Below are 44625 nucleotides of genomic sequence, written 5' to 3' on the forward strand. Positions count from 1 at the left end.
GGCCGCCCGCCGGGCTTCAGGTTAAGGAAGGCACCGTCCTATCGCGTACGCGATAGGACGGTGCCTTCCTTACACCCGCGTGTCAGTCGGCGTTCGCGAGGCCGATCGCGAAGGCCTCCTCCAGATCGTGCTGGGAGTACGCCCGGAAGGCGATGTGCGACTCGGTGTTGAGCACCCCGGGCACCTTGGAGATGCTGCCGGCGATCACCTGGGCGATCTGCTCGAACTCCCGGACCCGGACCATCGCGATCAGGTCGACGTGGCCCGCCACCGAGTAGACCTCGCTGACGCCGGGCAGGTTGGCCAGGTTCTCGGCCACCTCGGGGATCGAGTCGGTGGCGCAGTCGATCAGCACGATCGCGGTGATCACGGGACATTTCTCCGTTCGTCGGCGTCGTCGCCCATGCTAGAGGCTTCCCCGGCCCGGGGACGGCGGTGTGCCGGGGACGGTGAGGGCGGTTCCGGCGCGTACCGCGTCGCGCAGGTGCTCGCCGGGCCCGACGGTGGCGCCGGGCCAGACGACCGCCCGCTCCACGTCGCCGTGCACGACGGCGCCCGCGCCGACCACCGCCGAGCGGCAGCGGCCCGTCACCGTGGCCGTCGGGTCCACCAGGTTGCCGCCGCCGGCCGCGTGCAGGTTGGCCGCCAGGTAGTCGGCCGGGGTGCCGGTGTCGTAGAAGGTGCCGGGGTACGGCACGACGGTCAGCGCGCCGGCCGCCTCCGCCGGACGCCAGAGCGCCCGGACGAGGTCGCCGAACCCGACCGGCAGCTCCCGCACCAGCCGCCACGGCAGCAGCGAGAAGCCGGTGAAGACGTGGCCGTCGAAGGTGCCCGGTGCCGCCGGGTCAGGGGCGGGCTGGCCGAGCAGGCGTACGGAGTCGCCGTCCCAGTCGTGCAGCAGCGCGGCGATGTCGGGGCCCGGGGGACGGGCCGGGTCGGCGAGGTAGGCGTCGGCGTTGCCGACCAGCACCCCGCGCCCGGCGATCCAGTCCCGCAGGTTCGCCACGCCGCCGGCGGTGCCGAGCGGGTCGCCCGGCTCGACCGAGAGGTGGGCGCGGTCCCCGACGTGCTCGACGACCTGGTCGCCGAGGTAGCAGGCGTTGACGGCGACCCGGCCGGGCCCGACCAGGCCGAGCCCGGCCAGCCGGTGCAGCGCCCGGTCGAGCAGCGGCACGTTGCCGACCGGGCAGAGCGCCTTGGGCAGCCGCTCGGTCAGCGGCCGCAGCCGGGTGCCCTCGCCGGCGGCGAGCACCACCGCGCAGACCTCCGCCGGGGCTGCGGTCACGGCTTCCTGTCGGGCACCGGTGGCGGGAACTGCCCGGCCAGCGGCCCGATGTCGTAGTACGCGAGCAGCCGGGCCGTCGGCCAGGTCAGCTTGGGCAGGTCGTCCAGCGGGTGCCAGGCGGCCTCGTAGACCTCGGCCCCGTCGACCTTCAACTCGGTGCTCGACGCCGGCACCTCGGCGGTGAACACGACGTCCACCCAGCCCTTGGCGTGCACCACGGCGTTCGGCACGGCGGGGCTCAACTGCCGGGGCGACAGCCGGATGCCGGACTCCTCGTGCAGCTCCCGGGCGGCGCCCACCACCGGCGCCTCGCCCTTCTGCAACAGGCCGGCCGGCAGGCCCCAGCCCCTGCCGGGCGGCTGACGCAGCAGCAGCAGCCGGCCCGCGCCCGCCGCCTCGCTGTCCCGGACCAGGGTGACCGCGCCGACGATGTACTTCGGCACGGCCAGCCGGACCAGGCGGCGGCGTACCGGCAGTGGCAGCCGGTAGAAGACCTGGTAGGCGACGGCTCGACCGGTGGCGCGCGAGCGGGGGATCATGCGTCCAGGCTAGTGGCCGCGAGGAGCGTTCGGACCACCCGGGCCCGGGGCGGTCACTGCCGGTGGTCCACCAGGTCGATGAGCTGGCGTACGACCGTGTCCGGTTCGATCACCCGGTCGAAGACCGCGACCAGCAGCGTCTCCAGGTCGGGGTAGCCCAACTCCTCCGACAGCCGCAGCAGCGGCAGGTCGCTGGCGAGGCCCCGGTCGTGCTTGCGCAGGGCCAGCCCGATGGTGGCCCGGCCGAGGCGGACCTTGTCGGTGATGGAGATGCCGGGCTCGGTGTGCTCGGCGAACCACCTGCTGATCTGCATCTGCGCCTGCGGTGACTTGACGAAGCCGAGCCACTCCCGGCGGGGGCCACGCGGGGCGACGTCGGCGTCGAAACCGTTGGCCGCGTCGGTCTCGGTGAAGATCTCCACCACGTCGCCCTCGTCCAACTCGGAGGAGAGCGGGGCCAGCCGGCCGTTGATCCGCGCCGCGAGGCAGTGGTCGCCCCGCTCGGTGGCCAACTCGTACGCGAGGTCCACCGGGGTCGCCCCGGCGGGCAGCACGACCTGTCGCCCGTCGGCGAAGACCTGGATCTGCGCCTCGGCGAGGTCGCAGCGCAGCGATTCGAGGAACTGGGCCGGGTCGGCCGCGTCCTGCTCCCAGTCGAGCACCCGGCGCAGCCAGTCGAGCTGCTCCGCCCGGGCCGTGCCGCCGCCGGAACGCGGGAAACGGAAGTCGGCGGCGACCCCGTACTCCGCCGAGCGGTGCATCTCCACGGTGCGGATCAGCACCTCGACGGTGCGGTTCCTGGGCCCGCAGACGGTGGTGTGCAGCGAGCGGTAGAGGTTGTTCTTGGGGGAGGCGATGAAGTCCTTGAACCGGCCGGGGACCGGTCGCCACACGCCGTGGACCGCGCCGAGCGCCGCGTAGCAGTCGGTCGCCGGGCCGTCCACCACGATCACGATGCGGGGCAGGTCGAAGGGGGCGCTGTGGCCACCGGCCACGGTGTCCTTCCAGATCGAGTAGAGGTGCCGGGAGCGGGGGGTCACCGCCGCGTCCACCCGGCTGCGGCGCAGGGCCGACTTCGCGCTGGTGACCACCTCGTCGAGGTACGCGTCCCAGCCGGGCCGGTCGTGCACGTGCCGGGCGATCCGGGCGTGCTCGTCGGGCTCCAGGTGCAGCAGCACCACGTCGTCGAGCTCGCGCTTGAGCGTCTGGATGCCGAGCCGGTCGCAGAGCGGGACCAGCACCTCCTGCGTCTTGCGGGCGATCCGCTCCCGGGACGCCGCGGACCGGACGCCCAGGGTGCGCATGTTGTGCAGCCGGTCGGCCAACTTGATGATCAGGACCCGGACGTCCTTGCCGGCCGCGATGATCATCTTGCGGATCGTCTCGGCCTCGGCGGCCTTGCCGTAGAAGGCCTTGTCGAACTTGGTCACCCCGTCGACCAGGTGCGCCACCTCCGGCCCGAAGTCCTCGGCGAGCGCCTGGAGGGTGTAGCGGGTGTCCTCCACGGTGTCGTGCAGCAGCGCGGCGACCAGGGTGATGGCGTCCATGCCGATCTCGGCGCAGATCTGCGCCACCGCCAGCGGGTGCGTGATGTAGGGCTCGCCGCTCTTGCGGAACTGCCCGCGGTGCATGTTCTCCGCGATCGTGTAGGCCCGGCGCAGCACGGAGGGCTCGGTGCCGGGATGGATCGTCCGGTGGGTCCGGACGAGTTGGCTGACCGGATCGGTGTCGGCGGTGGGCCAGCTCAGCAGCGAGCGCAGCCGGCGGGCCAGCGGCAGCTCGCCCGCCTGGGTCGGAAGGGCGCCCCCCAGGGCGGCGCCGTGTCCGGCGTCGACGTCCACGTGGGACACCTCCTCACCCCGGCTCCACGGCCGCCGAAACCCGGCAACCGGGAGCAGGCCCACGAAACGGGCAGGACTGCACTTCTCTAACAGCCTAAGGGAGTGGAGGTAGTCCGATCGGTCACTTGGTCATGGGCGTTCGGTCGAGCTTTGGTGGGAAGCGGCGTTCTCGGCCTTGCGCAGCAGGTCGCGGAAGCGGGCCGCACCGGCCACGGGGGACGCCCAGCCGGACGACATCTCCACCAGCCTGGTCTCCGGTCGCTCCAACCAGGACAGGATGCGTTCGGTCTCCTCGGCCGAGGCGCGCGGGACCGGGCCGTGGCCGGGCGGGACGGTCTCGGCGGTCGCCCGGATCGCGGCGATCGTCGGTCGGGGGTGGACGCCGGCGGGTGAGACCCCCGCCCCGGCCAGCCGGCCGTGCCGCACCAGCGCCAGCTCCCAGCCGCCGCGGGCCGCCGGACGCGCGGCGGCCAGCTCGGCGATCCCGGTCAGCGCCGTCAGCCGTTGCATCCGCACGGTCGCCCGCAGCACCGCCGCCAGCCGGGACCGGGCCACCGCCGCCTCCTCGTAGCGCTGGGCGTCCGAGAGCGTGTCGATCCGGGCGAGCAGGGCGTCGACCACCCGCTGCGGGTCGCTGGCGGTGGCGGTGCGGAACGGCGCGACCGCGCGGGCGTCGTACTCCTCGGGGGAGATCCGGTGCTCGCAGGGCGCCGGACAGCGACCCAGCTCGGCCAGCGCGCAGGCCGGCGTGACCGTGCGCAGCGAGAGCCGGTGGGTGCACTGGCGCAGCGGCACGGCGTCGTGGAAGCCGGCGGCGGCCAGCTCCGCCGCCCGACGGGAGCTGAACGGCCCGAGGTAGGCGGCGTCGCCGGGGGAGATGGCCCGGACCACCGACAGCCGGGGGTACGGCCCGTCGGTCAGCTTCAGCCAGAGCACCCGCTCCGGGAACTTCGACCGCCGGTTGTACGGCGGGGCGTGCGCCCCGATCAGCCGCAGCTCGCGGACCTCCGCCTCCAGCGAGTGGGCGCACTCCACCGCCTCCACCCGCTCCGCGGCGGCGAGCATCTCGGAGATCCGGGCCCGCTTCTCCGCCGCCGTGAAGTAGCTGCGCACCCGGGTGGCGATGTCGCCGGAGGTGCCGACGTAGAGCGGCCGGTCGTCGGCGGCCCGGAAGATGTAGACCCCCGGCGCCTTGGGCAGGCCCTCGGCCAGGTGCCGCTTGCGCCGCTGGGTGGGGGTGACCGCCCGGGCGAACTCGATGGCGTCGCCGACGGTGTCGACCCGGTGCCCGCCCAGCCGGGCGATCAGCCCGTGCAGCACGTCGACGGTGGCCTTGGCGTCGTCGAGCGCCCGGTGGGTCGGCTGGGTGGCGGTGCGGAAGTAGGCCGCGAGGGTGCCGAGCTTGCGGTTGGGCACCTCGTCGCGGGTGAGCACCCGGCGGGCCAGCGCGGCGGTGTCGAGCACCCGCGGGTTGGGCCAGCGGTAGCCGTGCTTCGCGCACGCGGCCTTGAGGAAGCCCACGTCGTAGGGGGCGTTGTGGGCGACCAGCACGGCGTCGGTGATGAACTCCAGGAAGCTCGGCAGCACCTGCTCGATCGGCGGGGCCGGCACCAGCATGGCCTGGGTGATGCCGGTGAGCACGGTGATGAACGGGGGGATGGGCACGCCGGGGTTGACCAGGGTGGCCAGCACGCCCAGCTCCTCGCCGCCGCGCACCTTGACCGCGCCGATCTCGGTGATCCCGCCGCCGTCCGGCGCGCCGCCGGTGGTCTCCAGGTCGACCACCACGAACGTCGTCGCGTACAGCGGCAGCGCCGGGTCGACCCCGCCCGCGCCGGGGTCGAAACCGGCCAGCGGCTCCTGGACGTACTCGGTCTGTGCCATCGGCGGCACGCTAACGGTCCGGTCCGACACTCCCGTCCCAACGGCATCAGACGTCACCACCGGTCTAGGATGAGAGATCGGCTCACTCACCGGGCGGTGGGCCCGGTCGCGGTGGGAGACTTGCCACATGCCCCTCACCGAGCCGCACGACGACCACCTCCGGCAGGAGGATCCGGTCGACGCTGCGCGCGACCCCGGTGAGGGCGCCCCCGCCGGGACCACCCCGGCCTCCGAGGCGTCTGCTTCGGCGCCCGAGTCCGAGGCGCCCGAGTCCGAGGCTTCCGAGGCTGAGGCGCCCGAGTCCGAGGCTGCCGAGCTTGAGGCGGCGGTGCCCGAGCCGGAGCCCGTGCTGCCGGAGCCGGTCCGCCAGCGCATCGTGGCGCTCACCGCGACGGTGCTGCCCGGGCTGCCCGCCGACGAGGTGCCGGTCCCGCTGCGCCGGGTCGCCAAGTTCGCCCCCAACCGCCGGGCCCGGCTCGGCGCCCCGGCCATCGCCGCCCAGCTCACCGCGGACCCGCTGTTCCGCCAACGGATCACCGCCCGGGTCCTCGCCGACACCGGCGACCTGGGCGCCGCCGTGCTGGAGGGCACCGCGCCGGCCGCCGCCGACCCGGTCGAGGTGGCCGCGCTGGCCTACCTGGCCCGCCCCCGGGGCTGGCGGGAGCTGATCGAGGCCAGCGGCGCGGCGGTCCGCGCCGAGGCCGACAGCGCGGTGGTCGCCGAGCTGGTCCGCGAGGCCGAGCAGCGGGCCACCCGCGCCGAGCACGACCGGGCGGTGGCCCGGGTCGAGGCGGAGAAGCTCCGCGACGAGCTGGCCCGGGTCCGCGAGGAGCTCGGCCAGCTGCGCGAGGAGAGCCGGCAGCTGACCCGGTCGCTGCGCGAGACGCAGGCCCGCGAGCGCAAGGCCACCGAGCTGCTCGCCACCGAGCGGGGGCGGGCCGCCCGCGCGACGGCGGACGCCGACGCCGAGCTGCGCCGGGTGCGGGCCCGGCTGGCGGAGGCGGAGGCGGCGGCGGGGGTCGCCCGGGCCAGCGCCAAGGAGGCCCGCTCGGTCGACGACGCCCGGCTCTGGCTGCTGCTGGAGACCATCGGGCAGGCCGCCGTCGGGCTGCGCCGCGAGCTGGCGCTCGATCCGGTCGACAAGCTGCCCGCGGACTTCGTCGCCGACGCCTTCGCCGACCAGACCACCGCCCCGGCGGCCGGCGCCGCGACGCGCGCCCGGGACACCGACGACCCCGCCCGCCTCGACCAGCTCCTCGCCCTGCCCCGGGCGCACCTCGTCGTCGACGGCTACAACGTGACCAAGCGCGGCTTCGGCGAGATGTCCCTGGAACAGCAGCGCAAGCGGCTGATCACCGGCCTGGGCGGGATCGCCGCGCAGACCGGCGACGAGGTCACGGTGGTCTTCGACGGCGCCGAACGGATGCACGGGCTGCCGCCGGCGCCGCGCGGCGTACGGGTGCTCTTCTCCCGCAAGGGGGAGACCGCCGACGAGCTGATCCGGCGCCTGGTCCGCGCCGAGCCGCCGGGACGGCCGGTGGTCGTGGTCTCCTCCGACCGGGAGGTCGCCGACGGCGTACGCCGGCACGGGGCGTACCCGCTGGGCGCCGACTCACTGCTGCGCCGCCTGGCCCGTTCCTGATCGGGGCGCTTGATCGCTTTCGGGCCGTCCGCGACCGGTTGTCCCTTTTCTGTCGTACCCCCTGCCTACCGTCGTGGTGACGGACGGTGCTCGGGCGGCGACGGTGACGCCGCGCCCGGTCACCGCAGCGCATCAGGAGGCGAGATGCTCATCGACTGCGCGGGGTGCGGTATCCGGGGGACCGGCTGCGGCGACTGCCTGGTGACGGCCCTGCTCGACGATTCGTCCCCGGCCGCCGGGCTGGACGGCGCGGAGGCCCGGGCGATCGAGGTGTTCGCCCGGGCCGGGTTCGAGGTGGAGGTCCTGCCCGCTCCCGGGCCGGCCGGGCGGCGCACCCGACGCCGCCGCGTCGCCTGACGGGCCACGGCCGGTGCCCCGACGAGGCCCGTCCCCCGGGCCGGTGGCTCGGGGAACGGACGTCGGTAGCGACGGTCAGCGGGACGGGTCCCGGTTGAACAGCTTCTTCGACCAGAGATAGCCGACCAGCGCGATGGCGGCGCACCAGGCCGTCGCGAGCGCGGCGTTCGTCCCCACCGGCCCGCCGGTCAACAGGCCGCGCAGGGTCTCGATGATGGGGGTGAAGGGCTGATATTCGGCGAACTGCCGCAGCCCGTCGGGCATCGAGTCGGTGGGCACGAACCCGCTGCCGATGAAGGGCAGGTAGGTCAGCGGCATGGGCAGGTTGCTCGCCGTCTCGACGCTCTTGGAGACCAGCCCCAGCGCGACCGAGAGCCAGACGAAGGCGAAGGCGGTCATGACCAGCACGCCGGCGGCCGCCAGCCAGGCCAGTGCGCCCGTGGTGGGCCGGAATCCGATCAGCAGGGCGACCCCGGTGACCATCGCCAGGCCGAGAATGCTCTGCGCCAGGCTGGCCAGCACGTGACCGGTCAGCACCGACGCCCGGGCGATCGCCATGGTCCGGAAGCGGGCGATGATGCCCTCGGTCATGTCCATCGCGACCGACACCGCCGTCCCGGTGGCCGCCAGGCCGGCGGTCATCAGCAGGATCCCCGGGGTCACGTAGTTGACGTAGTCGCCCCGGTCGCCCGTACCGCCGCCCAGCCCGGCGCCGAGGGTGCCGCCGAAGACGTAGACGAACAACAGCAGCAGCATGACGGGCATGCCGACGAGCAGCACCGTCATCGACGGGTAGCGCACCCAGCGGCGCAGGTTGCGGCGCAGCATCGTGCCGGAGTCGCGGACGGCGTACGTCACAGTGCTCATCGGGGGGTTCCCACCTTCTGGGGCTGACCGGTGAGGGCCAGGAAGACGTCGTCGAGATCGGGCGTGTGCACGGACAGCGACTCCACGGCGATCGACTCGCGGTCCAGCAGGTCGAGCAGGTCCCGCAGCGACCGGACACCGCCGTCGCCGGGCACGTGCAGGGTGAGTTCGGCGGCGTCGCGGGACTGCCCGGGCAGCACCCGGACGGCCGTGTCGAACGCGGCCCGGTCGGCGAAACGCAGGCTGACGTGCCCGCCGGGGACGAGCCGCTTGAGTTCCGCCGGGCTGCCCTCGGCCACCAGGCGACCGTGGTCGAGCACGGCGATCCGGTCGGCGACCTGGTCCGCCTCCTCCAGGTACTGGGTGGTGAGGAGGATGGTGACGCCGTCCGCCACCAGGTCCCGGACGATCTGCCACACGGCCTGCCGGCTGCGCGGGTCGAGCCCCGTGGTGGGCTCGTCGAGGAAGACGACGCGGGGGCGGCCGACCAGACCCATGGCCAGGTCGAGTCGCCGGCGCATCCCGCCGGAGTAGCTGCCGGCGGGCTTGCCGGCCGCCTCGACCAGGTCGAACATCCTGAGCAGGCCCCGCGCGCGCTCCCGTCCCTCGGCCCGGGGCAGGTGGTGCAGGTCGGCCATGAGCCGCAGGTTCTCCTCGCCGGTGAGCAGTCCGTCGACGGCGGAGAACTGGCCGGTCACGCCGATCGCGGCGCGTACGGCGTCGGGCTCCCGCGCGACGTCGTGACCGGCCACCCGCGCCTCGCCGGAGTCGGCGCCGATCAGGGTGGACAGGATCTGCACGGTGGTGGTCTTGCCGGCGCCGTTGGGGCCGAGCAGGGCGAAGATCGTCCCTGCGGCGACGGTGAGGTCGATCCCGTCGAGCACCACGTGATCGCCGAAGGACTTCCGGAGGCTGGTGACCGTGATGGCCGCCGGGGCCGAGCTGGGTGGCATGTCTTCTCCTTCACGCCGGCCGTCGGGCCGGTCGGGCGGGCGGGCGGAGCGGTGGTTCAGCAGCGGCGGATCACGATGTCGCCGAAGGAGGTCCGGGCGGTCACCCGCACGGCACCCTCGGGCTCGCCGGGCGGTTCGTACGCCTCGAGGTGGTTGTCCACGCGGCCGAGCTGGGTGTGCAGGTCGAGCAGGGCGGCGGTGCCGGAACGGACGCCGATGTCGAGCCCGCCGGTGGCGGTGCGGACCGACACCGTGCCCGCCGAGACCTCGCCGATGCGGATGTCGCCGTTGGCGGCCGTGGCGGTGACCGGACCGTGCGCCCGGTCCACGGTGGTCTCGCCGTTGGCGGCCTTCACCCGTACCTCGCCGGTGACCGTGCCGAGCCAGCTGTCGCCGTTGGAGTTCTTGACCACGGCGTCGCCGTCGACCTGCTGCACCTGGATCCGTCCTGATCCGGTGCTGATCCGGGCCGCACCGGCCACCTGCCCGACGCGGACGCCGCCGGCGGAGGTGTCGAGGTCGACGTCGGCGGTCTGCTCCAGCTGGATGTCGCCGGTCGCGATCCGGACCCGGCAGCTGCCGAGCCGGCCGCTGCCGCGGAACGCCGCCACGGAGGCGTCGCCGTGCAGGTGCGAGCCGGTGGGCAACCCGATCGTCACGTCGACGGAGCCGGGCTTGCCGAACAGCCCGAACCCGCGCTGCCGGGGCGACCTGACGACGAGCCGGCCGTCGGCGTACTCCACCCGGGTCTGTTCGGCGGCCCGTACGTCGGCTTCGGTGGCGGCGTTGCTCGGGCGGACCTCGACGTGGGTGTCGGTGCGGTCGGTGGCGGTGAGCTGGACGTCACCGACGACGAGGTCGACGGTGGCCGAGATGGGGGTCGGGGTGTCGAATGTGGGCACGGCGCAGTCCCTTCTGGCGGGTGGGTGTCCCGGAGCGGGACGGATGGTCGGAGGCGTGCGGCGGACCGGCGGGCGGCTCAGCGGGCCCAGCCGGTGTAGCGCTCCCCGCTGAACGGGGCGCGTCGCTGCGGCTGCCGGCCCGCCCCGCTGGACGCCACGGCGGCCGTGGCCGCCCGGACCAGCCAGGCGTTGACCGAGAGGCCGTCGCGGGCGGCCGCCTCCTCGATGCGGCTCTTGAGGTGTTCGGAGAGGCGGAAGCTGATCCGCGAGGTGGCGCCCTCCTCGGCGTCCGCCGCCGGCGGGACGGCCGGCTCGGGAGCCCCGGCCTCGCCCGGCAACTCCGGGCCGGCCGGTGGTGGCGTCACGACGAAGCTCGGCTCCCGCCCACGCAGGCGCAGTTCGACCGACCCGGGGGCCAGGTCGCGGGTGATCTCGGCCGCCGCCGCGGTCAGCGCGTCCAGGAGCGCCAGCCGGAGCGCCGAGTCGAGCGTCCCCGCCAGTCGCTCGGCGAGTGCGCGGGCCTCGTCGCCGCCGAGTTCGGCGACGCCGGCCAGTTCCTGCCGGAGGTTGTCGACATACGACGTCAGGTCCATGACGTCACTATGGCATCAAGGTGACGTCATGGCAAGCCGTAATGACTTCGGATGGCGTCATGATGGCAACTGGTGACGCCAGTGGGGGTGGATCGGCCGCCGGGGCCGCGGGTGCCGGGCCGCGCGGGCGGTGGCGCGGCGGGCAATAGGATGGGCGGTCACGGCGGAGGGAGCGGCGGCATGACGCGGGTACGGATGCGCACTGCTCGCGACGACGCGGCGCCAGGACGGCTGCGGTGACCCCGCGCGGCTGGGCGCTGCTCACCCTCGCCGGGCTGACCCTCGCCCTCCTCGTCGCGGCGGCGCTGCTGATCCCGTGGCACCGGCCGCCGGCTCCCCGGGCCGACCAGCTCGCCGCGCTGGGCGACCTCCCCGCCGAGCAGGTGGCCCGCAGCCGGGAGTTCCGCTCCGCGCTGCGCCCCGCCGGCTGGGCCGCCATCGCGATCGGCCTGCTGGTGGCCCTGCTGCTCGGCCTGACCCCGCTGGGCAGTCGGCTCGTCGAGCTGGCCGGGCGCCCGTTCGGCGACCACTGGGCCGCCCAGGCAGTCCTCGGCGGGCTCGCCGTGGTGCTCGTCGCCGACCTGGTGACCCTCCCGTTCGCCGCCTGGCGGCAGGGCGTGCTCACCCGCTACGGACTGAGCACCAACGGCTGGGGTGGCTGGACCGTCGACCTGCTCAAGTCGTACGCGGTCAGCGCCGTCATCGGAGCGGTGGCGCTGCTCGGCTTCTACACCGTCGTCCGGCTGTCGCCGCGCTGGTGGTGGGCGTTCGGTGCGGCCGGCGCGGCGACCCTGGTGGTGCTGCTCTCCTTCGTGCTGCCGGTGCTCGTGGAGCCGGTCTTCAACAGGTTCACCCCGATGGAACAGGGCCCGCTGCGCACCCAGCTGACGCAGCTGGCGGCCCGGGACGGTGTCCCGGTGCGCGACGTGCTGGTCGCCGACGCCTCGCGCCGCACCCGGGCGGTCAACGCGTACGTCTCCGGGCTCGGGCCGACCCGGCGGGTGGTGGTCTACGACACGCTGCTGCGCGAGGCGACACCGGCCGAGGTGACCGCCGTGGTGGCCCACGAGCTGGGGCACGCGAAGGACCGGGACGTCGCGGTCGGCACGCTGACCGGGGCGCTGGGCGCCGCCGCCGCGGTGGTCGCGCTCTACCTGCTCGGCTCCGCCGGCCCGCTGCTGCGGCTGGCCGGCGTCGACTCGGTCGCCCAGCCGCGCGCGTTCCCCCTGCTGGTGGCCCTGGTGACGGTGGCCGGGCTGGTCTCCGCGCCGGCGCAGGCGCTGATGTCGCGCCGGGTGGAGGCGCGCGCCGACGCGCACGCGCTCGCGTTGACCGGCGACCCGGCCGCCTTCGAGGCGATGCAGCGGCGGCTCGCCGGCATCAACCTCGCCGACCCCGATCCGCCACGCTGGGAATACCTCTACTCCGCCACGCACCCGTCCACGGTCGAGCGGATGGCCGCCGCCCGCGCCCACGCCAGGGAGGCCGGCCGATGAGCCGTACGCTGCTGATCACCAACGACTTCCCGCCGCGCCCCGGCGGGATCCAGTCCTTCGTGCACAACCTCGCGGTGCGCCAGCCCGCCGGGTCGGTGGTCGTCTACGCCTCGACGTGGCGGGGCGCGGAGAAGTTCGACGCCGACCAGCCGTTCGAGGTGGTCCGGGACCGCACCCGGGTGCTGCTGCCCACGCCGCTCGTGGCCCGCCGGGCCGCCCGCCTGGCGCGCGCGTACGACTGCGACACGGTGTGGTTCGGCGCGGCGGCCCCCCTCGGGCTGCTCGCCGCGGGCCTGCGCCGCCGGACGGGCATCCGCCGGGCGGTGGCGCTGACCCACGGGCACGAGGTCGGCTGGGCCGCGCTGCCGGCCGCCCGGGCCGCGTTGCGGCGGATCGGGCGCGGCGTCGACGTGACGACCTACCTGGGCGAGTACACCCGGGTGCGGCTGGAACGGGCGCTGCACGGGGTGACCGAGCTGCACCGGCTCGCCCCCGGGGTGGACGTGGACGCCTACCACCCGTCGGTCGACGGCGAACCGGTCCGGCTCCGGCTCGGCCTGGCCGACCGCCCGGTGGTGGTCTGCGTGTCCCGGCTGGTGCCGCGCAAGGGGCAGGACATGCTGATCCGGGCGATGCCCGAGATCCGCCGCCGGGTGCCCGACGCCGCGCTGCTCGTGGTCGGCGGCGGGCCCTACCGGGCCACGCTGGAGAAGCTGGCCCGCCAGACGGGCGTCGACCGGGACGTGGTCTTCACCGGCTCGGTGCCGTCGGCCGAGCTGCCGGCCCACTACGCCGCCGGCGACGTCTACGCCATGCCGTGCCGCACCCGCAACCGGGGCCTGGACGTCGAGGGGCTCGGGATCGTCTACCTGGAGGCCTCCGCGACCGGCCTGCCGGTGGTCGCCGGCGACTCCGGTGGCGCGCCGGACGCGGTCCGCGAGGGCGAGACGGGTTTCGTGGTCCGTGGCCGCGACGTCGCACAGCTCGCCGACCGGGTGGCCACGCTGCTCGCCGACCGGGACCTGGCCCGCCAGTTCGGCGCGGCCGGTCGCGCGTGGGTGGAGCGGGAGTGGCGCTGGGAGGCGCAGGCGCAGCGGATGGCCGCCCTGCTCGCCGGCTGACGGCGCCGCGGTCTCAGCGCAGGCGGGCCAGGACGCGCTCGGCGGAGTCCGGGCGGCCGAAGTGCCAGCCCTGGCCGGCGTCGCAGTCGATCGCCCGCAGCCGCTCCGCCTGCCCGGCGGTCTCCACGCCCTCGGCGGTGACGGTCAGGTCCAGCGCGTGCGCCAGCGAGACGAGCGAGGCGAGGATCCGCTCGTCGGCCCGGGCCTCCGGCGCCCGCAGCCCGGCCACGAACTCCCCGGCCACCTTCAGCTCGGTCACCGGCAGGTCCCGCAGGTACGCCAGGTTGCAGTAGCCGGTGCCGAAGTCGTCGATGGCGATCCGGACGCCGAGGTCGGCGAGCACCCGCAGGGCCCGCACCGGCTCCTCGGCGGTGCTCATCATGGTGCTCTCGGTGATCTCCAACTGGAGCCGTTCCGGCGACAGCCCGGTGTGCCGCAGCAGCGCGCGTACCTCCTGGACCAGGCCGGCGCGGCGTACCTGCCGCACCGCCAGGTTGACGCTGACGAACGGGGCCGGCCCGGTGCCGACGGCCCAGCTCTCGGCCTGCCGGCACGCCTCGGCCAGCACCCACCCGCCGAGCGGGACGATCAGCCCGGTCTCCTCGGCCAGCCCGATGAAGCTGTCGGGCCGCAGGACGCCCAGCTCCGGGTGCCGCCAGCGCACCAGGGCCTCCATGCCGAGGACCCGGCCGTCGCGCAGCGAGGTCAGCGGCTGGAAGTCGAGGTAGAACTCGCCCCGCTCCAGCGCCGCGGGGATGGCCGCGGAGAGCGCGTAGCGGGCCAGGTCCTGGCGGTCCCGGTCGGCGTCGTAGAGCGCCCAGCGGGCGCCACCGGCGGCCTTCGCCCAGTGCAGCGTGCTGTCGGCCGCCCGCATCAGGTCACCGGGGGAGGTGCCGGCGACCTCCCGCTCGACGATGCCGATGCTCGCCGAGACGCTCAGCTCGTGCCCGTCCACCAGCACCGGCTCGCGTACCGCCGCGAGGGCGGTCTCGGCGACGGCGACGGCGTCGTCGGTGCCGGTGGTGCCCTCGACCAGGACGACGAACTCGTCCCCGCCGAGCCGGGCGACCAGGTGCCCGTCGAGGGCCAGGCGGAGCCGGTCCGCCACGGCCACCAGCAGCCCGTCGCCGACCTGGTGCCCGTGCGAGTCGTTGACCACCTTGAAGCGGTCGAGGTCGAGGAAGCAGACGCCGAGGCGCGCCGAGCCCCCGGCGGGCGAGTCGATGGCCGCGCTGAGGCGCTCCGTCAACAGCGTGCGGTTGGGCAGGTCGGTCAGCGGGTCGTGGGTGGCCTGGTGGCGGAAGCGCGCCTCGCTGCTGCGCAACGCCCGCTCGGCCTCCGCCCGGGCGGTCATCGCGGCCCGGCGGATCGTCTCCTGCTCGTCCAGCGTCCGGTCCCGCATGGCGCGGGCGTAACCGGTGGTCACGGCGGCCAGCAGCCGGGCCAGCCGGTCCTCGACCTCCTCCTCGACCAGGCCGAGGTCGCGGGCCAGTCGGAGCTGGACGACCTCGACCGTACGACCCAGCGCCTCGGCCGAGGCGATGTGGGCGGCGACCAGTTCGGTCCCCACCCGGTGGCCGACCCGCAGGTCGATCGGCTCGGCCAGCAGCGCCGCCGCGAGTTCCTCGGTGAGGCGTTGCAGCAGCGCCTCCAGCTCGGCCTGGGTCATCGGCAGGTAACTGGTGCCGGAGACGGCCTTGGCCCACGCCCGGGCGAAGGTCCCCGGGCGGGACGGGTGCCGCACGGTGGTGCCGGTCGGGGCGACGGTGGTCGCCCCGGGCGGCTCAGCCACCGAGTCGCCCGACGCCGCCGATGAAGGCCGCCCGCTCGGCGTCCTCGGCGCTGTCGGGGGAATCCGGGCGCCACTGCGGCACCCAGACCACGCCGGGATCGACCAGCTCGAAGCCGTCGAAGAGGGCGGTGAGTTCGCCGCGGCTGCGGATCCACAGCGGATTGTCGGTCCGCCGGTAGACCCGTTCGGCGTCGGCCCGCTCGTCGTCGCCGCGGCCGTCGGCGCTGGCCTGCGAGAGCACCAGGTAGCTGCCCGGCGCCAGCGCCTCGCGCAGCGTCCGCAGCAGCTCGGCCGGCCGGTCGTCGTCGGGCACGAAGTGCAGCACCGCCACGATCATCACGGCGATCGGCTGGTCGAAGTCGAGCAGCCGGCGGACGTCGGGGTGGGCGACGATGCGCTCGGGACGGCGCAGGTCCTCCTGCACCACCACGGCACGGTCGTTGCCCTCCAGGATCTCCCGGCTGTGGGCCACCGCCACCGGGTCCACGTCGACGTAGACCACCCGGGCGTCGGGGGCGTCGCGCTGGGCGATCTCGTGCACGTTGCCGACGGTCGGGATGCCCGAGCCGACGTCCAGGAACTGCCGGACGCCGGCGTCGAGGAGGAACTGCACCGCCCGGCGGAGGAACGCCCGGTTCGCCTGTGCCATCAGCGGTGCCTCCGGCACCGCCGCCACCATCGCCTGGGCCGCCGCCCGGTCGACCGCGAAGTTGTGCGAGCCGCCGAGGTAGTAGTCGTACATGCGGGCCACGCTGGGGCGTTCGATGTCGATCTCGTCGGGTGCCCAGTCCGGCCGCTGCATGCGTTCACCCCTCTTGTCGGCGTGCGGGAAACCGTTGCCCGCGCCGGTATTCTGCCGCCTTGTCGCCCGGGAGACCATAGCGCGCCGCGAACCCTTCGACGCCGCCGCGCGAAGCGACGACGACGGGTCCGCGCCGCCCGTGGGCGGTCGCGGACCCGTCGGTGGTACGTCGTCGGGCTCCGGCGGGAGCGGGTCAGAACTTCGGGGCGTCCGGCGCCTCGAGCAGACCGAGCCGCAGCGCGGTCATCAGCGCCTGGGCCCGGTTCGCCGCGCCCAGCTTCTCGTAGAGCTTCGAGATGTGGGTCTTGGCGGTGGACTCGCTGACGAAGAGCTGCTTGGCGATGCCCGCCACGCTCATCCCGTCGGCGAGCAGCCGCAGCACCTGCCCCTCGCGCGGGGAGAGCTGCGGCCCGGACGGGGCCAGCCGGCGCTTCATCGCCTCGGCCAGGTCGGCGGCGGTGAAGGCGCTGGGGGAGGAGGCGGCGTGCCGGGCGGCGGCGACCACCTCGTCCGCCGGCGCGGTCTTGGGTACGAAGGCGCTGGCCCCGGCCTCCAGGGCACCGAAGAGCTGGTCGTCGCCGGCGTACATGGTGAGCACGACGATGCCCATCGAGGCGCTCGACTTGCGCAGCGCCCGGGTGGCCTCCAGGCCGCTGCCGTCGGGCAGCCGCAGGTCCATGATCACCACGTCCGGCTGCAGCGCACCCGCCTGGCGCACCCCTTCCGCCGCCGTGGCGGCCTCCCCGACGACCTCGAACTGCCGGTCGCGCTCGAACGCGTGCCGCAGGCCCTTGCGGATCAGGTCGTGATCGTCGACAAGGAGGACCTTGGTGCGGGTGGCCGGTGTCGGACTTGTGGTCATCCTCGGGTTACTCCCCTTCTACTGCCGCTGCGCTACCGCGCACGTTATCGCGCCGGGGCGAGGAGCCGAGCACCACCGCCACGGTCGTGCCGCTCGGTTGCCGCGGCCTGATCTCCAACCGGCCCCGGATACGTTCCGCCCTCTCGGCCATGATCGCAAGACCGTAGTGTCCGTCGGACCGCTGGTCAGCGATCCCCTGACCGTCATCCGACACTTCGATTTGCGCGTACGGGGGGTCGACCTCGCAGGTGACCCAGAGATTCGACGCGCCCGCGTGCTTGCGCGCGTTGGTGACCGCCTCCTGGGCGATGCGCAGCAACTCGGCCTCGGTGGCGGCGGGCAGCCGCGCGGTGGACTCGTCCAGGGACAGGTGCACCCGCAACCCGCCGGAGGCGCCGACCGTGCGGGCGTACTCGGCGATGGCGGCGGCCAGGCCGCCGTGCCGGTCCACCTCGCTGCGCAGCTCGAAGAGGCTCAGCCGCAGCTCGGTGATCACCCGGGTCACCTCGCCGCGCAGCGTGCGCAGCGCCTCGGCGGTCTCCTTCGGGTCCTCGTCGACGTACGCCAGGGCGTTGTCGATGCCGTAGCCGACCATCACCAGTTCCTGCGCCACCCCGTCGTGGATCTCCCGGGCCAGCCGCTGCCGTTCCTCGTTGGTGGCCAGCGAGCGGACCTCGTCGAAGAGCAGCGCCGCCTCCAGCCGCAGCGCGGCCGGGCGGGTCAGCCCCGTCACCCGGGACACCACGCCGGGCGGGTACGCCTGCGCCGCGTCCGCCTCCAGCACCACCAGCCCGACCGTGCGTACGCCGGCCACCAGCGGCACGATCAGGGCGGACACGTCGCCGCCGCGGTGCGACCGGGCCTGCGAGCGGGCGGCGGTGTGCGGCTGCTGGCTGGCCCACGCGTCGGCGATGGCCGAGTCCGCGTCCAGCGTCGTCTCCCAGTCGACCCGCTCCACGCCCACCTGGGCGAGCACCACCAGCCGGCCGCCGCCGCTGGCCGACAGCACGGCCGCCCGGTCCGCCCGGGCCACGGTGCGCAGCTCCTCCAGCAGGTGCTCGGAGATGCCGCCCGGGTCCAGGGTGGCCCCGGGCAGCTGCCGGGCGACGGTACGCAGCTGGGTGAGCAGCCGGGTCGCCTCGGCGTACGGCTGCGGCTTGCCCTCGTTGCGGACCTGCATGACCCGGTGCAGGCCGCTGGCGGCGGCGAGGCCGAGCCCGGCCAGGATCAGCCACTGGGCGCAGATCACCAGGTAGCCGAGTTCGCCGATCTGCCGCTGGCCGTCGGTCTCGGTGAGGGCGCCCGCGACCAGCAGGGTGGCCGCCGCGACGGCCAGCAGGGCGACGCCCTCGCGGAACCGGCGGCGCAGCGCGGTGACGGTCACGGGGACCGCCAGGTAGGGCAGCACCGCCGAGGCGCCCAGCCCGCCGACGTCCCCGCCGACGGTGGCCACGGCGGCGACCTGGCTCGCGGCCAGCCCCAGCACCAGCACCTCGGCCACCCGGCTGAGCGGGCCGACGGGCCGGTGTTCGGGCGCCAGCAGGGCGGGCAGCCCGGCGACCGCCAGCAGCGCGATCCACCAGAGCTGGCCGGGGTCGTGCGTGGCGTACAGGGTCAGGACGGCGACGAGCGCCAGCATGACCACGCGCGCGGCGGCGGCGAGGGGATGCGGCTGGGGCCGGGGGGGCGTCGAGGCGGGCACGTGACGGATCGTAGTCAGGCCCGGTAGATGTCGGCGATCTCCGCCGCGTACGACTTGTGCACCACCTGGCGCTTGACCTTCAGCGACGGGGTCAGCTCGCCCGTCGCCTCGGTGAAGTCGCGCGGCAGGATCCGGAACACCTTGATCGCCTCGGCCTTGGAGACCGCCTGGTTCGCGGCGTCGACGGCACCCTGGATCTCGGCGCGCAGCCCGTCGTGGTCGCGCAGCTTCTCGACGGGGGTGTCCTCGGGCAGGCCGGCCGAGGCGAGCCAGCGCGGCAGCGCCTCCTCGTCGATCGTGACCAGCGCGGCGATGAACGGCGCCCGGTCGCCGACCACCACGCACTGGCTGATCAGGGGGTGGGCCCGGACCTGGTCCTCCAGCACGGCCGGGGCGACGTTCTTGCCGCCGGCCGTCACGATGATCTCCTTCTTCCGGCCGGTGATGCTCAGGAAGCCGTCGTCGTCGAGCTGGCCCAGGTCGCCGGTGCGGAACCAGCCGTCCGCGCTGAGCGCCTCGGCGGTGGCCGTCTCGTTGCGCCAGTAGCCCTTGAAGATCAGATCGCCGGCGATCAGGATCTCGCCGTCGTCGTCGATCCGGATGGTGACCCCCGGCAGCGGTCGGCCGACCGAGCCGATCCGGGTGGCGTCGGGCAGGTTCGCGGCGGCGGCGGGGGAGGTCTCGGTCAGGCCGTAGCCCTCGCACACGTTCACGCCGATGCCGCGGAAGAAGTGGCCGAGCCGCGCGCCGAGCGGGGCGCCGCCGGAGATGGCGTCGCGGCACCGGCCGCCGAGCGCCGCCCGCAGCTTGCGGTAGACCAGCTTGTCGAAGAGCGCGTGCTGCACGCGCAGCGCCAGGCCGGGGCCGCCGGGGGTCTCCAGCGCCTCGCTGTACGCGATGGCGACCTGCTCCGCGCGGGCGAAGATCCCGCCCTTGCCGTCGGCCTCGGCCTTCTGCTTGGCGCCGTTGTAGACCTTCTCGAACACCCGGGGCACCGAGAGCACGAAGGTGGGGCGGAACTCCTGCAACTCGCCGACCAGGTTCTTGGTGTCCGCGCAGTGCCGCATCGTGGCCCGCGCCTGCACCACGCCGATCTGGATGAGCCGGGCGAAGGCGTGCGCCAGCGGGAGGAAGAGCAGGGTCGAGGCGCCCGGCCGGAACAGGTTGGGCAGCACCGGCACGGCGTTGGCGATGTCGGCGTACATGTTCCGGTGGGTCAGCACGCAGCCCTTGGGGCGGCCGGTGGTGCCGCTGGTGTAGATGATGGTGGCGAGGTCGTCGGCGCGGACGGCGGCCCGCCGCCGGTCGATCTCCGTCGGGTCGACCGCCTCGCCGGCCCGGACCAGTTCGGCCACGGCGTCGAGGTCGATCTGCCAGACGTGACGCAGCTCGGGCAGCCGGTCCTGGACGCCGGCGACCAGGGTGGCGTGCGCGCTGCTCTCCACCACGCAGGCCACCGCGCCGGAGTCGGACAGGATCCAGGCGGTCTGGTCGGCGCTGGAGGTCTCGTAGATCGGCACGGTGACCGCGCCGGCCGCCCAGATCGCGTAGTCCAGCAGGGTCCACTCGTAGCGGGTGCGGCTCATCAGGCCGACGCGGTCGCCGGGCTGGACGCCGGCGGCGACCAGACCCCGGGCCGCCGCGACGACCTCGTCGCGGAACTGCCGGCAGGTGACGTCGACCCAGGCGCCTCCCGCGCCGGTGGGGCGGACGAACTGGACCGCGTCCGGGGCGACCTCGGCGTTGTCCCAGACCGGGTCGGTGAGGTTGGCCGCGTCGCCGACGGTGACGATCGGCGGGACGGAGAACTCGCGCACCTGCACTCCCTCGTGCTCACACTGACCGGGCGGGCCGCCACCACGGGTCGGCTCCGTCGAAACCTACCCGCCCCGGCGGCCGGGGCATAAAGGCAGGTCGCCCAGGCTGCCCGCGGGTCGCCCGCCGGACGCCTCGATCCGGCGTGCCGGGGGCGGCGCGGCGTGGGCGCCGCCGGTGCCGGGTAGCCTCCCTGCATGGCGGACACCTCCACCCAGTCGATCGTCGTCGGCGCGTCACCGGAGCGGGTGGCGGCGGTCATCTGCGACTTCCCGAGCTACCCGGAGTGGACCGAGGCGATGCGGCGGGTCGAGGTGATCGAGGAGTACGAGGACGGCTACGCCAGCCAGGTCCGGTTCACCATCGACGCCGGCGTGCTGGCCGACGAGTACGTGCTGGCCTACGAGTACGCCGAGGACCTCTCCCGGATCGAGTGGCACCTGGTGGCGCCCTCGAAGATGCAGAAGTTCCAGCGCGGCTCGTACGACCTGGACGGCAACCCGGACGGCAGCACGACGGTGACCTACACCCTGGCGGTCGAGCTCTCCGTCGGGATGCTCGGCATGTTCCGCCGCAAGGCCGAAAAAATGATCATGGATACCGCGTTGAAGCAGCTCAAGCGCCGGGTAGAAGCATCCGGTGCGGCGCAGTGACGCGTCCCGCGGCAGGGTAGGGGAGCCGACCATGGGTGCAACGGATCCGGGTTCGGCCCGGGAAGAGGCCGAACGTCTGGTCGCCACGGCGCTGGCCGCCGCCCGGCTGGCCGCGGCCGGCTCGAAGGGCGGCCAGTGGGGTCCGCTCGGTGGGATCGTGTCGAGTGTCCTCGGTCACAGCGGCAGCCCGGGTGCGTCGGCGGGACCGTCCGCGGGTGGTTTCGCCACCGGCGCGGCCGAATGCTGCGTCTGCCCGGTCTGCCGGGGCATCGCCGCCCTGCGCGATCCGAGTCCCGAGTTCGCCGAGCGCCTCGCCACCGGCGCGGGCGACCTGGCCGCCGGTGTGGCCAGCCTGCTGCGCGCGTTCACCCCGCCGGAGCCCTCCGCCGACGCCCCCGCAGGGCCGGCGGCCACCCCGGGTCCGGCAGGCGGGGACGACCAGGTGTGGCGCGAGGCCACCCGTAGCGGGCATGATTCTCAGCCGGCACCGGAACGGGACGTCTGGTCCGCCGCCACGCGGGCGGAGGACGAGGCCGCCCCGGCCGCCGTACCGCCCGTCGACGTCGCCGGGCAGGCCGCCCCGGGGACCGTCCGGACGTCCACCGACGGGCCCGTGGTCCCCACGTCCCGGGCACCGGGGGACGAGGGCGGGCCACCTCCGGGCGACGGGGCCTGACCAACGCACATCCCGACCACGCGCCGGTCGTCCGCCGGCGCCGGTGCGGGCAGCACAGCAGAGGGGAGTGGCGGCGGTGACGCTGACCATCGGAGTCGACGTCGGTGGCACGAAGGTGGCCGGTGGTGTCGTGGACGCCACCGGCACGGTCCTCGTGCAGGCCCGACGGGACACCCCCGCCGACGACGTCGCCAAGACCCGCGACGTCATCATCGAACTGGTCCGCGAGCTGGCCTCCGGGCACGCGATCGAGGCGGTCGGCATCGGCGCGGCCGGCTGGATCGACGCCAGCCGCTCGACCGTGCTGTTCGCCCCGAACCTGGCGTGGCGGGACGAGCCGCTGCGCGACTACGTCAGCGCCGCCACCGGCCTGCCGGTGATCGTGGAGAACGACGGCAACGTGGCGGCCTGGGCGGAGTTCCGCTACGGCGCGGCCCGCGAGGCCGACGACTCGATGGTCATGTTCACCATCGGCACCGGCGTCGGCGGCGGCATCGTGCTCAGCGGGGAACTGCTGCGGGGCGCCAACGGCATCGCCGCCGAGCTGGGCCACATGCTGACGGTGCCGGACGGCCACCAGTGCGGCTGCGGCCGGCTCGGCTGCATCGAGCAGTACGCCAGCGGCAGCGCCCTGGTGCGGTTCGCCCGGGCCGCCGCCCGGCAGGAGCCGCACCGCGCCACCGGCCTGCTGGAACTGGCCGGCGGCGAGGCCGAGGCGGTCACCGGGCCCATGGTCACCGCCGCCGCGCAGGCCGGCGACCCGGTCTCCACCGAGGCGTTCGCGCAGGTCGGCCGGTGGCTCGGCACCAGCCTCGCCGACATGGCGCAGATCCTCGACCCGCAGGTGCTCGTCGTCGGCGGCGGGGTGATCGAGGCCGGGGACCTGCTGCTCGGCCCGACCCGCAGGTCGTTCGCCGACGCGCTCGCCCAGCGCAGCCGCCTCCCCGTCGCCGAGATCCGCCCGGCCGAGCTGGGCAACACCGCAGGCGTCATCGGCGCCGCCGACCTGGCCCGCCGGATCTGAGGCGGTGACCGTGACGCAGAGTCCGGGCGTGCCGCTGCGCGTCGTGTCGTACAACATCCACAGCCAGCGCGACGACACGGCCGCGCTGGCGGCGGTCGTCCGCGACGCCAGGCCGGACGTGGTGATCGTGCAGGAGGGGCCGCGCCGGTTCCGGTGGCGGCAGAAGTCGGCGGCGCTGGCGGAGTCCTTCGGCCTGGTGGTGGCCGCCGGCGGGCTGCCCGCGCTCGGCAACCTGCTGCTGACCAGCCTGCGGGTGCGGGTGGTGGCCGAGCGCTGCCAGCGCTTCCCGCTCACCCCCGGCCGGCACCTGCGCGGCGCCGCGTACGCCGAGTGCGTGGTCGCCGGCGCGGCCCGGTTCACCCTGGCCGGGTCGCACCTGTCCACCGACCCGGCCGAGCGGCCCGCACAGGCCGCGCTGTTCAAGCGCGAGCTGGACGCGGCCACCAGCCCGGTGGTCGCCGCGGCCGACCTGAACGAGGGGCCGGACGGGCCGGCCTGGGCCACCGTGGCGAGCGGGCTGGCCGACGCCGCCGTGGCGATGGACCGGGCCGACCGGGTCACCTACTCCTGCGCGGACCCCCGGCGGCGCATCGACGCCCTCTTCGTCGATCCGCGGATCACGGTGGTCGACTACGACGTGGTGGACACCCCGCAGACCCGCCGCGCCAGCGACCACTTCCCGGTCCTGGTCGACCTGCTGCTGCCGGCCGCCGACTGACCGTCCGTCGCGGCCGGGGCTGGACAACCCGCTCCGTTGTGGAGAGGATGCTGCGCGACCCGGCACTCGTGCCGCACAAAAGGAGATCCCGGTGTCCACCTCCACCGACCACGGCCGGCCCGACCCGGAGGCGAGCACTCTCGCCCTGACCCGCGACGGCCGGCCGGTCTCCGACCGGGGCGACACCGTCTGCGTCGTCGGCGCGGGGGCCAGCGGTCTGACGGCGATCAAGAACCTGAAGGAACACGGCTTCGGCGTCGACTGCTACGAGCGGGAGACCGGCGTCGGCGGCGCCTGGAACTGGCGGCACGACCGCAGCCCGGTGTACGCGAGCACGCACCTGATCTCGTCGCGGCCCTTCACCCAGTTCCCCGACTTCCCGATGCCGGACGACTGGCCGGACTACCCGCACCACAGCCGGCTGCTGTCGTACTTCGAGCGGTACGCCGACCACTTCGACCTGCGCGGGCACATCTGGTTCGGCACCGAGGTCGTCCGGGTGGAGCCCGTGGCCGGTGACCGCTGGGACGTGACCACCCGCAGCACCGGCGGCTACGGCCCGGAACGCACCTCCCGCTACGCGGCCGTGGTGATCGCCAACGGCCACAACTGGTCGCCGAAGCTGCCCCGCTACGAGGGGCTGGAGGAGTTCCGGGGCGAGGTCATGCACGCCTCGTCCTACAAGGACCCCGCGCAACTGCGCGGCAAGCGGGTGCTGGTGGTGGGCGCCGGCAACACCGGCTGCGACATCGCCGTCGAGGCCGCCCAGCAGGCGTCGCGCTGCTGGCACTCGACCCGCCGGGGCTACTGGTACGCCCCGAAGTACGTCCTCGGCCGCCCCGCCGACCAGGTCAACGACGCGCTGCTGGCACTGCGCGTGCCGCTGCGGGTGCGGCAGTGGCTCTACCACTGGACGCTGCGGCTGACCGTCGGCGACCTGACCCGGTTCGGCCTGCCGAGGCCCGACCACCGGGTCTACGAGACGCACCCGATCGCCAACAGCCAGCTCGTCTACTACGTGGGCCACGGCGCGATCGCGCCGGTGCCGGACGTCGTCCGCTTCCACCCGTACGCCGTCGAGCTCTCCGACGGCCGGGAGATCGACCCGGACCTGGTCGTCTTCGCCACCGGGTACCTGCCGCGCTTCGAGTTCCTCGACCCGAAGGTGCTCGGCGACGACGCGGGGGAGGGCCGCCCGAAGCTCTGGCTGAACGCCTTCGTCCCCGGTCGCCCCACACTGGCCGTGGCCGGGCTGGTGCAGCCGGACTCGGGCATCTTCCCCCTGTCGCACTGGCAGTCGGTGCTCTTCGCCCGGCTGCTGCGGCTGCGCGTGACCCGTCCCGACCGGGCGGCGGCCTTCGCCGCCCGGGTGTCGGCGAAGGCGGGGGAGCGCTACGCCGGGCCGGTCAAGGACAGCAGCCGGCACTGGTTCGAGGTGGGCCACGCCGACTACCTGCGCGCGGTCCAACGCGCGCTGCACGACCTGGAGGCTTCCCGGTGAGTGCGAGGAGTGCAGCGCAGCGGAGCCCCGCAGTCGCGAACGAAAGGCCGGACCGGTGAGCGCGAGGAGTGAGCTTGCGAGCCCCGCAGTCGCGAACGAAAGGCCGGACCGGTGAGCGCGAGGAGTGCAGCGCAGCGGAGCCCCGCAGTCGCGAACGAAAGGCCGGAACAGTGAGTCAGGTGCGGATCATGCGCGGGCGGGAGTGGGCCCGCCCGGTCCGCCCGGTCCGGCGTGAGGTGCTCGGCGCGAACCCCGAGGTGGAACAGGGACGTCCGCCGCTGCTCTTCGTACCGGGCTTCGGGCACGGCGCCTGGGCGTTCGCCGAGCACTGGCTCGGCCACGCCGCGTCCCGGGGCTTCCCGGCGTACGCGCTGAGCCTGCGCGGGCACGGCGACAGCGGGCCGGCGCCGGAGGCGACGCTGCGGGCGTACGCCCACGACGTGACCCAGGTGGCGGCGGGCCTGCCGCGCCAGGCGGTGCTGGTGGGGCACGGCGCCGGGGCGCTCGTGGTGGCCCACGCGCTGGCCCGCTACCCGGCCCGGGCGGCGGTGCTGGTCGCGCCGGTGTTCGGCGGCTGGGCGACGTTCGGGGCGGCGCTGCGCCGCAACCCGGTCGGCACGCTGCCGGCAGTGTTCGGCGGGCCGCTGCGGCTGCACCGCCGGCAGCTGTTCAGTCGGGAGCTGCCCGAGGCGGAGGCCCGGGGCTACGCGGGCAGGCTGGGGCGGGCCGGCCGGCGCGCCCAGTGGCAGCTGCTGACCGGGCGGGCCGCCGAGCCGGCAGTGGGCGACCCGCCGGTGCTGGTGCTGGGCAGCCCCGACGACCGGGTCGTGCCGTCGGCGGCGCTGACCCGGGCGGCCCGGCGGTACGGCTCCGCCCCGCTGCTCTTCCCCGGCATGGGGCACGACATGATGCTCGACGCCCGGTGGCGGGAGCCGGTCGACGCGATCCTGGACTGGCTGGAGAAGGACCCCGCGCCGACCGGCCGGCCCTGACCGCCCGGGCCGACCGGCGACAGCCCCGCGGCCGACCGGCCGACGCTGACGCCCTAGGCCGGTCGCCTCAGCCGGCGGCGCCCAGCCGGGTCAGCAGCGAGCCGCTGTCGTCGAGGGCGGAGAGGTAGGAGCGGGCCCACGCCCGGATGTCGTGCCGGTGCAGGTGCGCCCGCATGGCCCGCATCCGCGCGCCGAGGTCGTCCGGGCCCGCCCGCAGCGCCGCGAGCAGCCCCTGCTTGAGCCCCTCCAGGTCGTGCGGGTTGACCAGGTACGCCTGCGGCAGTTCGGCGGCGGCGCCGGCGAACTCGCTGAGCAGCAGCGCGCCCGTGTCGTCGACCCGGGCGGCCACGTACTCCTTGGCGACGAGGTTCATCCCGTCGCGCAGCGGGGTCACCGCCATCACGTCGGCGACGCGGTAGAGCGCGGCCAGTTCGGCGCGGTCGAACGGCTGGGTCAGGTAGTGGATCGCCGGCTCGCCGACCCGGCCGAACTCGCCGTTGATCCGCCCGACCTCGCGTTCCACCCGTTCGCGGAGGATCTGGTACTGCCCGACCCGTTCCCGGCTGGGCACCGCCACCTGCACGAGCACGGTGTCGCGTACCTTGACGTGCCCGTGGGCGATCAGCTCGCTGTACGCCTTGAGCCGCTGCTCGATGCCCTTGGTGTAGTCCATCCGGTCGACGCTGAGGATCACCTGCTCGGGACTGCCGAGGTCATGGCGCAGCCGGGCGGCCCGATCGGCCACGTCGGGCCGGGCGGCCAGCGCGGCCATCTCGGCGGTGTCGATGGAGACGGGGAAGGCGCCGATCCGGACCACCCGGTCGTCGACGGTGATCCGCCGGTCGGTGGCGGGGACGTCCAGCACCTTCGCCACCAGTTGGGCGAAGTTGTGCGCGGCCTGGGAGCGCTGGAAGCCGATCAGGTCGGCGCCGAGCATCCCGCGCAGCAGCTCGGCCCGGCGGGGGAGCTGCATGAACAGCTCGGGCGGTGGGAACGGCACGTGCAGGAAGAAGCCGATCCGCAGGTCCGGCCGCAGCTCCCGGAGCAGGCCCGGCACCAGTTGCAGGTGGTAGTCCTGCACCCAGACGACCGCGCCGGGCTCGGCCACGTCGGCCGTGGCCTCGGCGAACCGCTGGTTGACCCGCTGGTACGCCTCCCACCAGCTGCGGTGGTACTCCGGTTGCTCCACCGAGTCGTGGTAGAGCGGCCAGAGGGTGGCGTTGGCGAAGCCCTCGTAGTGGTCGCGCAGGTCGTCGGCGGTCAGCGCAACGGTGTGCATGCGGACGCCGTCCACGTCGGGCAGCGCGGGCGCCGGGCCGGTGCCGCCGGCCCACCCCACCCACGTCGCCGGGGTGTGCCGCAGGAGGGGATGGAGGGCGCTGACCAGGCCGCCGGGACTGCGGCGCCATTCGCAGGCACCATCGGGCGCCACACTGTCGTCGATGGGCAGGCGGTTGGCCACCACCACGAGGGAACTCTGTCGCATCTCGGGCATTCCGATCAGCAGGGAGTGACCGCCGCAGCGGAGGAACAACCGGGCAGTCAGCGAGGGATGTGACGGACAGCGGTATTCCTACTGACAGTAAGTTACACCAGTGTTGCGCGCCGGGCTCGGGGCGTCCGTCGTCCCGGGATGCGGGCAGGAGTGCCGGCCGGACGGGTCGCCGTCAGACCACCGCGCCGTCGTCCGGGTCGCGCTCGTCGTCGTCGCCACCGGGGCGCAGCCGCCAGATCAGCGAGACGAAGCCGGCCAGGATGCCGGTGAACCCGAACAGGTTGACCACCGACGGATCGGCCACCGGGAAGAGCGACGGGAACAGGAAGAGCACGAAGCCGACCACGATGGCCAGCACCCCGACCACCGTGTACTTCGAGAAGCGCGGCAGGGGCGGAGGCGGCGGCGGGGTGTAGCGCTCGTCCTCCGACTCGTCGTCGGGCAGGTCCGCGCCGAAGGTGTCCAGCCCGTCGAGCAGCGACGGCTCGTCGTGGCGGCCCCGGGACAGGGAGACGCCCGAGATGTCGGCCGCGTACGGCAACCGTCGCACGTCGGTGGCGGTCGGCCCGGCGGGCTCGTCGGGCGTGCCGAGGGTCACCGGGCCGGCGGCGGGCCCGGGCGGGTCGTCCACGTCCTCGGCGGCGGGCCACGGGTTGTCGCCACCGCGGGGGGCGGTGGTGTGGAAGCCGGCGACGATACGGGCCCACTCGGCCTCGATGTCCGGCTCGTCGTCGCGGGGCTTCTCGGGGGCCGTCTCGTCCGCGAGCTGGGTCAGGTAGTCCCGCGCGGTCCTCAGGTGCGAGCGGTCGACGTAGAGCCGGTCGACGGGGCGGGCGGGCACGGTGGTGGTGCGGGTGACCGGGTTCAGGTCGGCCGAGGGCTGGAGGTAGGCGGCGATCCCACCGGCGGCCAGGACGTCGAGCAGGTGCTCACCGACGCGCGGATCCACGTCGCCGGCGATGGCGTACTCGCTCGCGTCGAGCCCGTTGTCCCGCCGTCCCCGGCGGGCCCCACCCGCTGACACCGGACATCCTCCTCATCACGCGCCCGCGGCGCGGCCGCCTGAGCCCCGTCGGCGCCGACCCGCACGCCGTGCCTTGAATCGTGACACGTCAGGACCCGGTTCCGGGAGTGCCTTGTGGCGCGGCGTACGAAGTCAGAGGCCCTGTCGCAGGTCGCGACCGGGGATTTATGTCCGTTCTTGCTGAATGTTTTTCAACGGAGCCCGCCTGCGGCGCCGTGCCGCCCGAGGGGCCGCCGGTGCCGGCGAGCGCGCCGTCCGCCGGTCAGCCCGGGCCGGGCGGTGATCCCGGCCGCACCAGACCGCTCTCGTACGCCGCCACGACGAGCTGCGACCGGTCCCGGGCGTGCAGCTTGGCCAGCAGCCGGCTCACGTACGTGCGCGCCGTCGCCGGGCTGATGTGCAGGACCGCGCCGATCTCGTCGTTCGACCGGCCGGCGGCCACCTCGGCAAGCACTTCGCGTTCCCGGGCGGTCAGCGCCGCCAGCCGGGCCGGGTCCGGCTCCCGCCCCCCGGCGCGTACCGCCGTCATGACCCGCCGCGTCACCGCGGGGGAGAGCAGGGCCTCCCCGGCCCGGACGATGCGCACCGCCCCCCGCAGCTCGTCGGGGCCGGTGTCCTTGAGCAGGAAGCCGGACGCGCCGGCCCGGATCGCCTCGAAGACGTACTCGTCGGTGTCGAACGTGGTGAGCACGACGACCCGTACGCCGGTCAGCCGCTCGTCGGCGACGATCCGGCGGGTGGCCTCGATGCCGTCCGTGCCCGGCATCCGGACGTCCATCAGCAGGACGTCCGGCCGCTCGGTGACCGCCAGCCGGTACGCCGCGTCGCCGTCGCCCGCCTCGCCGACGACCTCGATGTCCGGCGCCCGGTTCAGCAGCGCACGCAGCCCCGCGCGGACCAGGTGCTGGTCGTCGACGAGTCCCACCCGGATCACGTGGTCCCTCCCAGGGGTAGTTCGGCGCGTACCTCGAAGCCGCCGCCGGGTCGGTTGCCGGCGGTGACGGTGCCCCCGAGCAGGGCGGTGCGCTCCCGCATGCCGCCGAGCCCGTACCCGCGCGGGGTGCCCTCGTGCCGCCCACGGCCGTCGTCGCGGACGGCGACGGCGAGGGTGTCGGCGCCGCGGACGACGTCGATCTCGACGGTGCGCGCGCCGGCGTGGCGCAGGGTGTTGGTCAGCGCCTCCTGGATCAGCCGGTGGGCGGTCGAGTCGACCGCGGCGGGCAGCCCGGTCAGCTCGCCCTGCCGGTGGACGGCGATCCGCAGCCCGGTGGCCCGCGCGCCGGCGGCCAGGGCGTCCAGCCCGGCCAGCCCCGCCACCGGTTGCCGGGGTTCGGCCGCGGCCGGGTCGCGCAGGAGACCGAGGGTGGTGCGCAGTTCCCGGGCGACCTGGGTGGTGGCCGAGCGGACGTGCCCCAGGGCGGCCCGGGCGGCCGTCGGGTCGTCGTCGAGGGCCTCGTCGGCCACGCCGGCGTGCAGCGAGATGACGGAGATGTGGTGGGCGATGACGTCGTGCAGGTCCCGGGCGATCCGGAGCCGTTCCTCCTCGACGCGGCGCGCCGCCTCCCGGGCGTGGTCGCGTTCCAGCTGCCGCAGCCGCCACCGTTGCTCCCGGCGCCGCAGCCGCCGGGACCGGACCCCGTCGCCGAGGGCGACCGCGGCGGCCATGATGGCGACGCTGGAGGCCAGCTCGAAGCCGATGAGGTACGCGACGCTCGCGCCGTCCGCCGTGCGGAACGCGGTGGAGACGACGAGCAGGCCGAGCCCCACGAGCACCGCCCAGCGCAGCTGCCCGGCCTCGGCCGCCGAGTAGAGCGCCGCGGCGAGGGGGAGGGCCAGCCCGACCGGCGGGTAGCCGGCCACGTAGTAGGCGACCAGTCCGGCGGCGCTGACCACCAGCACGGTGGTCGGCGCGCGGCGGCGCAGGAGCACGAGCGCGCCGAGCCCGACGGCGAACAGGTAGGCGGGGACGTCGCGGCCCCGGTCGCCGCCCAGGTTCGCGGTGATCGCCGCCGCCACGACGGCCGACACGGCGACGCCGATGAGCAGGTCCAGCACGGCGGCCCGGGGCAGCCGGACCAGCCTGCCCGCTCCCCGCCGCACCCCGGCCACCCACACACCACGAGCGTAGGTGCCGCCGGCCTTCGCGCGGAGCCGACGGGTGTTCCGACCGACCGTCGCCCCCCGCCGTATCCGCGACGGGCGGGGGTACGTCGACAGGCGACAGTCCGCTGCCCAAGCCTCAACGGAGACCATCAACGACCGGTGCAACCCGGCGCGGTGTGGAATCAGCACAACTTCGCCAGCGGGCCCCAACGGAGACCGGTCAGCTACGGCCGGTGCAACCCTTCCTGAGCTGCAGGAAGGATCAAGCGCATCACCAGATCCATAAGAGCTTAAGGGCTGCCTTGCGTTATTAGTCCTGGAATGTTGTTCCGGAACCTTCCGCTCCAACGCGTGGACTTGGGTCTGGGGCCTTCTGCCACCCGGGCTGCTGTCCAGGAATCGATCGTTTCTCGGACAAGATCAAGATCTGCCACCGGAGCGGGTGTATCGCGTCCGAAAAACCCGTCCGAGAAGTCGGCGTGTCCAACAACGCGGCAACGGGTTTGTTGGGCACTCTGGGCGGCGTGACCGTTACCCCCATGCCCGCCGAGGGCGACCTGCTCGCTCCGACTCCGCTGGCAGGGGTGCTTGTCGGCTAAGGGCGAGTCTCCACCCGCGAGCAGAACCTCGCCCGCCAGCAAGCCGCGCTGACTGCCGCCGGCTGCGCCAAGTACTTCTTCGACAAGGCCTCAGGGAAGAACACCGACCGGCCCGAGCTGGCCAAGGTGTTCGAGTACATCCGACCCGGCGACGTGCTCACCGTCGTCTCGCTCGACCGGCTCGGCCGCTCGCTGGAAGACCTGATCGGCATCGTCGGCCGGCTCAAGCGCCACGGCGTCGGCTTCCAATCCCTGCACGAGAAGCTCGACACCACCACCGCAGGCGGGATGTTCGTCTTCCACGTCTTCGCCGCACTTGCCGAGTTCCTGCGCACCATCATCGTGGCCAACACCAACGAGGGCCTGGCCGCCGCTCGCGCCCGCGGGCAACGCCTCGGCCGACCGCCGGCGATGACACCGGAGAAGGTCGCGTACGCGCTGCAACTGCTCGCCGAGCCGAACCGCACCATGACCTCGATCGCCAAGCTCCTCGGCGTCTCTCGCAGCACGCTGTACAGCGCGCTGCCTGGCCTCGTTCCGGCCCAACGCGACGACCAGGCCGCCCTGCAAAACCGGCTTACCCAGCTCCCGCCGGACTTCCGGCCCGGGCTCCCGACGGTCGAGCAGTCCGACCAACTGCCTACCAGGCCGGACGGTCAGGGCACGATGAGCCGCGTGATCCGCTGAGCGCGACCATCCGGCGCACCTCGGCCCCCTCGGTGTACCCCGGCCCCGCGTGTCTTCCGCGTACGTTGATCGGCGATGGGCCGGTAGTGGCGCTGCACGCGGCCAGGTGCGGGCAGACGACGCAGCATTGGCACCGGTGCACCTGATGACGTGGAGGCCTGCCAGCCGGCGAGGCCGGTTCGCACGTTCCCGGCCGGAGTACTCAGGGCCGCTGGCTGATCGGCTCCCGTGTCGCCCGGTAGTCCTTGGGGGATATGCCGTAGGCGTTGCGGAAGACCCGGCTGAAGTGGGCTGCGTCGGTGAATCCCCATCGGGAGGCGACGTTTTGGATCGTTCGGTGGGCCAGGAGTGGGTCGGCAAGGTCGTGGCGGCAGCGTTCGAGCCGACGGTGACGTATCCGCTCGGCCACGGTGAGGTTCTCTTTCTCGAACAGCCGGTAGAGAGCACGGACCGAGATTCCGTGCGCGGCGGCGATCACCTGGGGGGACAGATCGGGGTCTCCGAGACGGCGTTCGAGAAAGTCATGGATGCGGAGTCGCAGCACCCGCTGGTGCGTATCCGTCGAGGGCGGGGTGCCGTTTGTGTGGTGGCTGTGCAGGAAGGCGGTGAGGAGGTCCACGGTGATCGTGGACAGCCGGGGCACGTCGGTCGGCCGGCAGCGGTCAGCGTGTCGGACCAGTTCGACAAGGTAGCGAGTGAGGAGAGCGCCGATCCCTTCCTGGCTGGGCAGGGGCACGCCGATGAGTGGCGTCGCGGTTTTTGGCATGGAGAGCAACTCCACCGGCAGCTGTACCAGCAGCCCTCGGACCGGGTTACGGTTAAGGAAGCGGAAGGGCTGTGAGCTGTTGTAGAGCATCACCTTCCCCCTGTTGATGACGGGGGAGCCGTTAGCGAGGTCGAATCCCAAGCCGTTACTCAGGCTAAGCCACGCGATCGCCTGTCCTGGATCATGGCGGCGGATCAGCTTCGGCGACCGGTAGGAATCGAGCGGCGAGAACTCCAGAGCGGACACCTGGACGTCACCGAGGGCGACCGCTCGCGCTGACGCCTGGAACTCGTCCGGGTCCTCAGTGCGCATGGCAGACGGCAGAAGGCCTTCGATGGCTTCCTGCCAGGCCGCGAAGCGTTCCGCCTGCGGCAGGCCATCGGTCCGGAACTCTGCATAGATGTCCATCCGCAACCCCCGTGGTCGGCCAAGATCTTCCGGGCATGCGTCAAACCGCCGCAGACCCCGTCACAGATAGTCAAGAGTCGGGCGCTAGCAGTCAAGACAGATGGCATCCAGATTGCCACAATGGATACGTCAGGGTCAATGGATGGAAATCGGGAATACTGGGATTTAAAGGATGCCTCGCGATTCCAAACAGTGGTCTGTACATCCTGCTGGCTCAACACGACCGCGCGACTAGCTTCGAAAGGAGTTCACGGTGAAGGCCCGGCGCTTGGGTAGCTTTCCCAGCCCGCCAGATCTTTGATCTTGCGGCGGCATTCGAGCACGCCGCCGGGTGTGTCGGGGTGTCGGTAAGGAGCGTGTCGCCCAGCCGCAGGCGCGGGTGATGTCAGCACTGGCTCACGCCGGCATCCGACACGCTGGAGGCCACACTAATCGCGTCGCCTAGCGGGAGGAATTCTGTAGAACATAAACGCCTCGGTAGTGCCAGGCCTGCAGTCCTCAGCATTCCGTGCATTCGATGTGTCAGATGTTGCTTAAAAGCGTGGCGATCAATGACGGATTTCGTGCATCGACATTGACATCGCCACGCTAATCTAGACCCGATAAGAGGCTACGAACAAGACTAGTCCGTTAAGGATAGTCGGAATAAAGAGAGGATATTAAAATGGCAAGGTTGAAGACGATTCTGTCGCTGATCGCGATCACGATGATGGCGCTGACACTCAGCCCGACGCCAGCCCAAGCCCACCCTGGGGGCCCGCCTTCGGACGTTAGATGCCATTCCTGGTGGGGTATTGGCGTATGGTGGGAAAGCGCAACAGCATGCTTCGAGGCTGACGGCGACGAGCTATGGGTGGAGGACGACAATGCCGATGGCTACTCGGTAAAGGCGTACTTCGAAACCGCCTTCGGCATGACAGGATCATGCCGCAACGCCCACGGGGCTGACTCCTGGCATCAGTGCGGCTTCAGCAGCATATCGGAACAGGACGACATTAGGTGGTGGATATGCCTCACCGACGGGTCCGAGCAACGCATCGTTGCATGTACCACTAACGACTTTACGCAGGGAAAATCTTGCTGGACTCGGGCCGACTCCGGCAGCGGCACCCCAAACGGCTGCGACAGGCCGAGAGGCTCGGGACTGTCAGTCGTCGAGTCACGGGCTCAACTGGGTGCAATAGGGGTGCAATAATGAAGTTTAAGACTTTCGCATTCACGGTAGCTCTTCTGCTGGCCGGGATGGTCGTCGCAGCACCGGCCCGGGCTTCGACGAAGAGCCTAGCCGCTCCGCCAGCAGAGTGCACCTATTATCTGTACGCCGATGACTATGGAGACTCTTGCTTCCAGCCAAACGGAGACAAAATTTGGGTCGCTGACAACAGCGAGAACGGATGGAGCCCTGAGGTCAAACTGGAAGCAAGCTATCCAGCCGAAGGTAACCGCTACAAGACCCGCTACTGCGCTCACGACCCGAACTTTCCACTGGGCGAAGGGGGCTGGGATTCTTGCAACTTCGACCACCGGGAAACTCACTGCGTCCGCTGGTGGATATATGAGCGAAGCATCAATTCGCCAGGCCTGACGCGCTTTACTAAGGGCCCGACGCCCTGGATCGGCGTAGACGATGGGAAACCCGGAAACTGCACCATCGAATAGCTGTCGACTCGGCAAATTTGCGGGCGTGGAAAGTAGAGGTAAATGTCTTTGATCGAGTGGGAGGCGTTACCAACACTCGGCCCAAGACAGGAACGGCTATCGACATTCGCAACCCCGCGTACTCGCATCGCCACCGGCGGACGCTCGCTCTCGCGAACGTCCGCCGGTGGCGATGCGCGGTACAACCTGCGCCCGAGGGGTCTACTGACTGGGCGACCGCTACACCGCCTGCGGCGTCACAGTTCACCCCAGGCGTCGGCCCGGAGGCGAGGCGCCGCTCGACGACGTGGGCGAGGTAGTCCCCGACGAACGCCTCGACGTTGCGGTAGACCGGCTCCGCCTCGGCGGGCTCGGCGGCTGGCGTCGCGGCCGGCGGCGGAGTGTCGCTCGGGCCGCCGGCGAGTTGGCCGAGCAGGGCGCTGAGGTCGGCGACCGGGTCGCCGGCCGGTCCGGTCTGGGGCAGGGTCATGGGGTCGGCTCCGGCGGGGCGTCGTCGGGGGTGAGGGTCCAGTCGGTGCGCTCGTGGGGGTCCCAGCGGGCGATCGACGCGCGGATCGCCGCAGCGTAGGGGCCGTTCTGCCAGGGAGCGGTGCGGGCGAGCGCGGGCGGGGCGCCGGAGGCATAGACGACCATCCGGCCCCGGGGCAGGGCGTGCAGGTCGGAGACGTCGAGGACCCGCTGGCGGCGGGTGGCGTGCGAGACCGACCGCTGGCCCCACCCGGATCCGCTGCTGCTGGTCGACCTGGTCGTCACGTCGTGCTCGCCGATGAGCTTGGACAGTTCTTCCAGCCAGTCGGGGTCGGCGACGCCGCCGCCGTAGGTGCGGACGTTCGCCGCGGACCACAGCTTGCGCATGCCCTCGCGGCCCCACACGTCGACGCCTTGGGGATAGGACTGGAGGATCGTGATGATGGGCAGGCCGTGGGAGCCGTAGAAGGAGTAGAGGGCTGGGAGCTGGCGTAGCCGGCAGATGTTGGCGGCCTCGTCGAGCACGCTCAGCAGCGGCGGATCGAGGCGCCGCCCGGGGCGGGTGCGGGCGCGTAGCTCGCCGGCGCGCAGGACGGCGTCGGTGAGGGCGGCAACCAGCGGGGCGGGGGAGCCGGGGCCGCCCTGGGACAGCAGGTACAGCACATCGGTGGAGGCGACGAAGGCGGCTGGGTCGAACTCGAGGACCCCGCCGCGCGTGGGTGGGGTGACCCAGGCGGTGACCGTCGGCTCGGTGAGGCACATGAGCATCTTCTGCGCGCCCGCGTAGATGCCGCCCCTCGTCTTGTCGGGCATGTTGACCACCCCGGCGACCGCGTCACCCACCGCCACGCGGTGATCCCGCCGAGGAGCAGCAGGATGAGGACGGTCACCTCGACGACCGCGGCAACGGTGCAGGCCGTGGTCCACGTGATCTCGCCGCGCAGCACTGCGGTGGCGACCCGGATCGGCCCACCACCGGTGTATCCGGGCGGGCGGACCAGCCCGACGGGCAGCCACGCGCCGCTGGCGAGAATCAGGACCAGGGCGGCGACGCCACCGGCGATCAGGCCCGCGTCGTCGTGGCCACCGCGCGGACCGGCGGGCCGGCTCACGTCATCGTCCAGCGGAAATCGGTGTTGCCGAGCCCGCATCTCCGTCTCGTTGGGTTCCAGGTGCGCCGCCCGCCGGTCGGCACGCCCGCCGCCCGCCCGCGGCTGTCCGGGTTGGACGTTCCGCGCCACGCGGGCCGGATCACGTTGTGGCGGCCGGCATCGGGTTCGTAGGCTCATGCCCACGACGACCCGTGGCGACGCGGCGGCCTCGCGACCACCTGTGGAAAGGACGCCGGTGCTGTACTGGCTGATGAAGTACGTGCTCCTCGGCCCGCTGCTGAGGCTGGTCTTCCGCCCGCAGGTCGAGGGGCTGCACCACGTGCCCGACACCGGGCCGGTGATCCTCGCCAGCAACCACCTGTCGTTCTCCGACTCGATCTTCACGCCGCTTGTCGTGAAGCGGCGGGTGACGTTCATCGCCAAGGCCGAGTACTTCACCGGCAAGGGCGTCAAGGGCTGGCTGACGAAGATGTTCTTCGTCGGCTCCGGCACCATCCCGGTCGACCGCTCGGGCGGCCGGGCGGCCAGGGCGGCCCTGGACACCCAGCTGCGGGTGCTGCGCGCCGGTGGCATCGCCGGCATCTATCCCGAGGGCACCCGCTCGCCGGACGGCCGGCTCTACCGCGGCAAGACCGGCGTGGCCCGGCTGGCCCTGGAGAGCGGCGCCCTGGTCATCCCGACGGCGATGCTCAACGCCGACGAGATCCAGCCGCCCGGCAAGCTGATCCCCAAGATCGCCCGGGTGCGGATCCGGTTCGGCCCGCCGCTGGACTTCTCGCGCTACGCCGGGATGGCCGGTGACCGGTACGTCGAGCGCGCGGTGACCGACGAGATCATGTACGAGCTGATGGAGCTCTCCGGCCGCGAGTACGTTGACATGTACGCCCAGAAGGCCAAGAGCCCGCCCGCCGGCCCGGTCCCCCGCGAGCCGGTCCCCGCCTGACGGGCCGCCCGCCCGCGTCGCCCGGTCAGCAGGCCAGGGCGGTGTCGGCGGCGGTCGTCGGGGGGCGGGCCAGGTTCAGCAGGACGGGGGCGTCGTTGCGCAGCGCGAAGGCGCGCAGCTCGGCCAGTTCCGGGCGGCCCGCCGTCGACTCGCCGGCCCGCTCCAGCTCCACCGTCGCGAAGGTCAACGCCAGCATCCGGTCCGTCACGTCCGGGATGCCGGCGTAGATCTCGGCGCCGGCCAGGTGCAGCTCCGCGGCCCGCCGGTGGTCGCCGTCCGCGGCGGCCAGCGCACCGGCCACCGTTCGGCGCGCCGCCTCGGACCAGGGTGTGCGGTGACCCACCCGGTCCAGCATCGCGCGTACCCGTGCCGCCGCCTCCCGCCCGGCGAGGCTGGCCGCGTATCCGGCCGCCGGGATCCACTCGCCGCTGGCGATGGCGGGCACCGCCGACCAGGAGTCGGCCAGCTCGTCGATCAGCGCCGTCGCCTCCTGCCGGCGTCCCTGCAGGGCCCGGCAGAGCGCGCCCATCCCCAGCATCGTCCAGTGCGGCCGGTGGAAACCGCTGCGCCGGGCGGCGTCGAGCGCGGCCGCCACGTCGTCGCTGTACGTGGCGGCGGCGTCGTCGTCCGAGTGGGAGCGCGCCGGCGGCACCCGTTCGCCGCGCAGTACCAGCAGGCAGGAGCGCAGGCCGCGGACCTGCATGTCCCAGCTGCCGGTCGGGGTGTCCACGAAGGCCTCGGCGGCGGCCAGCAGCCGGTCGAAGTCGCCCTCGAACCAGGCGCGCATCGCCTCGGCCGAGTAACTCGTGGTCAGCGTCTGCCCGCTGGCCTTGCGGGTCGGCGACGACGAGAGCAGGGCGTCCGAGCGCAGCCAGTCGCCCTCCTCGCAGACGGCGTAGGCGAGGTTCTGCATGGCCCGGGGCAGGGCGATCAGCTGGTTGGCGCGGCTGAGCTCGACGATCGCGTGCAGGTCGTCCAGGCCGGACCGGTCACCCGCCTGGTAGCGGGCGATCGCCGAGGTGATCCGGGCGTTGGTGCGGGTCTCGGTCAGCCTCAGCCGCTCGCCGATCGCCGCCGCCCGGTCGGCTGCGGCGACCGCCGGATCACGCTCGTAGTTCAGCATGTGCAGCCGGCCCAGCTCGGCGTAGGCGTCCGCCTTCTGCGGGCTGTCCGGCAGCGGGTCGAAGAGCTCGACGGCCCGGTCCAGGCAGGCGAGCGCGGCGGCCCGGTCGGCGCGCAGCCACGCGGCCTGACCGAGCAGCGTCCAGGCGCGCGCCGCGCAGGCGTCGTCGTCGTGCGCCAGCAGCCGGTCGGCGAGCGCCTGCACCTGCTCGGGCCCGCCGCCGGAGAGGAAGACGTTGCCGTCGCGGTAGAAGGAGATCTCGGTGCTGAGCAGCTCGAGTTGGAGCCGGTCGAGCGGGTCGGAGTCGTCGGCCAGCCCGAGCGCCCGGCCCGCGTGGCTCGCCGCGACGTCGAGGCTGTGCAGCGCGTACGCCCGGCGGGCCGCCCGGTGCAGCGCGGCCCGGGCGGGGCCGGCGAAGCGGGCGATCTCCATGCCCAGCGACCGGGCGATCTCGTGGGCCGCCCAGCGGTGGTGGGCCAGCACCTCCGCCAGGTCGGTGTCCCGGCTCTGCGAGAGCATGTCCAGCCACTGCGCGGTCCGCTCGTGCCGCGCCACCCGCTCGGTACGGGGCAGCCGCTGGTAGCAGACGTCGCGCACCAGCACGTGCCGGAACCGGTACTCCGGCTGACCCGCCATGGTGGAGGCGGCCTGCTCGTGCACGAAGTCCCGCTGCTCCAGCCGGCGCAGCGCGCGCTCCACCGACTCGACGGGCTGCCCGAGCGCGGCGGCCACGGCTCCCGGCCAGAATTGCACGCCGACGACGGCGGCGGCCAGCAGCACCGTGCGCTCCTTGGCGTCGAGCAGGTCGATGCGGTTGGCGATGACGGCGTGCACGCTCTCCGGCATCGGCAGGTCGAGGTGCTTCTCCAGCGACCAGCCCCGCACGGACTGGCGCAGCGCGCCCTGCTCGATCAGCATCCGGACGTACTCGTGGGCGTAGAGCGGGTTGCCGCCGGCCACCTCGATCAGCGGGGTGAGCATGTCGGCGGAGAACGCCGCCCGGCCGAACATGTGGGCGTAGAGCGCGGCGATGCCCGTGTCCCGCAGCGGGGGCAGGGTGATGGTCACCGAGCCGGTGATCGTCCCCGCCCAGCTCGGGTCCCGGTCGACGAGTTCCGGCCGGGCGGTGCAGAGCAGCAGCAGCGGCACGTCCCGGGCGGCGGTGCCGAGCAGCTCCACGAAGCGCAGCATCGCGTCGTCGGCCCAGTGCAGGTCCTCGAAGACCAGCACGGTCGGCCGGCGCGCGGCCAGGGCGAGCAGGAAACGCCGCCACGCCGACCCGGTCTCCTCGGCCGGCAGCGCGGTCCCCGGCAGCCCGACGAGGGGCCGCAGGGCGTCGACGAGGCGCTGCCGCTCGCCCGGGCCGACCAGCTCGCCGACGGCCGAGGCGAGCCGCTGCGCCGCGCTCGACGCCGGGTCGGTGTCCAGGATGCCGGCCTCGGACTTGACGATGTCGGCAAGCGCCGCGAACGTCACGTTCTCGCCGAACGGCGGGCACCGCCCGATCCGCCAGGTCAGCGGCTCGTCGACCAGCTGGTCCACGTGCCGGTACAGCTCCCGGACCAGCCGGCTCTTGCCCAGCCCGGCCCGGCCGAAGACGGTCACCACCTGCGGGCGGCGGTCGCGCAGCGACCGGTGCAGGGCGTTGACCAGCATCCCCAGCTCGTGTTCGCGGTCGATCAGCGGCGTGACGTCCGGCTGCCGGTCCGTCGGCTGCCGGCGGACCGGGGACAGGGCCAGCCACACCTCGGTCGTCGTCGACCGCCCACGCAGGGTGACCGGCGGCTGCTCCGAGTAGCGGATCGCGTCCCGGGTGAGGGCGTGCGTCACGCCGCAGACCAGCACCCCGCCCGGCGGCGCGACCGACTGCATCCGGGAGGCCGTGTTGACCACGTCGCCGGCCACGATCGCCTGGCCGCCGTCGCGGGCGGCGGCCACGTCGACAAGCGCCTCGCCGGTGGCCACCCCGACCCGGAAGCGCAGCGCGTCGGCGCCGGTGGGGGTGAACCGCGTCAGCACCCGTTGCAGCTCCAGGCCGGCCCGCACGCAGCGCAGCGCGTCGGTCTCGGTCGCCACGGGCGCGCCGAACAGCGCCATCACCGCGTCGCCGATGTACTTCTCCACCACCCCGCCGTACTGCCCCACGACGCGGCGGGCGGCCGAGAAGAACCCGGTCTGCATGCCGCGGACCAGCTCCGGGTCGGCCCGCTCGACGTACGGGGTGAAGTCGATCAGGTCGACGAAGAGCACGCTGACCCGGCGGCGGTCCTCCTGCGGGGCCGGCTGTCGCTCGCTGCCCGGCCGGGCGGCGCCGCAGGAGGTGCAGAACGCCACGTCCTGAGCGAGCGGGCGCAGGCAGTGCGGACAGACCGCGCCCAGCTCGTTGCCGCAGCCGCCGCAGAAACGGTCGCCCGAGGCGGCCGTGCGTCCACAGCGGTCACACTGCGTGGCGATGACGCCCTCCACTCGCGATCCCGCCGGCGCCGTGATCGGCACCGTTCCGGTGTCAGTATCGCCGTCCGCCCAGCTGTCGGGTACCGGGCTGTTGGCTTGTGGACAGTCCACCGGGCGGCCCTACGGTTACAGTCAGGCGGCTGAATGTCGACCATTGACCACAGGGGGATTCCCGATGGTGTACGTGATGTTGCAGAGCGACTGGACCGACGGCAGCGGGGTCAGCCACCTCGCGGGCGACTCCGTCGACGTGGACGCCGCCACGCTGGCCGCGCTCCAGGCGCAGGGGATCGTCAGCGAGCAGTCCGGTGGCGGCAAGGACGGCACGGAATGGGTCGGGCCGGGCAGCACCAACTGGGTCGGGCCGGGCAGCAACACTCCCTGACACCCCGCACGAAAGGGCCGGAGCGGCTGCTCCGGCCCTTTTTCGCGTACGCCTCAGCGCTCGCTCATGCCGGCGCGGCGGCGCAGCGCCGCGACGTCGGTGACCACGATGCGTCGGCCCTCGGTGCGCAGCCAACCCCGGTTGGCGAACGATCCGATCGCCTGGTTGACGCTCTGCCGCGAGCCGCCGGCCATCTCCGCGAGCTGGCTCTGGTTGAGCTCGATGGTGATCATCGGGGCCTGGCTCTCGCCGGCCAGCCGCACCAGGGTCTTGGCCACCCGGCCGGGCAGGTCAAGGAAGACGTGGTCGGCGTTCTGCTCGGTCAGCCGTCGGATCAGCCCGCCGAGCGAGCGCATCACCGCGTCGAGGATGCGCGGGTTGGAGTGCACCAGCTCCATGAACGCGCCCCGGGACAGCGCGAGCGCGGCGCAGTCCTCGATCGCCTCGGCCGAGGCGGACCGGGTGGAGGCGTCGAGCAGGGAGACCTCGCCCAGCACGTCCGGCGGACGGATGACCGACAGGACGGCGCGTTCGCCGGTCGGCGCGGTGCGGAAGACCGCTACCGCGCCCCGACGCAGGACGATGAGGGACTCGCCGGGGTCGTTCTCGACGAAGAGCAGTTGGCCCTTGCGGTACGTGCGGGGGACCGCCGCGGCGATCACCCGCTGCCGGACCTCCGGCTCCAGCCCGGCGAACATCTCCACACCCGTGAGCGCGTCACCAGGCTCCGGCAGGCGCATCTCCACGGTCCAACCCCTCCCCGGTCAAGGACCACAACTCGCTCACCGGGTGAACCTGAAGGCCTCGACGAGGTGAACTGACACCGGTTCGGCGTCCGGTAGCGGTACACATCAGATCATGACGGTCCGGTCGCTTGCTGTACACCCCTCAAATCACTTCCGTGACACTCCCGAGCTGCGACGACCGGCGTGGTGGGGGGCGGTCCGGCCGCCCCGGTCGTCGGGACGCCGAGGGCGTGGGCGAGGATGACGGGCGATGGTCTACCGCTATTTCTACGACTGCGAGTTCATCGAGGACGGCCGGCTCGTCGACCTCGTGTCGATCGGCGTCGTCGACGAGTACGGCCGCGAGTTCTACGCCGTCTCGACCGAGTTCGACGACTCGCGGGCCGTGCCCTGGGTGCGCCGCAACGTGCTCGACAAGCTGCCCTCCCCGGCGAACCGCGCCTGGCGTTCCCGCGAACGCATCCGCGACGAGCTGTACGACTTCCTCGTCGAGCCGGTCCGCGACCGCCCGGGCGAGCAACTGGAGCTGTGGGCCTGGTACGCCGCGTACGACCACGTCGCCCTGGCCCAGCTGTGGGGCGCCATGCCGGCGCTGCCCCGGGAGATCCCCCGGTTCACCAAGGACCTGCGCCAACTCTGGGACGACCGGGGCCGGCCGCCGCTGCCGGACGCCGACGCGGCGCGGCACGACGCGCTGGTCGATGCCCGGCACAACCTGGCCCGGTGGCGGGCGATGACCGGTTCGTAGGTTTGGTCGGTTCTGTCCCGGGCACCGGTGCGACGTCGAGCCGATGTGAGGGAGAGTCCCAATGAGCAACGAACCGACCAACGCCGCCGAGGCCCGGCGCCGGGTGACCGAGCTGGTCCGCGAGGCCCGCATCTGCATGCTGACCACGATCGCCGTGGACGGGCGGATGGTGAGCCGCCCGATGGGGTTGCAGGAGGCGGAGTTCGACGGCGACCTGTGGTTCTTCGCGTACGCCGACTCCGCCAAGGTCCGGCAGATCCGCGTGAACCCCGAGGTCAACGTCTCCTTCTCCGACTCCCGGCGCAACTCCTGGGTGTCGGTCGCGGGCACGGCCCGGGAGGAGTACGACCGGGCGAAGGCCGAACAGCTGTGGAACCCGGTGCTCAAGGCCTGGTTCCCGGACGGGCTGGAGACCCCGGGACTCACCCTGCTCAAGGTGCACGCCGGATCCGCGGAGTACTGGGACTCTCCGTCGAGCACGGTGGTGAACCTGTTCGGCTACGCGAAGGCGGCGGTGACCGGCAAGCCGCCGGAGGTGGGGGAGAACCACGAGGTCAGCTACTGACCGGTAGACCGTCCGCCGGTGAGACCGGCCCGGGGCGCGGTGTCGGCGTACGCCCGCGGCGACTACAGTGCGCACTGACGGCCCGCCCCGGGCCGGCAACGGCGCCGATGGTCTTGATTCGACACATATCCTGGGGCAAATCGGGCTTCACCTGATGCTCCCAGGAGGATGAGCGATCATGCGTATCGGCGTGCTCACCGGCGGCGGCGACTGCCCAGGTCTCAACGCGGTCATCCGGGCGGTGGTCCGCAAGGGCGTCGCCAGCTACGGCCACGAGTTCGTGGGTTTCCGGGACGGCTGGAAGGGCCCGTTGGAGGGCCTGTCCCGCCCCCTGGGCATCGCGGAGGTCCGCGGCATCCTGCCGCGCGGCGGCACCATCCTCGGCTCGTCCCGGACGAACCCCTTCAAGATCGAGAACGGCGTCGAGCGGATCAAGGAGAACCTCGCCGCGCAGGGCGTGGACGCGCTCATCGCGATCGGCGGCGAGGACACCCTCGGCGTGGCCACCAAGCTGCACGAGCTCGGGGTCCACGTCATCGGCGTGCCGAAGACGATCGACAACGACCTCGGCGCCACCGACTACACCTTCGGCTTCGACACCGCCGTGAACATCGCCATGGAGGCGATCGACCGGCTGCACACCACCGCCGAGAGCCACCACCGCACCCTGGTGGTCGAGGTGATGGGCCGGCACGCCGGCTGGATCGCCCTGCACGCCGGCCTGGCCGGTGGCGCCAACGTGATCCTGCTGCCGGAGCGGCAGTTCGACGTCGAGCAGGTCGCCGGCTACGTCGAGAAGCGCTTCCAGCACCAGTACGCCCCGATCGTCGTGGTCGCCGAGGGCGCCCAGCCGCTCGACGGCCAGATGGTCCTGCACAACCAGGAGCTCGACGCGTTCGGCCACGTCCGCCTCGGCGGCATCGGCCAGTGGCTCGCCGAGCAACTGGAGGCCAAGACCGGCAAGGAGGCCCGCACCGTCGTGCTCGGGCACATCCAGCGTGGCGGCACCCCGAGCGCCTTCGACCGGGTGCTCGCCACCCGGCTCGGCCTCCAGGCGATCGACGCGGTCCACGAGGGCGACTGGGGCAAGATGGTCGCCATGCAGAGCACGGACATCGTCCGCGTTCCGCTGGCCGAGGCCACCCGCGAGCTGAAGACCGTGCCGCTGGAGCGGTACGCCGAGGCCGAGGTCTTCTTCGGCAGCTGATCCATCCCCGGCGTCGCGGCGGGCCGGTTGGGCCGGGGCGCCGGCGGTGCCCCTGGGGGGGGGTCGCCGGCGCTGGCGGGGTGGGTGCGCACGGGCGCGGGGATCGGGGCCGGCCA

39 protein-coding genes are annotated in these 44625 nt (G+C 73.3%); 17 read left to right on the forward strand and 22 right to left on the reverse strand.

The window, feature by feature from the left end; genetic code table 11:
* Nucleotides 1-82: 82 nt before the first annotated feature.
* From AB0B83_RS17610 to AB0B83_RS17630, 5 genes are all read right to left on the reverse strand, one after another.
* Nucleotides 83-370: an Lrp/AsnC ligand binding domain-containing protein gene (locus tag AB0B83_RS17610; RefSeq protein ID WP_088999172.1), complete on the reverse strand. Its 288-nt coding sequence runs from the start codon at nt 368-370 to the stop codon at nt 83-85.
* 36 nt (nt 371-406) lie between these two features.
* Nucleotides 407-1285, reverse strand: a complete 879-nt coding sequence (locus AB0B83_RS17615) for a sugar phosphate nucleotidyltransferase (RefSeq protein ID WP_357579082.1) — start codon at nt 1283-1285, stop codon at nt 407-409.
* Nucleotides 1282-1824, reverse strand: coding sequence for an NUDIX domain-containing protein (locus tag AB0B83_RS17620; RefSeq protein ID WP_357579083.1), 543 nt, complete (start codon nt 1822-1824; stop codon nt 1282-1284). Before AB0B83_RS17620 ends, AB0B83_RS17615 begins: the two co-directional genes overlap by 4 nt.
* Nucleotides 1825-1877: 53 nt before the next feature.
* Entirely contained in the window at nt 1878-3665 is a 1788-nt protein-coding gene (locus AB0B83_RS17625) for an HD domain-containing protein (protein WP_357579105.1), read from the reverse strand.
* 129 nt (nt 3666-3794) lie between these two features.
* Nucleotides 3795-5549, reverse strand: a complete 1755-nt coding sequence (locus AB0B83_RS17630) for a DEDD exonuclease domain-containing protein (protein ID WP_357579084.1) — start codon at nt 5547-5549, stop codon at nt 3795-3797.
* Between the two features lie 127 nt (nt 5550-5676).
* Here AB0B83_RS17630 and AB0B83_RS17635 point away from each other — a divergent pair, with 127 nt between their 5' ends.
* Together AB0B83_RS17635 and AB0B83_RS17640 are read left to right on the forward strand one after the other, a co-directional pair.
* The gene (locus AB0B83_RS17635) at nt 5677-7191 is read left to right on the forward strand and encodes an NYN domain-containing protein (RefSeq protein ID WP_357579085.1); all 1515 of its coding nucleotides are present in this window, start codon (nt 5677-5679) and stop codon (nt 7189-7191) included.
* 144 nt (nt 7192-7335) lie between these two features.
* The gene (locus AB0B83_RS17640) at nt 7336-7548 is read left to right on the forward strand and encodes a hypothetical protein (RefSeq protein ID WP_151454486.1); all 213 of its coding nucleotides are present in this window, start codon (nt 7336-7338) and stop codon (nt 7546-7548) included.
* A 75-nt stretch (nt 7549-7623) separates the two neighbouring features.
* Here the strand turns inward: AB0B83_RS17640 and AB0B83_RS17645 are convergent, their stop codons facing one another.
* From AB0B83_RS17645 to AB0B83_RS17660, 4 genes are all read right to left on the reverse strand, one after another.
* Complete coding sequence (locus tag AB0B83_RS17645; RefSeq protein ID WP_357579086.1) at nt 7624-8415, reverse strand: ABC transporter permease; 792 nt, start codon at nt 8413-8415, stop codon at nt 7624-7626.
* Entirely contained in the window at nt 8412-9368 is a 957-nt protein-coding gene (locus AB0B83_RS17650) for an ATP-binding cassette domain-containing protein (protein WP_357579087.1), read from the reverse strand. The genes AB0B83_RS17645 and AB0B83_RS17650 overlap by 4 nt, the downstream gene beginning before the upstream one ends.
* A 56-nt stretch (nt 9369-9424) precedes the next feature.
* Entirely contained in the window at nt 9425-10270 is an 846-nt protein-coding gene (locus AB0B83_RS17655) for a DUF4097 family beta strand repeat-containing protein (RefSeq protein WP_151454483.1), read from the reverse strand.
* 77 nt (nt 10271-10347) lie between these two features.
* Nucleotides 10348-10863 (reverse strand): hypothetical protein, encoded by a 516-nt coding sequence (locus AB0B83_RS17660; RefSeq protein ID WP_357579088.1) that lies wholly within the window; start codon nt 10861-10863, stop codon nt 10348-10350.
* A 236-nt stretch (nt 10864-11099) separates the two neighbouring features.
* On the opposite strand from AB0B83_RS17660, the gene AB0B83_RS17665 reads away from it, so the two are divergent.
* Both AB0B83_RS17665 and AB0B83_RS17670 read left to right on the forward strand, forming a co-directional pair.
* Nucleotides 11100-12359, forward strand: a complete 1260-nt coding sequence (locus tag AB0B83_RS17665) for a M48 family metallopeptidase (protein WP_357579089.1) — start codon at nt 11100-11102, stop codon at nt 12357-12359.
* Entirely contained in the window at nt 12356-13480 is a 1125-nt protein-coding gene (locus AB0B83_RS17670; RefSeq protein ID WP_132236171.1) for a glycosyltransferase family 4 protein, read from the forward strand. Before AB0B83_RS17665 ends, AB0B83_RS17670 begins: the two co-directional genes overlap by 4 nt.
* A gap of 13 nt (nt 13481-13493) precedes the next feature.
* Here AB0B83_RS17670 and AB0B83_RS17675 read toward each other — a convergent pair whose 3' ends face one another.
* From AB0B83_RS17675 to AB0B83_RS17695, 5 genes are all read right to left on the reverse strand, one after another.
* Nucleotides 13494-15149: a bifunctional diguanylate cyclase/phosphodiesterase gene (locus tag AB0B83_RS17675; RefSeq protein ID WP_357579106.1), complete on the reverse strand. Its 1656-nt coding sequence runs from the start codon at nt 15147-15149 to the stop codon at nt 13494-13496.
* A 115-nt stretch (nt 15150-15264) separates the two neighbouring features.
* A complete protein-coding gene (locus AB0B83_RS17680; RefSeq protein ID WP_311411559.1) occupies nt 15265-16074 on the reverse strand; it encodes an SAM-dependent methyltransferase in 810 nt (269 codons plus the stop codon).
* A gap of 193 nt (nt 16075-16267) precedes the next feature.
* Complete coding sequence (locus tag AB0B83_RS17685; protein ID WP_007072219.1) at nt 16268-16936, reverse strand: response regulator transcription factor; 669 nt, start codon at nt 16934-16936, stop codon at nt 16268-16270.
* A 7-nt stretch (nt 16937-16943) separates the two neighbouring features.
* Nucleotides 16944-18638 carry a GAF domain-containing sensor histidine kinase gene (locus AB0B83_RS17690; RefSeq protein ID WP_357579090.1) on the reverse strand — a complete coding sequence of 565 codons (1695 nt, stop codon included), beginning with the start codon at nt 18636-18638 and terminating at the stop codon, nt 16944-16946.
* Nucleotides 18639-18652: 14 nt separating this feature from the next.
* Nucleotides 18653-20455 carry an AMP-dependent synthetase/ligase gene (locus AB0B83_RS17695; RefSeq protein ID WP_357579091.1) on the reverse strand — a complete coding sequence of 601 codons (1803 nt, stop codon included), beginning with the start codon at nt 20453-20455 and terminating at the stop codon, nt 18653-18655.
* Between the two features lie 195 nt (nt 20456-20650).
* Between AB0B83_RS17695 and AB0B83_RS17700 the strand changes: the two genes are divergently transcribed.
* The 6 genes from AB0B83_RS17700 (at nt 20651) to AB0B83_RS17725 (ending at nt 26017) form a co-directional block, all read left to right on the forward strand.
* A complete protein-coding gene (locus AB0B83_RS17700) occupies nt 20651-21106 on the forward strand; it encodes an SRPBCC family protein (protein ID WP_357579092.1) in 456 nt (151 codons plus the stop codon).
* 31 nt (nt 21107-21137) lie between these two features.
* Nucleotides 21138-21782: a hypothetical protein gene (locus AB0B83_RS17705; protein ID WP_357579093.1), complete on the forward strand. Its 645-nt coding sequence runs from the start codon at nt 21138-21140 to the stop codon at nt 21780-21782.
* A gap of 76 nt (nt 21783-21858) precedes the next feature.
* Nucleotides 21859-22806, forward strand: coding sequence for an ROK family glucokinase (locus AB0B83_RS17710; protein WP_357579094.1), 948 nt, complete (start codon nt 21859-21861; stop codon nt 22804-22806).
* A 10-nt stretch (nt 22807-22816) separates the two neighbouring features.
* Nucleotides 22817-23524, forward strand: a complete 708-nt coding sequence (locus AB0B83_RS17715; protein WP_357579095.1) for an endonuclease/exonuclease/phosphatase family protein — start codon at nt 22817-22819, stop codon at nt 23522-23524.
* 91 nt (nt 23525-23615) lie between these two features.
* On the forward strand, nt 23616-25025 hold the full coding sequence (locus tag AB0B83_RS17720) for an NAD(P)-binding domain-containing protein (RefSeq protein WP_357579096.1): 1410 nt from the start codon (nt 23616-23618) through the stop codon (nt 25023-25025).
* A gap of 188 nt (nt 25026-25213) precedes the next feature.
* Nucleotides 25214-26017, forward strand: coding sequence for an alpha/beta fold hydrolase (locus AB0B83_RS17725; RefSeq protein ID WP_357579107.1), 804 nt, complete (start codon nt 25214-25216; stop codon nt 26015-26017).
* Between the two features lie 67 nt (nt 26018-26084).
* Here the strand turns inward: AB0B83_RS17725 and AB0B83_RS17730 are convergent, their stop codons facing one another.
* The 4 genes from AB0B83_RS17730 to AB0B83_RS17745 all read right to left on the reverse strand — a co-directional run bounded on the left by AB0B83_RS17730 (nt 26085) and on the right by AB0B83_RS17745 (nt 30645).
* Nucleotides 26085-27503 carry a trehalose-6-phosphate synthase gene (locus AB0B83_RS17730; protein WP_357579097.1) on the reverse strand — a complete coding sequence of 473 codons (1419 nt, stop codon included), beginning with the start codon at nt 27501-27503 and terminating at the stop codon, nt 26085-26087.
* Between the two features lie 181 nt (nt 27504-27684).
* Complete coding sequence (locus AB0B83_RS17735; protein WP_357579098.1) at nt 27685-28536, reverse strand: DUF308 domain-containing protein; 852 nt, start codon at nt 28534-28536, stop codon at nt 27685-27687.
* 262 nt (nt 28537-28798) lie between these two features.
* Nucleotides 28799-29470, reverse strand: a complete 672-nt coding sequence (locus AB0B83_RS17740; RefSeq protein WP_132236195.1) for a response regulator transcription factor — start codon at nt 29468-29470, stop codon at nt 28799-28801.
* Complete coding sequence (locus AB0B83_RS17745) at nt 29467-30645, reverse strand: histidine kinase (RefSeq protein ID WP_357579099.1); 1179 nt, start codon at nt 30643-30645, stop codon at nt 29467-29469. The genes AB0B83_RS17740 and AB0B83_RS17745 overlap by 4 nt, the downstream gene beginning before the upstream one ends.
* Before the next feature lie 641 nt (nt 30646-31286).
* Here AB0B83_RS17745 and AB0B83_RS17750 point away from each other — a divergent pair.
* On the forward strand, nt 31287-31925 hold the full coding sequence (locus AB0B83_RS17750; protein WP_357579108.1) for a recombinase family protein: 639 nt from the start codon (nt 31287-31289) through the stop codon (nt 31923-31925).
* A 202-nt stretch (nt 31926-32127) separates the two neighbouring features.
* Here the strand turns inward: AB0B83_RS17750 and AB0B83_RS17755 are convergent, their stop codons facing one another.
* A complete protein-coding gene (locus AB0B83_RS17755) occupies nt 32128-33099 on the reverse strand; it encodes a helix-turn-helix domain-containing protein (protein WP_357579100.1) in 972 nt (323 codons plus the stop codon).
* A 1194-nt stretch (nt 33100-34293) separates the two neighbouring features.
* Between AB0B83_RS17755 and AB0B83_RS17760 the strand changes: the two genes are divergently transcribed.
* Nucleotides 34294-34758, forward strand: coding sequence for a hypothetical protein (locus AB0B83_RS17760; RefSeq protein ID WP_357579101.1), 465 nt, complete (start codon nt 34294-34296; stop codon nt 34756-34758).
* Between the two features lie 465 nt (nt 34759-35223).
* Here the strand turns inward: AB0B83_RS17760 and AB0B83_RS17765 are convergent, their stop codons facing one another.
* Nucleotides 35224-36075 (reverse strand): TraM recognition domain-containing protein, encoded by an 852-nt coding sequence (locus tag AB0B83_RS17765; RefSeq protein WP_357579102.1) that lies wholly within the window; start codon nt 36073-36075, stop codon nt 35224-35226.
* 498 nt (nt 36076-36573) lie between these two features.
* Here AB0B83_RS17765 and AB0B83_RS17770 point away from each other — a divergent pair, with 498 nt between their 5' ends.
* Nucleotides 36574-37281 carry a lysophospholipid acyltransferase family protein gene (locus tag AB0B83_RS17770; protein ID WP_357579103.1) on the forward strand — a complete coding sequence of 236 codons (708 nt, stop codon included), beginning with the start codon at nt 36574-36576 and terminating at the stop codon, nt 37279-37281.
* Nucleotides 37282-37306: 25 nt separating this feature from the next.
* Here the strand turns inward: AB0B83_RS17770 and AB0B83_RS17775 are convergent, their stop codons facing one another.
* Nucleotides 37307-40870: an adenylate/guanylate cyclase domain-containing protein gene (locus AB0B83_RS17775; RefSeq protein WP_357579104.1), complete on the reverse strand. Its 3564-nt coding sequence runs from the start codon at nt 40868-40870 to the stop codon at nt 37307-37309.
* Between the two features lie 163 nt (nt 40871-41033).
* On the opposite strand from AB0B83_RS17775, the gene AB0B83_RS17780 reads away from it, so the two are divergent.
* Nucleotides 41034-41243, forward strand: a complete 210-nt coding sequence (locus AB0B83_RS17780; protein WP_091629607.1) for a hypothetical protein — start codon at nt 41034-41036, stop codon at nt 41241-41243.
* Nucleotides 41244-41296: 53 nt separating this feature from the next.
* Here AB0B83_RS17780 and AB0B83_RS17785 read toward each other — a convergent pair whose 3' ends face one another.
* Nucleotides 41297-41989, reverse strand: coding sequence for a Crp/Fnr family transcriptional regulator (locus tag AB0B83_RS17785; protein WP_121400498.1), 693 nt, complete (start codon nt 41987-41989; stop codon nt 41297-41299).
* Nucleotides 41990-42239: 250 nt separating this feature from the next.
* Here AB0B83_RS17785 and AB0B83_RS17790 point away from each other — a divergent pair, with 250 nt between their 5' ends.
* From AB0B83_RS17790 to AB0B83_RS17800, 3 genes are all read left to right on the forward strand, one after another.
* The gene (locus tag AB0B83_RS17790; protein WP_089003323.1) at nt 42240-42737 is read left to right on the forward strand and encodes a polyadenylate-specific 3'-exoribonuclease AS; all 498 of its coding nucleotides are present in this window, start codon (nt 42240-42242) and stop codon (nt 42735-42737) included.
* 61 nt (nt 42738-42798) lie between these two features.
* Complete coding sequence (locus AB0B83_RS17795) at nt 42799-43302, forward strand: pyridoxamine 5'-phosphate oxidase family protein (RefSeq protein WP_132236201.1); 504 nt, start codon at nt 42799-42801, stop codon at nt 43300-43302.
* 178 nt (nt 43303-43480) lie between these two features.
* Nucleotides 43481-44509 (forward strand): 6-phosphofructokinase, encoded by a 1029-nt coding sequence (locus AB0B83_RS17800; protein WP_132236203.1) that lies wholly within the window; start codon nt 43481-43483, stop codon nt 44507-44509.
* Nucleotides 44510-44625: the final 116 nt, after the last annotated feature.

Source organism: Micromonospora sp. NPDC049060 (genome assembly GCF_040649055.1).
Lineage (GTDB): Bacteria > Actinomycetota > Actinomycetes > Mycobacteriales > Micromonosporaceae > Micromonospora > Micromonospora reichwaldensis.

Excerpts from the sequence above, each read along its gene's own strand:
- AB0B83_RS17800 (WP_132236203.1), top strand. The coding sequence starts at position 43,481 with ATGCGTATCGGCGTGCTCACCGGCGGCGGCGACTGCCCAGGTCTCAAC.
- AB0B83_RS17620 (WP_357579083.1), bottom strand. The coding sequence starts at position 1,824 with ATGATCCCCCGCTCGCGCGCCACCGGTCGAGCCGTCGCCTACCAGGTC.
- AB0B83_RS17780 (WP_091629607.1), top strand. The coding sequence starts at position 41,034 with ATGGTGTACGTGATGTTGCAGAGCGACTGGACCGACGGCAGCGGGGTC.
- AB0B83_RS17650 (WP_357579087.1), bottom strand. The coding sequence starts at position 9,368 with ATGCCACCCAGCTCGGCCCCGGCGGCCATCACGGTCACCAGCCTCCGG.
- AB0B83_RS17670 (WP_132236171.1), top strand. The coding sequence starts at position 12,356 with ATGAGCCGTACGCTGCTGATCACCAACGACTTCCCGCCGCGCCCCGGC.
- AB0B83_RS17705 (WP_357579093.1), top strand. The coding sequence starts at position 21,138 with ATGGGTGCAACGGATCCGGGTTCGGCCCGGGAAGAGGCCGAACGTCTG.
- AB0B83_RS17675 (WP_357579106.1), bottom strand. The coding sequence starts at position 15,149 with ATGACCCAGGCCGAGCTGGAGGCGCTGCTGCAACGCCTCACCGAGGAA.
- AB0B83_RS17700 (WP_357579092.1), top strand. The coding sequence starts at position 20,651 with ATGGCGGACACCTCCACCCAGTCGATCGTCGTCGGCGCGTCACCGGAG.
- AB0B83_RS17790 (WP_089003323.1), top strand. The coding sequence starts at position 42,240 with ATGGTCTACCGCTATTTCTACGACTGCGAGTTCATCGAGGACGGCCGG.
- AB0B83_RS17630 (WP_357579084.1), bottom strand. The coding sequence starts at position 5,549 with ATGGCACAGACCGAGTACGTCCAGGAGCCGCTGGCCGGTTTCGACCCC.
- AB0B83_RS17660 (WP_357579088.1), bottom strand. The coding sequence starts at position 10,863 with ATGGACCTGACGTCGTATGTCGACAACCTCCGGCAGGAACTGGCCGGC.
- AB0B83_RS17760 (WP_357579101.1), top strand. The coding sequence starts at position 34,294 with ATGAAGTTTAAGACTTTCGCATTCACGGTAGCTCTTCTGCTGGCCGGG.
- AB0B83_RS17680 (WP_311411559.1), bottom strand. The coding sequence starts at position 16,074 with ATGCAGCGGCCGGACTGGGCACCCGACGAGATCGACATCGAACGCCCC.
- AB0B83_RS17640 (WP_151454486.1), top strand. The coding sequence starts at position 7,336 with ATGCTCATCGACTGCGCGGGGTGCGGTATCCGGGGGACCGGCTGCGGC.
- AB0B83_RS17730 (WP_357579097.1), bottom strand. The coding sequence starts at position 27,503 with ATGCGACAGAGTTCCCTCGTGGTGGTGGCCAACCGCCTGCCCATCGAC.
- AB0B83_RS17795 (WP_132236201.1), top strand. The coding sequence starts at position 42,799 with ATGAGCAACGAACCGACCAACGCCGCCGAGGCCCGGCGCCGGGTGACC.
- AB0B83_RS17725 (WP_357579107.1), top strand. The coding sequence starts at position 25,214 with ATGCGCGGGCGGGAGTGGGCCCGCCCGGTCCGCCCGGTCCGGCGTGAG.
- AB0B83_RS17755 (WP_357579100.1), bottom strand. The coding sequence starts at position 33,099 with ATGGACATCTATGCAGAGTTCCGGACCGATGGCCTGCCGCAGGCGGAA.
- AB0B83_RS17645 (WP_357579086.1), bottom strand. The coding sequence starts at position 8,415 with ATGAGCACTGTGACGTACGCCGTCCGCGACTCCGGCACGATGCTGCGC.
- AB0B83_RS17685 (WP_007072219.1), bottom strand. The coding sequence starts at position 16,936 with ATGACCACAAGTCCGACACCGGCCACCCGCACCAAGGTCCTCCTTGTC.
- AB0B83_RS17635 (WP_357579085.1), top strand. The coding sequence starts at position 5,677 with ATGCCCCTCACCGAGCCGCACGACGACCACCTCCGGCAGGAGGATCCG.